This window comes from Citrobacter sp. wls718 (genome assembly GCF_005280945.1).
In the GTDB taxonomy this organism is placed as follows: domain Bacteria; phylum Pseudomonadota; class Gammaproteobacteria; order Enterobacterales; family Enterobacteriaceae; genus Citrobacter; species Citrobacter gillenii.
On record NZ_SZWV01000102.1, the window covers coordinates 126,828 to 179,890 of the forward strand.

The window sequence follows — 53,063 nt, forward strand, 5'->3', positions numbered from 1 at the left end:
CCCCGGTGGCGTCGTGCGGGTATCCATCACCCGCGGCGTAACGCCACGCGCGAGGAAAAAATCCACGCAGGACAGCCCAGTCAGCCCCAGACCGATAATGACGATTTTTTTCCCCTGGTAATCAGCCATGATTAACGTACCTTCAGCGTTGCCAGGCCAATCAGCACCAGCATCAGCGAAATAATCCAGAAGCGCACGATCACGCGCGGCTCCGGCCAGCCTTTCAATTCATAGTGGTGGTGGATCGGCGCCATACGGAAGATGCGCTGTCCGCGCAGCTTGAAGGAGCCAACCTGCAGAATCACCGACAGGGTTTCCACCACAAACACACCGCCCATAATCACCAGCAGGAATTCCTGGCGCAACAGCACGGCAATAATGCCCAGTGCGCCACCCAGTGCCAGCGAACCGACGTCGCCCATAAAGACCTGCGCCGGATAAGTGTTAAACCACAGGAAGCCTAATCCTGCCCCGACAATCGCCGTGCAGACGATCACCAACTCCCCCGCATGGCGTAAATACGGAATATGCAGATAGTTGGCAAAGTTCATGTTCCCGGTCGCCCACGCCACCAGCGCAAAGCCAGCAGCAACAAACACGGTCGGCATAATAGCCAGGCCATCAAGGCCGTCGGTCAGGTTGACCGCATTGCCGGTACCGACAATCACGAAGTAGGCCAGCAGAACGTAGAACAGGCCCAACTGCGGCATGACGTCTTTAAAGAACGGCACGACCAGCTGCGTGGCGGGCGTATCTTTGCCCACCAGATACAGCGCGAAGGCCACGCCTAATGCAATCACCGACATCCAGAAGTACTTCCAGCGGGCGATCAGGCCTTTGGTGTCTTTACGCACCACTTTGCGGTAGTCATCGACAAAACCGATAATGCCGTAACCCACCAGCACCACCAGTACGCACCAGACGTAAGGGTTAGACGGGTAGGCCCACAGCAGAACGGAGATAACAATCGCGGTGAGGATCATAATGCCGCCCATGGTCGGCGTACCGCGCTTGCTGAAATGCGATTCTGGGCCGTCGTTACGCACAACCTGACCAAAAGACATTTTTTGCAGGCGGGCGATCATGCGCGGGCCCATCCACAACGAGATGAACAGCGCGGTCAGCAGGCTGACGATGGCGCGAAACGTCAGATAAGAGAAGACGTTAAAGCCGGAATAATATTTGACCAAATGTTCGGCCAGCCAAACTAACATGTTGCATTCTCCTGTAATGCGCGTACTACCTCTTCCATAGCGGCACTACGTGAACCTTTCACTAAAATCGTCATCACCTGATGCTCGGCAATCAATGTCTTAAGATGCGCGGCCAGCGCGGGTTTATCCGCAAAATGTTCGCCAACACCGCTGGCATCGCTGATTGCCTGACTCAGTTTCCCTGTACTCAATACGCGGTCGATACCCGCCGCCTTCGCAGCCTCTCCTACCTGTATGTGACAGGCTTCGCTTTCCGCGCCAAGTTCTGCCATATCGCCCACCACCAGCACGCGATAGCCCGGCATTTCAGACAACACCTGTACCGCGGCGGTCATCGAACCGACGTTGGCGTTATAGGAGTCATCCAGCAGCAGCTGATTTTCGGCGAGCGGGATAGGGAACAGGCGTCCCGGCACTGCGTGTAAATCTTTCAGGCCGGTTTTAACCGCCTCATGCGTCGCGCCAACCGCCATAGAGAGCGCGGTGGCAGCCAGGGCATTGGCAATGTTGTGACGCCCCGGTAACGGCAGCAAAACATCAATGCTGCCCGTCGGCGTGTGCAGCGTAAACTCGGTGCCGTGTGACGTAACATGAATGTTGGTAGCAGAAAAGTCGCTGTTGGCCGCATTCGGCGAGAAGCGCCAGACGGTGCGATCGCCAATAATGCTCTGCCAGTTCAGCCAGTCGTTGTTATCGGCATTCATAATGGCGATACCGTTTTCCGCCAGGCCGGTAAAGATTTCGCCTTTTGCTTTGGCGACACCCGCCAGAGAACCAAACCCTTCCAGGTGAGCCGCCGCCAGGTTATTCACCAGCGCCGCTTCCGGTCGAGTTAATCCGACGGTCCAGGCAATCTCGCCCTGGTGGTTGGCACCAAGCTCAATCACCGCATAGTCATAATCGTTGTTCAGTCGCAGCAGCGTCATTGGTACGCCGATGTCGTTGTTCAGATTGCCCGCAGTGTATAACGTGTTCCCACACTGGCTGAGAATCGCGGCTGTCATCTCTTTGACAGAGGTTTTACCGGATGAACCGGTCAGTGCCACCACACGGGCCGGAACCTGAGCGCGCACCCACGCCGCCAGCTCGCCAAACGCCAGGCGTGTGTCCTTCACAATCACCTGCGGCAGAGAAACATCCAGCGGACGACTGACCAGCAGCGCTCCCGCCCCGTTCTCCTTCGCCGTTTCGGCAAAATCATGGGCATCGAAGCGTTCGCCTTTCAGCGCCACAAACAGGCAACCCGGCGTGACTTTACGCGTATCGGTGGTCACCGCATCAAGGGTCAGATCGCCCCCTTTCAGTTCGCCACCGAGGATCTCCGCCAACTGGCTGAGCGTTACGCTAATCATGCGATCACCCCCAGCAAACGAGCGGCCGTCACGCGGTCAGAATGGTCGAGGCGATGCGCGCCGACGATCTGGTAATCTTCGTGGCCTTTACCGGCCACCAGCACAACGTCGTTTTCATTCGCCTGCATAATGGCGTTGGTGACCGCTTCAGCACGACCTTCCATCACCTTCGCGTGCCCGGCATCCAGCATACCTGCCAGAATGTCGTTAATGATGGCGCGCGGCTCTTCAGTGCGCGGGTTGTCATCAGTGACCACCACAATATCCGCGAACTCTTCCGCGATGGCGCCCATCAGCGGACGCTTGCCTTTGTCACGATCGCCGCCGCAGCCAAAGACGCACCACAGCTTACCGGTGCAGTGCAGACGTGCCGCCTGCAGCGCTTTTTCCAGCGCATCCGGCGTGTGGGCATAATCCACCACCACCGTTGTTTTGCCCGGCACACTGAACACTTCCATACGCCCGCAAACTGGCTGCAGACGTGCCGCCGTTTTCAGTAAATCCGCTAACGGGTACCCTAATGCCAGCAGCGTTGCCAGCGCCAGCAGCAGATTGCTGACGTTGAAGGCGCCCATCAGGCGGCTTTCAATTTCACCGTCGCCCCAGGATGAGGTAAAGCGGATCGTCGCGCCGCTGTCGTGATAATTCACCTCAACCGCTTTCAGCCAACGACCGTGGCAGTTCGGGTTAATATGGTCTTCCATCGAAACGGCGACCGCATCCGGCAATTTTGCCAGCCAGCGACGGCCGACTTCATCATCTGCATTGACGATGGCCTGACCGCAATGGTGCGTGGAGTACAGAAGCCACTTCGCGGCTTCGTAATGTTCCATATCACCGTGATAGTCGAGATGGTCACGGCTTAAGTTGGTAAATACCGACGCGGCAAACTTCAACGCTGCCACGCGATGCTGAACCAGACCGTGGGATGACACTTCCATCGCGCCTAACGTGGCGCCCTGCTCAACCAGCCCCGCCAGCACATGCTGGACGTCAACGGCTGAACCGGTGGTATTTTCGGTCGGGATCACTTTGCCCAGCAGGCCATTGCCAACGGTCCCCATTACGGCGCTGGTTTCGCCCAACAGCTGGCTCCACTGCGCCAGCAGTTGGGTGGTCGTGGTTTTCCCGTTGGTGCCGGTGACCCCCACCAGACGCATAGTGTCAGAAGGCTCGTGGTAAAAGCGGCCCGCCAGTGCTGATAAACGTTCATTAAGCTGGCTCAGATAGATAACCGGTACGCCGTGCATTTCACGGATTTCACCGTCGGTTGCCTCATCTTTTGCCTCTGCAATAATGGCAGCCACACCTTGCGCTATCGCCTGCGGGATATATCGACGCCCGTCCGCCTGATGACCTACCACTGCCACAAAGAGATCGCCCGATGCAGCCACACGGCTGTCGAGCGTCATCTCCCGCAGTGCTCGCTCCGGTGCACCCGGCACCCATGGAGCAAGAAGGTCGCGCAAATTACGATCTGCCACCTGTCGCCTCGCCTTGATTATTCACAAAATCACTTTTATCGCTCGTTGTCAGCGCATCCGGCTCGATGTTCATGGTGCGCAGTACGCCGCCCATGATGGCACCGAAGACCGGCGCGGAAACGGCGCCACCGTAGTATTTACCCGCCTGCGGATCGTTGATAACAACCACCAGCGCGAAGCGCGGCTGACTCGCAGGCGCAACGCCTGCGGTATAAGCAATGTATTTGTTGATGTAGCGACCATCCGGCCCTACTTTTTTCGCCGTACCGGTTTTAATGGCGATGCGATAGCCTTTAATCGCCGCCTTCACGCCGCCGCCGCCGGGCAGCGCCACGCTTTCCATCATATGAACGACGGTACGTACGGTAGATTCCGGGAAGATACGCTCGCCCGGAACAGGAGGATCAACTTTGGTAATCGACAGCGGGCGATAAACGCCATAGCTGCCGATCGTTGCGTAGACTCGCGCTAACTGTAACGGGGTTACCATTAGCCCATAGCCGAAAGAGAAGGTGGCCCTCTCTATGTCAGACCACCGTTGTTTTTGAGGATATAAGCCACTGCGTTCTCCGACCAACCCCAAATTGGTCGCTTTTCCCAGCCCAAAACGTGAGTAAGTATCTACTAACGCTGAGGACGGCATCGCTAACGCCAGCTTGGAAACACCGACGTTACTCGACTTCTGTAGTACCCCGGTCAGGGTCAATTCGCTATAACGCGCCACGTCTTTGATTTCGTGGCCATTAATTCGATAGGGAATGGTGTTCAGCACGGTATTTTCACGCACCACGCCGCGCTGCAGTGCCGTCATCACCACCATCGGTTTAACCGTTGAGCCCGGTTCAAATACGTCGGTGATGGTACGGTTACGCATGACATCTTTTTGCGTACCGGAGAGATTGTTTGGGTTGTAGGATGGGCTATTCGCCATCGCCAGCACTTCGCCTGTGTTGACATCTACCAACACGGCGCTACCTGATTCCGCTTTGTTAAACGCGACGGCGTTGTTCAGTTCGCGATAGACCAGTGCCTGCAAGCGCTCATCAATACTCAGCGCCAGGTTATGTGCCGCCTGACTGTCTGTTGAAGAAATATCTTCAATCACGCGGCCATAGCGGTCTTTACGCACCACGCGCTCGCCCGGCTGACCGGTGAGCCATTTATCAAAACTCTTCTCAACGCCTTCAATGCCCTGGCTGTCGACGTTGGTAAAACCGATGAGGTGAGCGGTCACTTCCCCGGAAGGATAGTAACGGCGGGATTCTTCGCGCAGATGAATCCCCGGCAGCTTGAGTTTTTTGATGTAGTCGGCCATGTCAGGGTTGACCTGGCGTGCGAGGTAGATAAAACGCCCTTTCGGGTTGGCATTGATGCGAGAAGCCAGTTGGTCGAGCGGGATGTTCAGCGCAGTCGACAGCGCTCGCCAGCGTTCGCCAACGCTTACGCCACCCGCATCATGCACTTCTTTCGGATCGGCCCAGATGGCCTTCACCGGCACGCTCACCGCCAGCGGACGGCCGGAACGGTCGGTAATCATGCCACGTGACGTGGAGACTTCCTGGACGCGCAAGGAGCGCATGTCGCCCTGACGCACCAGCATGTCAGGCGCAATAATTTGCAGCCACGCAACGCGTCCCAGCAGGAAGCACAGCGCCAGCAAAATACAGCCGCACAGTAACGCAAAACGCCAACTGATAAAGTTGGCTTGTTCTTCCTGGCGTTTTGGTTTGAGCGTCTTTGCCGCTGCTTTCATGCGTCGCGTTTATCCTTATTTTTGTACAACGATATTTTCTTGTGAGGGATCGACATGCTGCAACTGCAGCTTTTCCGTTGCGATCCGTTCAACACGGCTATGGTCACCGAGAGCGTTCTCTTCGAGGATCAGGTTACGCCATTCGATATCCAGTGCATCGCGTTCCAGAACTAACTGTTCACGCTGCGCGGTCAGTAACCGCGTATGGTGCGCGGTCGTCACGACGGTGACCGCCGTCAAAATAATGCAAATGAACAGGCAGAGTGGCAGCTTCCCGAACCGCAAAAGATCGTCACCGATCACGCCAGGCAAAGCATGGCGCTCGTTACTTCCTATCGATCCTTTAACTTTGCTGAGGGCTTCTGTCACTCTGCTGATCATGCGTTCGTCCTCTCTGCAATGCGCAGAACTGAACTACGGGCACGTGGATTTTCTGCGACCTCTTCTTCACCCGGCATCAACTTGCCTAATGCTCTCAACTCACGGCCGCCCAGCTTTTGGATCTGCGCTTCGGTCATCGGGATCCCCGCCGGAACCTGAGGACCGCGACTTTGTTCGCGCATAAAGCGCTTCACAATACGGTCTTCAAGCGAGTGGAAACTGATGACAGAAAGGCGACCACCTGGAGCCAGCACGCTGAGCGAGCTTTTTAGCGCCTGCTCTATCTCCTCCAGTTCACTGTTCACCCAAATGCGCACCGCCTGGAAGGTACGGGTCGCGGGATGTTTGAATTTGTCTTTTACCGGCATGGCCGCCGCAATGACTTCCGCCAGTTGTTTGGTGCGGGTCATCGGTTCAACGCGGTTACGCTCGACAATGGCGCGAGCAATGCGTTTGCCAAAGCGTTCTTCGCCAAAGGTTTTAATCACCCAGGCAATATCCGCTTCATCTGCCGTTTGCAGCCACTCGGCGGCTGACTGGCCGCGCGTTGGGTCCATACGCATGTCCAACGGACCGTCACGCATAAACGAAAAGCCGCGCTCCGCATCGTCTAATTGCGGAGAAGAGACGCCAAGATCGAGAAGGATGCCATCGATCTTACCGGTTAGCCCGCGCTCACTCACGTACTCAGCCAGCGCGGAGAAAGGTCCATGAATGATGGAGAAGCGGGGATCGTTAATGCTCTGAGCCACCGCAATGGCCTGCGGATCGCGATCGATAGCCAGCAAACGCCCCTCTTCGCCAAGCTGCGAGAGGATCAGTCGTGAGTGACCGCCGCGACCAAATGTCCCGTCAATGTAGATGCCGTCCGGACGAATATTCAGACCGTTTACGGCCTCATCCAGCAACACCGTTGTATGTTTAAAATTTTCCATCATCTTATAGAGACAAATCCTGCAATCGTTCCGACAGCGCGCCGGTAACAGATTGCTCAGCGTCGATATCTTCCTTGACCTGTTGATACCAGGTCGTTTCATCCCACAGCTCAAATTTGTTGAACTGCCCAACCAGCATCACTTCTTTTGTTAACCCTGCATGTTGCCGCAAAATGGGTGCTATCAGTAATCGACCGGCGCTATCCATCTGACATTCACTGGCATGCCCCAACAGCAGGCGCTGTACGCGGCGCTCGACCGGATTCATGCTGGACAGACGAGATAGCTTCTGCTCGATAATTTCCCATTCAGGCAGGGGGTAAAGCAGCAGGCACGGGTGATGGATGTCAATGGTGCAAACCATTTGACCGGTAGCACTCTCGAGCAGTTGATCCCGATACCGGGTAGGCACTGATAAGCGCCCTTTACTGTCGAGATTAACTAACGTCGCTCCCCGGAACATGCCCGTCTCACCCCCGATTACCACTTTGTCCCACAAAATCCCACTTATAAGGAGTTTACGGAGCGGAGGAAAACCTTGTCAAGCAAGTCACGGCGCTTAGCGGAGCAAAAAACCCAATGTTTACGGCTAATATCAGCGTTGAACAAATTCCGTACAGCTAACGAAGCAAATTAACGTCATGAATATTTGTAAGAAAAAAATCCAACAACTCATCATTGTTTAAAACAACTCAATATCATCTCGAGAAAATATAAAGTGTCAGTTTGCGACGCGAGCGGCATTTTAGGACAATATGCAGCGAGATAACAGTACCAGTTAATCGGTCTGTATGCCTTGTACGACCAAGGCAGGCGAGAAAAATCTGCAATACAGAAGCAAAGTGTTTGTTAATTCGGCAATTCCCTACAACCATGTAACAAAATAATACAATCGTAACGCGTCGTTACGTATCAATAACGTAAAAATGGTGGGTTGCGTTTTTAATCACGATATATAGAAATTGAATTTCAGACAATTCTAAAGAATATTCTTAAATATAATGAGGTTATTTCTGATATTTGAATAAATGACCGCGCCAGAAGGTTATCGCCTTCCAGCGCGTCCAGCAGAACACCTTAACTCCGACTGAGAATACCGCGGCGATACAGGTTACGCTTGATGCGCGTTAAGCCTGGTTTTGGCTTACGCGGCTCATCCAGACTGGCCAACACGATTTCCAGTACGCGCTCTGCAACGTCGCGATGACGTTGCGCCACCGCCAGTACCGGGCACTGTAGGAAGTCGAGCAATTCATGATCGCCAAAGGTAGCAATCGCTAAATCAGACGGTAGCTGCCCGTCACGACGTAATGTCACATCCATCACGCCCTGTAAAAGCGCAAAGGAAGTGGTAAACAACGCCTGTGGCATCGGGTGCGTTTCCAGCCATTTATCAAACAGCTGCGCGGCGGCTTCCCGCTCATAACTGTTGGCATACAGGAAATTCACTTCACGCGGATCGTCCTTCCACGCGGTACGAAAACCCTGCTCGCGCAGGAAACTCACAGATAATTCCGGCAACGCACCGAGATAAAGGACGGTATCAGCCGGGAACTTACGCAATTCTTCCGCCAGCATTTCTGCATCGTCCTGATCGGCCCCGACAACGCTGGTGAAATGTTCACGATCCAGCGCGCGGTCTAACGCCACAATCGGGAATGCGCTGTTAGCCCAGCGCTGGTAAAACGGATGCTCTGGCGGCAAAGAGGTCGACACAATAATGGCATCAACCTGGCGTTGTAATAGATGTTCAATACAGCGCATTTCGTTATCTGGCTGATCTTCAGAGCAGGCAATCAGCAGCTGATAGCCACGCTGACGCGCCTGGCGCTCCAGGTAGTTGGCTATCCGGGTATAACTTGTATTCTCCAGATCCGGGATCACCAGCCCGATAGAACGTGTGCGTCCAGCACGTAGCCCGGCTGCCACAGCATTTGGGTGGTAATTATGCTCGCGCACCACCGCCATGACTTTTTCAACCGTTTTGTCGCTTACGCGATATTGCTTTGCTTTGCCATTAATAACGTAGCTTGCAGTCGTTCGCGAAACGCCGGCCAGCCGAGCGATTTCATCCAGTTTCACAATTGCCCCTTGCGTAAAATGTACCAACCATAACCTTTGAGATGGCATGGGTTAAACTCTTAACATCTAAGCGCAGAATAATGACCGCGGCAACCGCTTTTGTCTCTGGTTACCGCTGATTTCTCAAAAAAAAGCCCAACCGGTAGCATTGGGCTCACGAATTAATAACTGGGCCATGATTAGCGCATGATTTTATCACCGCGAGAAAGCCCCACCACGCCGGAGCGCGCAACCTCGACGATTTTCGCCACTTCACGCAATGTAGCCAGGAAAGCATCGAGCTTATCGCTGGTACCTGCCAGTTGTACGGTGTAGATGGACGGCGTGACGTCAATGATTTGCCCGCGGAATATTTCCGTATTGCGCACCACTTCTTCACGACCGTAACCGCTGGCCTGAATTTTCACCAGCATGATCTCTCGTTCAACATGAGCCCCCTGTCCCAACTCGCTTACGCGCAGGACATCCACCAGTTTGTGCAGCTGCTTTTCGATCTGCTCAAGGACCTTTTCATCACCCACCGTCTGGATCGTCATTCGCGATAACGTCGGATCGTCCGTCGGTGCGACGGTCAGGCTTTCAATGTTGTAACCGCGCTGAGCGAAGAGACCAATCACTCGTGACAATGCACCCGACTCGTTTTCCAGTAATACTGATAATATCCGGCGCATAATCAGGTCCTCTCCGTTTTGCTTAACCACATTTCATCCATACCGCCTCCGCGAATCTGCATCGGGTAGACATGTTCGCTGCCATCAACGGTGACATCGACAAACACCAGACGATGGTTACGCACGTGTTCCAGCGCCTCACCCAATTTGCTCTCGAGTTCATCCGGATGGTTTATCTGGATACCAATATGACCATATGCCTCGGCAAGACGTACAAAGTCGGGCAGCGACTGCATGTAAGACTGCGAGTGACGCCCGGAGTAAATCATGTCCTGCCACTGTTTAACCATGCCGAGGTAACGGTTGTTAAGATTGAGTACCAGCACCGGCAGCTCATATTGCAACGCCGTCGACAGCTCCTGGATATTCATCTGAATACTGCCATCGCCGGTGACGCACACCACCGTTTCATTCGGTAGCGCCATCTTTACACCTAATGCTGCAGGTAAACCGAATCCCATGGTGCCGAGGCCACCGGAGTTAATCCAACGACGCGGCTTATCAAACGGGTAGTACAGCGCGGCAAACATCTGGTGCTGGCCAACGTCCGAGGTTACATACGCATCCCCTTTCGTCAGACGCCAGAGGGTTTCAATGACAGCCTGCGGCTTAATGCTCTCACTTTGCGTGTCATATTTCAGACACTGGCGCGCACGCCACTGTTCTATCTGCTGCCACCAGTCGCGGTTATCATCAAGCGGTTGCTGCGATTTCTCCTGCGGTAGCAGTTCCAGCATCTGATCCAGCACCAGTCGGGCGTCGCCGACAATCGGAATATCCGCAGTGACGGTTTTCGAAATAGAGGTCGGATCGATGTCGATATGCAGTACGGTCGCATGTGGGCAATATTTTGCCAGGTTATTGGTTGTGCGATCGTCAAAGCGAACACCAACGGCAAAGATCACGTCGGAATGATGCATGGTCATATTGGCTTCGTAGGTGCCATGCATCCCCAGCATGCCCAGCGCCTGACGATGCGTGGCCGGAAACGCGCCCAATCCCATCAACGAAGAAACAACCGGCAGGTTAAGCGCTTGTGCAATCTGGCCAAGTTGTTCATGACAGGCCGCATTGACCGCACCACCGCCAACATATACCACCGGTTTTTTAGCCGCGACCAGCGTTTGTAGCGCGCGCTTTATTTGCCCCTTATGTCCGGTTGTCGTCGGATTATACGAGCGCATACTGACCGACTCCGGCCAGCTATACGGCAGTTTCTTTGCCGGATTCAGAATATCCTTTGGCAAATCCACGACCACAGGGCCTGGGCGACCGCTTGCCGCCAGCCAGAAGGCCTTTTTCAGGACCTGAGGAATATCTTCCGTTTGCTTAACGAGGAAGCTGTGCTTCACCACCGGACGAGAGATACCGACCATGTCGCACTCCTGAAAGGCATCGTAGCCAATCAGCGACGTCGCCACCTGCCCGGAGAGGATCACCAGCGGAATGGAATCCATATACGCCGTAGCAATACCGGTAATCGCATTGGTTGCGCCCGGCCCGGAGGTCACCAGAACTACGCCGACGTCACCCGTGGCACGCGCCAGACCATCGGCCATATGTACGGCGGCTTGTTCATGACGGACTAGCACATGATCGATTCCCCCGACCGTATGCAGCGCATCATAAATATCGAGGACCGCGCCCCCAGGATAACCAAATACCTGCTTCACACCCTGATCGATGAGCGATCGCACGACCATCTCGGCTCCAGACAACATCTCCATGGCTTGCCTCCACTCTTATAATGAATAACGGTTTAACAACACATTAACCGCTGAGGATGACGCATGGCAATTGACACCTAAGAGGGGGAATTCACATGAATAAGAATATAAAGGAGGTAAGCGCAGAATAAATGGAGATTTAAACCAGCATCCGTTAATGAAATGAGAAATAATCGCTTAAAAATGGAGACTTACAGCGATTAGTCTATTTTTTTACACTTTTGGACAGATGCAGAAAGACAAGTTCAGCACAAAATCTTAGATAAAAAGCCAAAAGCAGAATAAACCAGACGTGTTGCCCGATTTATTCTGCCGAATACTACTGCTTACAGACGGAGACTAACAATTCTTCCATCCATTGGTGGCCTTTATCCCTGCCCGCAGCTTCATGCCAGGAAAGATAGCATGTACGGCTATTCAATTTTAACGGTAAAGGCAATATCTGTAGATCTAACTGCTCAGAGAATTCTTCCGCTAACCAACGTGGTGCAATAGACACCAGATGCGTTTGCGAAACAATATTCAACACGCTGATTAACGCCATACCTTGATAAGCGACACAAGATTGTTTATCCGCAGTGTCATACCAGGGTTGGCTAAATGATGCAAAGCGATCGAGAGATACCACCGCATGCTGTTCATTATAAACATCGTTTTCCAATAATGGGCCACTAATACGGGGGTGTTTTCTGCTCGCGACTAACACCATCTCATCATTGAACAAGGGAATACTGGTGAATTCAGGGCGACGGAACTCTTCATAACTAATAACGAACTCAGTCTCCTGATAGCGTAATTGATGTTCGGTATTTTGATTGAGTGAAGATTTAAATACGACATTAATGTTTGGCGCAACTTGCTCAACCCGATTATAAATCAAGGAAGTCAGAATATTATCCAATGGGCTGCATACGCAGAGGTTGAATACGCGCTCGCTGCTGGCAGGCTCAAACCCCGAACCCGGCAGTTCATTCTGTACCAGTTGCAATGCCTGACGGACGGAGCCAAAGAGTTGGAAGGCCCGCGCTGTCGGCTGGATCCCTCGGCCATAACGAACAAAAAGTTCATCATTGAACATAATTTTCAAACGCGCCACAGCATTACTGACTGCAGGTTGCGACATCCCCAGAGTATGCGCAGCGCGGGTAATATTTTGTTCCTGCATTACCGCGTCAAAGACGGTTAATAAATTAAGATCAACCATGCGAAGCTGCGGCTTTCCCATTGTTATAGGATTTGGTTTATCTATTATTTTCACTTCTGGCATATTTAACTCCACTGTCACTCTAAACTCCCTTTTCCCAGACGGAGTGAAGAAATAACCTCCGTTAATATGATTTACCATGCATATAAAATAAGAAAAAGGAAAAACATTAAAATTAGGAAAACATAAAGGTACGAACCTAAATGAACAGAAACCCAATGCGAGCGCAGTGTGGCAGATGTCACTGCACGATGATTCATATGTTTAAATTTCACGAACAATATAACCATAAGCACGACGAATACACAATCATACGCACGGTGAATATATATTTAAGATTTGATTAAATGTTTATATTATTAATACATTAAAAGTTAACATTAATTTATCAATCATTGAGAAGCGTGCCCCCTGTATTCATTCATGGACACTATAAAAACTGATAAATCATAAAGATAAAAAGTGTATCTACACCCCATCTCATCAGCATGCTGTCACAATAGTTGCAAACAAATATGCTCAAATATGTCAAAGCATGAAAAGTATGTACGAACGCACACTAATTTATTTTATGCTTCTCTAAAAATTCAGCACAATTCGCTTAGATTGCAGAGGTGTTTTTCTTCTGAATACGGACGTTTACCGGGAGCGGGGTTGACATCAGCTTTCATATCCAGTACCACTAAAAGCATATCGCATTCGCCTGGAGCCTGATTGATGACTTACATTGTTCGTTTTAACGGTCTACTACTACTAAACGCATCTTCGTTGCGCGGTAGACTGGTGAACGACATTTAGCATTACGTCAGCTCCAGTTAAGACAAAAACCCGCGCCGCTGCGCGGGTTTTTTTATGCTCGAAGCAAGGCGCCAAAAAAGACAAAGGACCTAAACCATGAGCCAGCAAGTCATTATTTTCGATACCACCTTACGCGATGGTGAACAGGCGTTACAGGCAAGCCTGAGTGTGAAAGAAAAACTGCAGATTGCTCTGGCTCTCGAGCGTATGGGCGTTGACGTGATGGAAGTCGGTTTCCCTGTGTCTTCGCCAGGTGATTTTGAGTCGGTACAGACCATTGCCCGACAGGTTAAAAACAGCCGCATCTGCGCCTTAGCCCGCTGTGTGGAAAAAGATATCGATGTGGCCGCTGAATCCCTGAAGGTGGCTGAGGCTTTCCGCATTCATACGTTTATCGCCACCTCGCCGATGCATATCGCCACCAAATTACGTAGTACGCTGGATGAGGTTATCGAGCGGGCTGTCTATATGGTTAAGCGTGCGCGTAATTACACGGATGACGTGGAATTCTCATGCGAAGACGCCGGCCGTACCCCTATTGCCGATCTGGCTCGCGTGGTAGAAGCGGCGATTAATGCCGGTGCCAAAACCATTAATATCCCCGATACCGTCGGGTACACCATGCCCTTCGAATTTGGCGCAATCATTTCCGGCCTGTATGAACGAGTGCCGAATATCGACAAAGCGATCATTTCCGTGCACACCCACGACGATTTAGGTCTGGGCGTCGGTAACGCGCTGGCCGCTGTTCATGCCGGTGCGCGTCAGGTCGAAGGGGCGATGAACGGGATTGGTGAACGCGCCGGTAACTGCTCGCTGGAAGAAGTGATCATGGCGATCAAAGTCCGCAAAGATATTCTGAACGTACAGACCCGCATTAATCATCAGGAAATCTGGCGTACCAGCCAGTTAGTCAGCCAAATCTGCAATATGCCGATTCCGGCCAACAAAGCGATTGTCGGTAGCGGCGCCTTTGCCCACTCCTCCGGTATTCATCAGGACGGCGTACTGAAAAACCGTGAAAACTACGAAATTATGACCCCGGAGTCCATCGGTCTGAACCAGGTGCAACTGAACCTGACGTCCCGTTCCGGACGTGCTGCGGTCAAACACCGTATGGATGAGATGGGCTATAAAGAGAGTGAATACAGCCTGGACAACCTGTACGACGCCTTCCTGAAGCTGGCGGATAAAAAAGGTCAGGTATTTGATTACGACCTGGAAGCGCTGGCCTTTATTAACAAACAGCAAGAAGAACCCGAACATTTCCGCCTGGATTACTTCAGCGTGCAGTCTGGCTCCAATGATATTGCCACCGCCTCCGTCAAGCTGGCCTGTGGCGAGAATGTGAAAGCCGAAGCCGCCAACGGTAACGGCCCGGTCGATGCTATTTATCAGGCCATCAACCGTATTACCGACTACGACATCGAACTGGTGAAATACAGCCTGACCGCAAAAGGCCACGGTAAAGATGCGCTGGGTCAGGTAGATATCGTCGCCAACTTTAACGGCCGTCGCTTCCACGGCGTAGGCCTGGCAACGGATATTGTCGAGTCCTCCGCGAAAGCCATGGTGCATGTACTGAATAACATCTGGCGCGCCGAAGAAGTCGAAAAAGAATTGCAACGCAAAGCTCAAAACAACGAGAACAACAAGGAAACCGTGTGATGTCGAAGAATTATCATATTGCTGTTTTGCCGGGTGACGGTATTGGCCCGGAAGTGATGGCACAGGCTCTGAAAGTACTGGACGCGATTCGCACCCGTTTCGCTATGCGCATTACCACCAGCCACTATGACGTGGGCGGCGTTGCCATCGACAACCACGGTCAGCCGCTGCCACCCGCAACGGTTGACGGCTGTGAGCAGGCCGATGCCATTCTGTTTGGCTCCGTGGGCGGCCCGAAATGGGAAAATCTGCCGCCAAACCAGCAGCCGGAGCGTGGTGCCCTGTTGCCGTTGCGTAAACACTTCAAATTATTCAGCAACCTGCGCCCGGCTAAGCTGTACCAGGGGCTGGAAGATTTTTGCCCGCTGCGCGCCGATATTGCCGCCAACGGTTTCGACATCCTGTGCGTACGCGAACTGACGGGCGGGATCTACTTCGGTCAGCCAAAAGGTCGTGAAGGTAGCGGTCAACATGAAAAAGCCTTTGATACCGAGGTCTATCACCGTTTCGAGATCGAACGTATTGCGCGCATTGCATTTGAATCTGCCCGCAAGCGTCGCTGTAAAGTGACGTCGATTGATAAAGCCAACGTGCTGCAAACCTCGATTCTGTGGCGTGAAGTGGTCAATGAAATAGCCAATGAATACCCGGACGTTGTCCTGACGCATATGTATATCGACAACGCCACCATGCAGTTGATTAAAGATCCGTCTCAGTTTGACGTGCTGCTGTGCTCCAACCTGTTTGGTGACATCCTGTCCGATGAATGCGCGATGATCACCGGCTCCATGGGCATGCTGCCGTCTGCCAGCCTGAATGAGCAGGACTTTGGCCTGTACGAGCCCGCCGGCGGCTCAGCACCGGATATCGCCGGTAAAAACATTGCCAACCCGATTGCCCAGATTTTGTCACTGGCGCTGTTGCTGCGCTACAGCCTGGACGCCAATGATGCAGCAGCAGCCATTGAAAGCGCCGTTAACCGCGCATTAGCAGAAGGTATTCGCACCGGTGATTTAGCCCGTGGCACAGCCGCAGTCAGTACCGATGAGATGGGCGATATCATTGCTCGCTACGTCGCAGAAGGGGTGTAATCATGGCTAAAACGTTGTATGAAAAGTTGTTCGATGCGCACGTCGTGTATGAAGCGCAGGACGAAACGCCGCTGCTGTATATCGACCGCCATCTGGTGCACGAAGTGACCTCACCGCAGGCATTCGACGGCCTGCGGGCGCATAACCGTCCGGTTCGCCAGCCGGGCAAAACCTTCGCCACCATGGATCATAACGTCTCGACGCAAACCAAAGACATTAACGCCTCCGGTGAAATGGCGCGCATCCAAATGCAGGAGCTGATCAAAAACTGCAATGAGTTCGGCGTCGAACTGTACGATCTGAACCACCCTTTTCAGGGCATCGTCCACGTGATGGGACCCGAGCAAGGTGTGACCTTACCGGGTATGACCATCGTCTGCGGTGACTCCCACACCGCCACACACGGTGCGTTCGGAGCGCTGGCGTTTGGTATCGGTACCTCCGAAGTCGAACACGTGCTGGCCACGCAAACCCTGAAGCAAGGGCGCGCCAAAACCATGAAGATCGAAGTTAATGGCACGGCAGCAACAGGAATTACTGCCAAAGATATCGTGCTGGCGATTATCGGTAAAACCGGTAGCGCAGGCGGTACCGGGCACGTGGTTGAGTTTTGCGGCGATGCCATCCGCGCCCTGAGCATGGAAGGTCGTATGACCCTGTGTAACATGGCAATCGAAATGGGGGCCAAAGCGGGTCTGGTCGCTCCGGATGAAACCACCTTCAACTATGTACAGGGACGTTTGCATGCCCCTAAAGGTCAGGATTTTGCCGATGCCGTTGCCTGGTGGAAAACGCTGAAAACCGACGACGGGGCGACGTTTGATACCACCGTCACCCTGCAGGCAGAAGAGATTGCTCCGCAGGTCACCTGGGGCACTAACCCAGGCCAGGTAATCTCCGTAAACGATAACATTCCCGACCCCGCGTCGTTTAGCGATCCGGTTGAACGCGCATCAGCGGAAAAAGCGCTGGCCTATATGGGGCTGAAGCCGGGCATTCCGTTGACGGAAGTGGCTATTGATAAAGTGTTTATCGGCTCCTGCACCAACTCGCGTATTGAAGATTTACGCGCCGCAGCTGAAATCGCCAAAGGCCGCAAGGTCGCGCCGGGCGTGCAGGCACTGGTGGTACCGGGTTCAGGTCCGGTTAAAGCCCAGGCTGAAGCAGAAGGTCTGGATAAGATTTTCATTGAAGCCGGTTTTGAATGGCGCTTACCGGGTTGCTCAATGTGCCTGGCGATGAACAACGATCGTCTGAATCCGGGCGAACGCTGTGCTTCCACCAGCAACCGTAACTTTGAAGGTCGTCAGGGCCGCGGAGGGCGTACGCACTTAGTCAGCCCGGCCATGGCCGCCGCGGCCGCCGTTACCGGTCATTTTGCCGACATTCGCCGCATCAAATAAGGAAACTACCATGGCAGAGAAATTTACCCAGCATACCGGCCTGGTTGTCCCCCTGGATGCCGCCAACGTCGATACGGATGCAATCATTCCCAAACAGTTTTTGCAGAAGGTGACGCGTACCGGTTTTGGCGCACACCTGTTTAACGACTGGCGCTTTCTCGATGAGAATGGTCAACAGCCTAATCCGGAATTTGTACTGAATTTCCCGGAATATCAAGGCGCGTCGATTCTGCTCGCGCGAGAAAACTTTGGCTGCGGATCCTCGCGCGAACATGCGCCGTGGGCGCTGACCGATTACGGTTTCAAAGTGGTGATCGCCCCAAGCTTCGCCGACATTTTCTACGGCAACAGTTTTAATAACCAACTGCTGCCGGTGAAATTAAGCGACGACGAAGTGGATGAACTGTTCACGTTGGTACAGGCCAATCCGGGGATCCGTTTTGAGGTGGATCTGCAGGCACAGGTGGTGAAGGCTGGCGATAAAGCGTATCCGTTTGAAATCGACACCTTCCGCCGCCACTGCATGCTGAACGGTCTCGACAGTATTGGGCTGACGTTGCAGCACGAAGACGCGATCTCGACTTACGAGAACAAACAGCCCGCGTTTATGCGCTAGTGCTTGTTGTTGCCGGATAAGCATGCCGGATGACGACGCAAAAGCGTCTTATCCGGCCTACGGAAAGATTTGTAGGCCGGATAAGCGTAGCGTATCCGGCACACCCACTACACATCCTTCACTCGTCCGGTCATCACCAGCGTAACCACCGAAATTCCCGCAATCACCCAGTAGACGGCATAATGCCCATAACTTTGCGCCACCGCCCCCTGAATTACCCCCGCCAGAATCACCCCCGTGGAGATACTATTTGTAAATAAGGTGGTAGCTGAACCCGCCCTGCCCGGCATCAGATCCTGAAACCACAGCATGCCTATTCCGGCAACAATCCCGATGAATACCGCATTAAACAGCTGCAGGACCAGTAGCGCCGTATGGCTGTGGAAGAAGATAAGCCCAAGGTAAAACAGCACGCCTGCCGCCACGGCGGTTATCATCATCCGCCGCTTACCAAAACGCTTCACGTAGTAACCCGCCAGAATCATTGCCGGAATTTCCAACCCGGCGGCGGTGCCCATCAGGATCCCGGCCAGTTTGTCCGGTAGTCCCAGTTCAAGGCTAATCCACAGCGGCATATCGATAATGTACATGGTGTTGCAGGTCCACATCAGCGTGGAGGCAATAAACAACATGCGCACATTTTTGTCCTGCCAGCCGCCGGTCTGTTCAAGCGGGACATCGACAGGCTGCTCGACCCGCGCCACCGACGGCAGTATCAGCGCGATCAGCACCAGGCTAATGGCAAATATCCCGGCAGCAATCGAAAACATCATCGTGAAGCCGTAATTTAACGCCAGCATAAACGCCAGCGGCGGCCCAATCACCCACGCCAGCGAAAGCTGCGCACGCATCACCGAGCTGAACATCACCACTTCTCGCGCCGAGTTATCGGCATACTCCCGCGCCAGCGCAAACAGCTGCGGCATGGCGGTATTTGCCAGCGAAGCCAGCAGCACCCCGCAGGTGATCAGCGTTAAATAGTGGCGGTTAAAGGCAAACAGCAACGCGTTGCCAATCGCCATCAGACAGCAGAACATGATCAGCTTACGCCGATCGCCCCGACTGTCGGATCGTTTCGCCAAACCAAGGCTGACCGCGATCCCGGCGATCGCATTGACGGTGTAAAACAGCCCAACCCAAAATGGCTGTGCCCCCACCTCGCGACTCAGAAACAGGCTCAGCGTGGGTGCCTGTAACGCGCCCGCCACGCCCATCATAAAGGCAACCAGCATAAACGCCGCATACACGCCGTTGAGGCGCCGTCCCATGGTCATAATCCAGAGCATATCTTTCCTTGTAAGCGCAGCGGAAACGAAAAAAGCCAGCAGATAATACCTGCTGGCGCGGCGATTAACACCAATACTCAGTCACACATGATGTCTGCAATTCCCAATTCAGAGGTCAGTCTTGCAACTCCCACTGCATCAGTTCATCGAGCATCTTTAAGCGCTGCGGCGCACTCAGGCAAGCCAACCAGGACAAACGCGCTGTCGAGGTAAAGTACTTTAAATAGAACTGACGCATAGATGACCCCTTCGTTGTCTCATCGCTTCATCGGAATTCATTATTGGCTTAATATGGGGATAATAAAATTGCTGAGTTTTCCGTGGGAGTTCCCCTTTTATGTCTTCTGGTCGTTTGCAACAACAGTTTATCCGCCTGTGGCAATGCTGCGACGGCAAAACGCGAGACGCCACGCTGAACGAGTTGGCAGAGTTACTCAGTTGCTCGCGCCGCCATATGCGCACCCTGCTCAACACCATGCAGGAACGCGGCTGGCTAACGTGGGAAGCCGAGGTCGGTCGCGGCAAACGTTCACGCCTGACCTTTCTCTACACCGGGCTGGCGCTCCAGCAGCAGCGGGCGGAAGACCTGCTGGAACAGGATCGCATTGATCAACTGGTGCAACTGGTCGGCGATAAAACAGCCGTGCGACAAATGCTGGTTTCCCATCTGGGCCGCAGCTTTCGCCAGGGGCGGCACATCATGCGCGTCCTTTACTATCGCCCGATGCGCAATCTGCTCCCGGGTACGGCGCTACGCCGTTCCGAAACCCATATCGCCAGGCAAATCTTCAGCGCCTTAACCCGCGTAAATGAGGAAAATGGGGAACTGGAAGCCGATATTGCCCACCACTGGCAACAAATTTCGCCGCTGCACTGGCGCTTCTTCCTGCGTCCTGGGATCCATTTTCATCATGGTCGCGAGCTGGAAATGGAGGATGTGATCGCCTCACTGAGGCGGATCAACAGCCTGCCGCTGTACTCGCACATTACGCAAATTGCCTCCCCCACGGCCTGGACGCTGGATATCCATCTGGCGCAACCTGATCGCTGGCTGCCGTGGCTACTGGGACAGGTCCCCGCCATGGTCCTGCCGCGCGAATGGGAAACGCTGAATAACTTTTCCAGCCACCCGATTGGCACCGGTCCCTATGCGGTCGTCCGCAATACGAGTAACCAGCTAAAAATTCACGCTTTTGATGATTACTTTGGTTACCGGGCGCTGATTGACGAAGTGAACGTGTGGGTGTTACCGGACATCGCCGAAGAGCCCGGCGGCGGACTCACGCTCAAAGGCCCGACGGAAGATGAAAAGGCTATCGAAAGCCGGCTGGAGGAAGGGTGTTATTACATGCTGTTTGATTCCCGCGCCAATCGCGGAGCCAATCAGGAGGTGCGCGAATGGGTAAGCCGCATACTCTCGCCGACGAATTTAATTTTTCAGGCTGACGAGCAGTATCAACGGCACTGGTTCCCCGCGTACGGATTACTGCCTCGCTGGCATCATGCCAGGCCAGGACTCGGTGAAAAACCGGCGGGACTGGAAACACTGACGCTCACCTACTATCGCGATCATATCGAGCATCGGGTGATTGCGCAGATCATGAAAACATTGCTGGCGGAGCATCAGGTACAGCTGAATATTCAGGAGATCGACTACGATCAATGGCACGCAGGCGAGACCGTCAGCGATATCTGGCTCAACAGCGCCAACTTTACCTTACCGCTGGACTTCTCGCTGTTCGCCCATTTGTGCGAAGTCCCGCTGCTGCAAAACTGTCTTTCTCTGGACTGGGAAAGCGACGCCGCCCGCTGGCGCACCGGCGAGATGAGCCTCGCAGCATGGTGTCAGCAACTGCTTGCCAGTAAAGCCATTGTACCGCTGATCCATCACTGGCTGATCATTCAGGGGCAGCGCAGTATGCGTGGGTTACGCATGAATACGCTTGGCTGGTTTGATTTTAAATCAGCATGGTTTGCACCGCCGGACCCGTAGATCCGGCTCTTGATTGCCGCATAGCAACAAAATCATTACACTAACGCCGTTCTCAACGGGGTGCCAATAAAAGACATACGCAAAATCATTCATGATGCATCAAGGCGGCAAGCAAACGCAGCCAACGCAGAGGCAGCGTGAAGGATGAAGTGTATGAGGCTGAGAGATACCCGTCGAACCTGATCCGGATAATGCCGGCGAAGGGATTTGAGGCTGTAGCTCAAGTCCTTTGCCACCTAACTCGTCATACTTCAAGCTGCAGATGCGTTGGCTTTCCTCGCTCACCCCAGTCACGTACTACCTGTACGCTCCCGGGGATGCGCTACGTCGCCGCCTTCCTGCAACTCGAATTATTTAGAGTTTTACTTTATGAGGTGCAAAGTGTTTAAAAAATGTCTTCCGCTTTTACTGCTGTGCGCAGCGCCTGCCTTCGCCAAACCCGTTCTGACCGTCTATACCTACGACTCGTTCGCCGCCGACTGGGGCCCCGGCCCAACCATCAAAAAAGCCTTTGAAGCCGACTGCAACTGCGAACTAAAGCTGGTGGCGCTGGAAGATGGCGTCTCGCTGCTTAACCGCCTGCGTATGGAAGGAAAAAACAGTAAAGCCGACGTCGTGCTCGGACTGGATAACAACCTGCTCGACGCGGCAATGCAGACCAAACTGTTTGCCAAAAGCGGCGTGGCGAGCGATGCCATCAACGTCCCTGGCGGCTGGAAAAACGACACCTTTGTACCGTTTGATTACGGCTATTTCGCCTTTGTGTATGACAAAAACAAGCTGAAAAACCCACCGAAGAGCCTGAAAGAACTGGTCGAAAGCGACCAGAAATGGCGCGTAATTTATCAGGACCCACGCACCAGCACGCCGGGTCTGGGACTGCTGCTGTGGATGCAGAAAGTGTACGGCGATAAAGCGCCGGAAGCCTGGCAGAAACTGGCGGCTAAAACCGTCACCGTCACCAAGGGCTGGAGTGAAGCCTACGGTCTGTTCCTGAAAGGTGAAAGCGATCTGGTGCTGAGCTATACCACCTCTCCGGCGTATCACATCATCGAAGAGAAGAAAGATAACTACGCCGCCGCCAATTTTAGCGAGGGACACTATTTGCAGGTGGAGGTCGCCGCACGTACCGCCGCCAGCAAACAGCCCGAACTGGCGGAAAAATTCCTGACATTTATGGTTTCTCCGGCGTTCCAGAACGCAATCCCCACCGGCAACTGGATGTATCCGGTAACCCAGGTCACGCTTCCTCCTGGCATTGCACAACTGGAAAAACCGTCCACCGCGCTGGAATTCACCCCACAACAGGTAGCAACTCAACGTCAGACATGGATTAACGCATGGCAACGCGCCGTCAGCCGTTAATTCCCGGCTGGCTGCTCCCAGGGCTTTCGGCCGCTACGTTGATAGTGGCCGTCGCCCTGGCGGCGTTTCTGGCGCTGTGGCTGAACGCCCCTCAGGGAGACTGGTTCACGCTGTGGCAGGACAGCTACCTGTGGCACGTGGTGCGTTTTTCCTTCTGGCAGGCATTTTTATCCGCTGCGCTGTCGGTGATCCCGGCAATCTTCCTCGCCCGGGCGCTTTATCGTCGCCGTTTCCCTGGGCGTATAGCGCTGCTGCGCCTGTGCGCAATGACGCTGATCCTGCCGGTGCTGGTCGCCGTCTTTGGCATCCTTAGCGTCTACGGTCGTCAGGGCTGGCTGGCCTCACTTTGGCAGGCTCTCGGCCTGGAGTGGACGTTTTCACCGTACGGTCTGCAGGGCATTCTGCTGGCACACGTCTTTTTCAACCTGCCGATGGCCAGCCGTTTACTGCTGCAGTCGCTGGAGAATATTCCCGGCGAACAGCGGCAGCTCGCCGCGCAGCTAGGTATGCGCGGCTGGCATTTCTTCCGCTTCGTTGAATGGCCGTGGCTGCGCCGCCAGATCCCTCCGGTAGCGGCGCTCATCTTTATGCTGTGCTTCGCCAGTTTTGCTACCGTGCTGTCGCTCGGCGGCGGGCCGCAGGCGACCACCATCGAGCTGGCTATCTATCAGGCGCTGAGCTTCGACTACGATCCCGCCCGCGCCGCCATGCTGGCACTGATCCAGATGATTTGCTGCTTAGGACTGGTGCTGCTCAGCCAGCGCATGAGTCGAGCGATAGCCCCCGGCACCACGCTGGTACAAGGCTGGCGCGATCCCGACGACCGCCTGCACAGCCGAGTGACCGACACCCTGCTGATTATTCTGGCGCTGCTGCTGTTACTCCCGCCGCTGCTGGCGGTGATTGTCGATGGTGTTAACCGTCATATTCTGGACGTTCTCGCGCAGCCTGTATTGTGGCAAGCCCTGTGGACTTCGCTGCGTATTGCGCTGGCGGCAGGCCTGCTGTGCGTCATTCTCACCATGATGCTGTTGTGGAGCAGCCGCGAGCTGCGGGCACGGCAGCAAGTTTTAGCCGGTCAGGCGCTGGAACTGAGCGGCATGCTGATCCTCGCAATGCCGGGCATCGTGCTGGCAACCGGGTTCTTCCTGCTGCTCAATAACAGTATTGGACTGCCGGACTCTGCCGACGGCATTGTGATTTTTACCAATGCACTAATGGCCATCCCTTATGCGCTGAAAGTGCTGGAAAACCCGATGCGTGACATAACGGCGCGCTACAGCATGTTGTGCCAGTCTTTAGGCATTGAAGGATGGTCGCGGTTGAAAGTGATTGAGCTGCGTGCGTTGAAACGCCCGCTGGCGCAAGCCATGGCCTTCGCCTGCGTCCTGTCGATTGGCGATTTTGGCGTGGTAGCCCTGTTTGGCAACGAGGACTTCCGCACGTTACCGTTTTACCTCTATCAGCAGATTGGCTCCTATCGCAGTCAGGATGGTGCAGTCACCGCATTATTGCTGCTGATCCTGTGCTTTACGCTGTTTACTGTTATTGAGAAATTACCGGGTCGACATGTTAAAACTGATTGATATCACATGGCTGTATCACCATTTACCCATGCGCTTTACGCTGTCGGTCGCGCGCGGTGAACAGATCGCCGTGCTGGGACCCAGCGGCGCCGGGAAAAGTACGCTATTAAACCTGATTGCCGGTTTTCTGGCACCAGCCAGCGGCACAATGATGATTGGTGGTGAGGATCATACCCGCACGCCGCCTTCTCGCCGCCCTGTCTCCATGCTGTTTCAGGAAAACAATCTGTTCAGCCACCTGAGTGTGCAACAGAATATCGCCCTCGGCCTTAACCCTGGGTTGAAACTGAACGCGCAGCAGCAGGAGAAAATGCGCCACATTGCTCAACAAATGGGACTCGACATGTTGCTGGAAAGGCTTCCTGGCGAGCTTTCCGGCGGGCAACGCCAGCGTGTAGCCCTGGCGCGCTGCCTGGTGCGAGAACAGCCCGTGTTGCTGCTTGATGAACCGTTCTCCGCACTCGACCCCGCCCTGCGTCAGGAAATGCTCACACTGGTGGCCGACGTGTGTCGTGAAAAGCAGCTGACGCTGCTGATGGTGTCCCACAGCGTAGAAGACGCCGCGCGCATTGCGCCACGTTCAATCGTAGTCGCCGACGGGCGCATTGCGTGGCAAGGTAAAACAGATGAGCTGTTGAGCGGTCACGCCAGCGCCTCGGCGCTGTTGGGTATTAAAGCATAGTGGCGCAATTTGCGGCCCGTTGGCCGGATTAGCGCCAGCGCCATCCGGCAAAATAAGCCCTAATAGCCCACCACTTTGCGCAGGATATCGATATACACCGGCATCAGCGGATGGCGGATCAGTGCGACCAGCGCCACCACGCCGATCCCGAGAACAAGCGGCGCCAGATACAGCAGTCGACCTCGCGGCAAATAAACGGTTAAGCGATCAACAGCCGCTTTGCCGCTACGCCATAGCCGCCAGCACAGCCATCCCCCGACCCACAGCAATAGTGCGGTCGCCAGCAATAGCCATTTGAAATCGCCGCTCTGTACATCTGAGGGAATATCAATTGCCGCGCCCGCCAGGATACCCGGCAGAAAATAAAACGGCGGCCACAGTACACAGCCAATGATATTAGGCACTATAAATTTGGCGACAGGCAGATCAAGCATCCCCGCCACCATTGGCACCAGCGGACGCGTCGGACCAACAAAACGACCTACCAGAATAGTAAACATGCTGTGCTGATGAAGCGCATGTTCAGTTTTATCCAGTAACGCCTTGTTCTTTTTCATAAAAGACCAGCGATGCAGCGGCTTTTTAAAACGCCAGCCCAGCCAGAAGGAGATCCAGTCACCCATCAGGCAGCCGACAATGCCCGCAAGCCAGGCATGCCAGAAATTCAGTTCACCGCTACCAATCAGCGCACCCAGTCCGGCCATCAGCACGGTACCGGGTAAAATTAAGCCCACCAGCGCCAGCGACTCCAGAAAAGCCACCAGCAGTACGGCTATCAAAGAGTATACGGCGGACTGGAGAATAAAATGTTCCAGCAATGCTTGCATAATGTGTCCGTCAGATTTACGAAGCAAGGATTCTGATAACCCTTCTCAACTTCGTCAAGCCATCATTCGTATGAATAGTTTGCGAAATATGACAACTTTTCGGACACATCATTCACTTTTTATTCACAGCCAGCGCGAAACTCGCTCGGGCTGGCGCCGGTACATTTTTTGAAAACGCGGGAGAAATAGAGCTGATCGTCAAACCCGACGTTGCGCCCGACGGTGGCGATCGGCATGCGCGTGGTGCTCAACAGGAGCTTCGCCTGGCTGATTCGCTGATCCTCACGCCAGCTGAGTACGCTGATGCCGAGCTGCTGGCGGAACAGGTGCGACAAACGAGACGGCGACAGGCAGACATGCTGCGCGACGCTGGCAATATCAAAATTGCTGTCCGCCAGGTGATCGCTGATGTACTGACAGGCATCACGCACGCGGTTATCCATGGGGGGATGCAGCGATTCATTAATTGCTTCCATACGTCTGAGCAGCAGTTGTTCCAGCAAATTGATCGCCAACAGCTCAGAGTAACGACCCTCCCGCTGCCCGGCGCTGATTATCTGGCCAAACAGTTCGTTGAAGTGTGGCTGATGCGCTTCATCCGGGCGGAAAAAACCCGTCTGTGCAAAAATCGCCGGCCAGGTAAGCCACTCCTGCCAGTAGGCGCGAGGTCGAAAGTAGACCCACTGGTGGTACCATTCACTGGCATCGGGATGGCGGCCGTAATGGTGAACTTCACCCGGCGGAAACAGCAAAATATCACTCGGTCGGCAAACAAACTGCTTACCTTGATTGTTGATGACCCCTTCCCCGCGAATGGTCAGGTTCAAGATATAGCCCTTCATTCCCAGCGGTCTGTCGATAAAAAAATCCAGGTACCCGTTCGCCTCAATAGGGGTTAATCCCGCCACTAAATGCGCGTTAAACGAGTAGCCCGGCAACAGGGGATCGTTTTGCGGTTCAGCCATAATTTCAATACTCCCGGTGTTCTGATAAGAAACAAATCGTCCATATTATGCAAGATATCGTCACCGTCGCCCCTCTAGACCGTTATGGTTTCAGTGATGGACCATCAACCCCGCATGCGAAAAGCATTTTGTAAAAAACATGTCCTGCGCCAACGATAAAAACGGCTAACAAAAGTGTCTATAACTACGGCAGAAATGTCCACATTGAATATTTGCACGGCGTCACACTTTGTGATGCCACAGCATTTTAGTCCATAAGATTAGCGGATCCTGCCTGACGGTTTTTACCCCCATTATCTACTGTTTATCCATACCCGTATTTTTGGATGGAGTAAGACGATGGCGATTGCAATTGGCCTCGATTTTGGAAGTGATTCAGTACGCGCTTTGGCGGTGGAATGTGCCACCGGCGAGGAGATTGCCACCAGCGTAGAGTGGTACCCACGTTGGCAGGAAGGGCAATATTGCGATGGCCCAAACAACCAGTTTCGCCATCACCCGCGTGACTACATTGAATCCATGGAAGCCGCACTGAAAACGGTCCTCGGCGAACTGAGCGCAGAACAGCGTGCGGCAGTGGTCGGGATTGGCGTTGACAGCACCGGTTCAACCCCTGCGCCTATTGATGCCAACGGCAACGTCCTCGCACTCAGAGAAGAGTTCGCCGAGAACCCGAACGCGATGTTCGTCCTGTGGAAAGACCACACGTCAGTCGAAGAAGCCGAAGAAATCACCCGCCTGTGCCATACGCCTGGAAAGGTCGATTATTCCCGCTATATCGGCGGCATTTATTCCAGCGAATGGTTCTGGGCGAAAATCCTGCACGTTACCCGCCAGGACAACGCAGTCGCGCAGGCTGCCGTGTCCTGGATTGAGCTGTGCGACTGGATCCCCGCCCTGCTCTCTGACACCACGCGCCCACAGGATATTCGTCGCGGACGCTGCAGCGCCGGTCACAAATCCCTGTGGCATGAAAGCTGGGGTGGCCTGCCGCCAGCCAGTTTCTTTGATGAACTCGACCCCCTCATCAACCAACATCTGCAATACCCGATGTTTACCGATACTTTCACCGCAGACCTGCCAGTGGGCACGCTCTGTGCGGAATGGGCGCAGCGCCTGGGTCTGCCGGAAAGCGTGGTCATTTCCGGCGGTGCATTCGACTGCCATATGGGCGCAGTCGGCGCGGGCGCACAGCCAAACACGTTGGTGAAAGTCATTGGCACCTCGACCTGCGATATTCTGATTGCCGACAAAGCCAGCGTCGGCGAACGCGCAGTAAAAGGCATATGCGGCCAGGTTGATGGCAGCGTGGTGCCGCACTTTATTGGCCTGGAAGCCGGTCAATCCGCCTTCGGCGATATCTATGCCTGGTTTAGCCGCGTGCTGAGCTGGCCGCTGGAGCAGCTTGCTGCGCAGCACCCGGAACTCAAAACGCAGATTAAAGCCAGCCAAAAACAGCTGCTGCCTGCGCTAACCGAAGCATGGGCAAAAAATCCGTCTCTGGACCATCTGCCGGTAGTACTCGACTGGTTCAACGGGCGTCGTACACCCAATGCCAACCAACGTTTGAAAGGGGTCATTACCGACCTTAACCTCGCGACCGACGCACCAGCGCTGTTTGGTGGATTGATTGCCGCAACGGCGTTTGGCGCACGCGCCATTATGGAATGCTTTACCGAACAAGGCATCGCAGTGAATAACGTGATGGCGCTCGGCGGCATCGCACGTAAAAACCCGGTCATCATGCAGGCCTGTTGTGACGTCCTTAATCGTCCGCTGCAGATTGTCGCCTCAGACCAGTGCTGCGCGCTTGGTGCGGCAATTTTTGCCGCCGTTGCCGCAAACGTGCATGCCGATATCCCCGCCGCCCAGCAAAAAATGGCGAGTGCCGTGGAAAACACACTTCACCCTCGCCCGGAGCAGGCTCAACGTTTTGAACAACTGTATCGCCGCTACCAGCAGTGGGCGGTAAGCGCCGAACAACAATACCTTCCGACTGCCGCACCGGCGCACAAAGCCCCGGTAGATCTGGCAACCCTGACACATTAAGGACACGACAATGACGATTTTTGATAACTATGAAGTGTGGTTTGTGATTGGTAGCCAGCACCTGTATGGCCCAGAAACCCTGCGTCAGGTAACCCAGCACGCCGAGCACGTTGTTAACGCACTGAATACTGAAGCTAAACTGCCCTGCAAACTGGTGTTAAAACCGCTGGGAACATCGCCTGACGAAATCACGTCTATTTGCCGCGATGCCAACTATGACGATCGTTGTGCGGGCCTGGTGGTCTGGCTGCATACCTTCTCACCGGCCAAAATGTGGATCAACGGCCTGACCATTCTCAACAAACCGCTGATGCAGTTCCATACCCAGTTCAACGCCGCCCTACCGTGGGACAGCATTGATATGGACTTTATGAACCTGAACCAAACTGCACACGGCGGCCGTGAGTTTGGCTTCATCGGCGCGCGTATGCGCCAGCAGCATGCCGTGGTCACCGGTCACTGGCAGGATAAGCAAGCGCACGAGCGTATCGGTTCCTGGATGCGCCAGGCCGTGTCCAAACAGGATACCCGCCATCTGAAAGTATGCCGTTTTGGCGACAACATGCGTGAAGTTGCAGTCACTGACGGCGATAAAGTGGCTGCACAGATCAAATTTGGTTTCTCGGTGAACACCTGGGCCGTGGGCGATCTGGTACAGGTAGTGAACGCGATTAGCGATGGTGAGATCAACGCGCTGATCGACGAATATGAAAGCACCTACACCATGACGGCAGCAACGCAAATCCACGGTGACAAGCGTCAGAACGTGCTGGAAGCCGCCCGTATTGAACTGGGCATGAAGCGTTTCCTCGAACAGGGTGGATTCAATGCCTTTACCACCACGTTTGAAGATTTGCACGGCCTGAAACAACTTCCGGGTCTGGCCGTACAGCGTCTGATGCAGCAAGGCTACGGCTTTGCAGGCGAAGGTGACTGGAAAACTGCCGCGCTGCTTCGCATCATGAAGGTGATGTCAACCGGCCTGCAGGGCGGCACCTCATTTATGGAGGATTACACCTACCACTTCGAGAAGGGCAACGATCTGGTGCTCGGCTCGCACATGCTGGAAGTGTGCCCGTCGATTGCCGTAGAAGAAAAACCGATCCTCGACGTGCAGCACCTGGGCATTGGCGGTAAAGACGACCCTGCTCGTCTGATCTTCAACACAAAAACCGGCCCGGCCGTGGTTGCCAGCCTGATCGATCTCGGCGATCGCTATCGTCTGCTGGTCAACTGCATTGATACAGTACAAACCCCGCACGACCTGCCGAAACTGCCGGTGGCGAACGCGCTGTGGAAAGCCCAGCCGGATCTGCCTACCGCGTCTGAAGCCTGGATCCTGGCCGGTGGCGCACACCACACCGTCTTCAGCCATGCGCTGGATCTGAATGACATGCGTCAGTTCGCTGAAATGCACGATATCGAGATCGCGGTGATCGACAACGATACCCGCCTGCCGGCCTTTAAGGACGCGCTGCGCTGGAACGAAGTGTACTACGGGTTCAAACGTTAATTATCGAAACGGATTGCCCGGTGGCATTTCATTTACCGGCCTACAAATCACCGTAGGCCGGATAAGCGTAACGCCATCCAGCATTCAGGAGTTAACATGCTAGAAGATCTTAAACGTCAGGTCCTGGAAGCGAATCTGGCGCTGCCAAAGCACAACCTGGTGACCCTCACCTGGGGGAATGTCAGCGCCGTCGACCGTGAACATGGCGTATTCGTGATCAAACCTTCCGGTGTTGATTACAGCGTAATGACCGCGGACGATATGGTAGTGGTCAGTATTGCCACCGGTGAAGTGGTGGAGGGGCAAAAAAAACCGTCTTCCGATACGCCCACTCACCGTCTGCTGTATCAGGCTTTCCCGAGCATTGGTGGTATTGTCCACACCCATTCACGTCACGCGACGATCTGGGCACAGGCGGGTCAGTCGATTCCAGCCACAGGAACGACCCACGCAGACTATTTCTACGGCGCTATTCCCTGCACGCGAAAAATGACCGATGCAGAAATTAACGGTGAATACGAGTGGGAAACCGGGAATGTGATCGTTGAATCCTTTGAAAAACAAGGTATTGATGCGGCACAAATGCCAGGCGTACTGGTACATTCTCACGGCCCGTTTGCATGGGGTAAAAACGCCGAAGATGCCGTTCATAACGCGATTGTGCTGGAAGAGGTTGCCTATATGGGGATCTTCTGCCGCCAGCTCGCACCGCAGCTACCGGATATGCAGCAAACGCTGCTGGACAAGCATTATCTGCGTAAGCACGGTGCTAAAGCCTACTACGGACAATAATCTTCTTTATAAGCGCGTAGATAAACTACGCGCTCCAGTATCATTATTCGCTGAAGTATTCAGCAAAGGAAGCTTGATATACGCAATCATTTGAGCAGAGATAGTCAATTACAGTATCACAATGCCCATTATCTTGATCGCCCTCCACACAATGGAAAAAGACATAATCTGAAATTGTAGTCTGCCACTTCTGACCATTCACCACGTAATTAATAACCGTATCACGATGACCGTTGCTTTTATCACTACCCTGCCAATGGAAAAAAGCATTGCCATCATCAATAACTTCAGCATTCCACAGTTGACCGTTCCATGTTTTATATAAAATAAATTTACTCACGGTCTTTACAGCAGGGTTAGCCAGCAATGTATTAACAAACATATAGTTACTGTACTTGACGCTAAGTTGCTGTTTAGAGAAAATATTCATAAAGACTCCATTCTCATATTAATTACATGAAATATAATAAACATTTGAAGTATCCCAGTTAGCACTAGAAATAAAATTATATTAAAATAAAAATCAAATAACACAGAGAGATAACCCGACGAAATCGAACTGAAATCCGTTTTTATTCAACAATAGAATCCCAGTTAAATATATTATATTTAACCTACTATCCCGAACACTTCGAATAAAATTCTTACACCAACCTGTAATAAACACAAATAGAAAAAACATAATTTTCCATTTCCGAGAAATTAGTTGCATAATTAAATAAGCACAATTCCTAAAAATCGACAAAAATCCGGAAATGGACTTGAATTCAACTCGCAATATATAAATCAGATAAGTAATAAAAAATTAAAAAAGTAAGCCTACGAATAAAATAATTCATCCACCCAAATCTTCATCCTCGTATTCATGAATCAAATTCGTCATAAGCTGTATAAAAAAACAGTACAACCAGATAAACCAGGCTATAATCATGCCGGGTTTTTTGATGGGTACGCAGCGTGGCGCAGGCAGGTTTTATTTTAACCCGGCACTGGCGGGATACCCCACAGGGGACAGAGGTTTCATTCTGGCTGGCAACGGACGACGGGCCATTGCTGGTCACGCTTGCGCCGCAGGAGTCAGTTGCCTTCATCCCAACCAGCCAGGTTTCCCGCGTTACTTCACTATTACGCGCAGAAAACGGTTTTCGGCTGGCTCCGCTTAACCTGCAAGATTTTCATCGCCAGCCCGTTTCGGGGCTGTACTGCCGATCCCATCGCCAGTTGATGCGTCTTGAGAAGCTGCTACGCGAAAATAGCGTCACGGTCTATGAGGCCGACGTGCGTCCGCCAGAACGTTATCTGATGGAGCGCTTTATCACCTCCCCCGTTTGGGTGGATGGCGATCGGTATAACGATACGCTGATCAACGCGCGGCTGAAGCCAAACCCGGACTATCGCCCCCCCTTAAAATGGCTATCGCTGGATATCGAAACCACGCGGCACGGCGAGCTTTACTGCATTGGTCTCGAAGGCTGCGGACAGCGTATTGTCTATATGCTCGGCCCGGCCAACGGTGATGCCTCACAGCTTGATTTTGAACTTGAATATGTGGCGAGCCGTCCGCAGTTGCTGGAAAAGCTCAACGCGTGGATAGCCCACCACGATCCTGATGTCATCATCGGCTGGAACGTCGTGCAGTTCGATTTACGTGTCCTGCAAAATCATGCCGAGCGTTACCGAATTCCCCTGCGTTTTGGCCGTGACAACAGCGAACTGGAATGGCGCGAGCACGGTTTCAAAAACGGCGTTTTTTTCGCCCAAGCCAAAGGCCGCCTGATCATTGACGGCATTGAGGCCCTCAAATCCGCGTTCTGGAACTTTTCCTCGTTTTCGCTGGAAACGGTGTCGCAGGAGCTACTGGGTGAAGGGAAATCAATTGATAATCCCTGGGACCGCATGGACGAAATTGACCGCCGATTCGCTCAGGATAAGCCCGCGCTTGCCACTTATAATCTCAAAGACTGTGAACTGGTCACGCGCATCTTTCATAAAACCGAGATCATGCCGTTTCTGTTGGAGCGCTCAACGGTCAACGGCCTGCCGGTCGACAGGCACGGTGGCTCGGTTGCGGCATTTGGTCATCTCTATCTTCCGCGCATGCACCGTGCCGGTTACGTTGCGCCAAATCTCGGGGAAGTCCCCCCCCATGCCAGCCCCGGTGGCTATGTGATGGACTCGCGTCCTGGTTTGTACGACTCGGTGCTGGTTCTGGATTACAAAAGCCTGTACCCGTCGATCATCCGCACCTTTCTGATCGATCCGGTGGGACTTATCGAAGGTATGGCGCAGCCGGATCCTGAACACAGCACTGAAGGATTCCTTGGTGCCTGGTTTTCGCGCGAAAAACACTGCTTACCGGAAATAGTGACCCAGATCTGGCACGGGCGAGATGAGGCAAAACGCCAGGGAAATAAGCCGCTCTCGCAGGCGCTCAAAATCATTATGAACGCCTTTTACGGCGTGCTAGGCACCACGGCATGTCGATTTTTCGATCCCAGACTGGCCTCGTCGATCACCATGCGCGGGCATGCGATCATGCGCCAGACCAAAGCGCTGATTGAAGCGCAGGGTTATGACGTTATCTATGGCGATACCGACTCAACGTTTGTCTGGCTCAAAGGCGCACACGCGGAAGAGGATGCGGCAAGGATTGGTCGGGAGTTGGTCCATCATGTCAACACCTGGTGGGCGCAGTCGCTGCAACAACAAAACCTGACCAGCGCGCTTGAACTGGAGTTTGAAACCCATTTTCGCCGCTTTTTGATGCCGACCATTCGCGGCGCGGATACGGGCAGCAAGAAGCGCTACGCCGGACTCATTCAGGACGGGGACCAGCAGCGCATGGTCTTCAAAGGACTGGAAACCGTACGCACTGACTGGACACCGCTGGCACAACGGTTCCAGCAGGAACTCTATTTGCGGGTCTTTCGCCAGGAGCCGTATCAGGATTTTGTCAGGGAAACCATCGACAGCCTGATGGCCGGTGAACTGGACGATCAGCTGGTTTACCGTAAGCGCCTGCGCCGCCCGTTAAGCGAATACCAGCGTAATGTCCCACCCCACGTTCGCGCCGCGCGGCTTGCCGATGAACAGAACATCAAGCGAGGCCGTCCGCCGCAATATCAAAACCGTGGCACCATAAAATATGTCTGGACGATAAACGGCCCGGAACCTGTGGATTATCAGCTCTCTGCGCTGGATTATGAGCATTATCTTACGCGCCAGATACAGCCGGTTGCCGAGGGAATTCTTCCCTTTGTTGATGATAACTTTGCTACACTACTCACAGGGCAACTGGGGTTATTTTGACGCGTGACGAAACCGTCGCCATCCAGTACCATAGCGCCCTTTCCATTCCTGGACCCATTTTACACCACTACCACTGATTCATTAGCCTGGTAGCGGGGTCGTATGCTCTGAAAACTCGGGATACCCGATACATGACGAGTATTACCTGCAATTAAAGATATAGAGCCGAACACATATGCCTTTTACACTTGGTCAACGCTGGATCAGCGATACAGAAAGCGAATTGGGACTTGGTACCGTTGTCGCCATGGATGCGCGAACCGTCACCTTACTTTTCTCATCGACGGGTGAAAACCGTCTGTATGCGCGCAGTGACTGCCCTGTGACCCGCGTGATGTTCAATCCTGGTGATACGATCACTAGCCATGAAGGCTGGCAATTGCATGTCGATGAAGTAAAAGAAGAAAACGGACTGCTTGCCTATATCGGAACCCGCCTTGATACCGAAGAAACCGGCGTCGTGCTGCGCGAAGTCCTGCTCGACAGCAAGCTGGTGTTCAGCAAACCTCAGGATCGTCTGTTTGCTGGCCAAATCGACCGTATGGACCGCTTTGCGCTGCGCTATCGTGCGCGTAAATTTCAGAGCGAACAGTATCGTATGCCGTGGAGTGGTCTGCGCGGTCAACGTACCAGCCTGATCCCCCACCAGCTTAATATTGCCCATGATGTCGGTCGTCGCCATGCCCCTCGCGTTTTGCTGGCAGATGAAGTGGGCCTGGGAAAAACCATTGAAGCCGGGATGATCCTGCATCAGCAACTGCTGTCCGGTGCCGCCGAACGCGTGCTGATCATCGTCCCTGAGACGTTACAGCACCAATGGCTGGTCGAAATGCTGCGCCGTTTCAACCTGCGCTTTGCGCTGTTTGATGATGAGCGCTATGCCGAAGCGCAGCACGATGCCTACAACCCGTTTGAAACCGAGCAGCTTGTCATCTGCTCTCTGGATTTTGCGCGTCGTAGCAAGCAGCGTCTGGAGCATTTGTGTGAAGCAGAATGGGATCTGTTGGTGGTCGATGAAGCTCATCACCTGGTGTGGAGCGAAGATGCGCCAAGCCGCGAGTATATGGCGATCGAACAACTGGCCGAGCGCGTACCGGGCATCTTGCTGCTGACCGCAACGCCGGAACAGCTGGGTATGGAAAGTCACTTTGCGCGTTTACGCCTGCTGGACCCAAGCCGTTTCCACGATTTCGAGCAGTTTGTTGAAGAGCAAAAAAATTACCGTCCGGTAGCCGATGCCGTCGCCATGCTGCTGGCAGGCAATAAACTGAGCAACAATGAGCTGAACATGCTCGGCGATCTAATTGGCGAGCAGGACATCGAGCCGCTGCTGCAAGCTGCTAACAGCGATCGTGAAGATGCCCAGAGCGCGCGGCAGGAACTGGTTTCCATGCTAATGGACCGCCATGGCACCAGCCGCGTACTGTTCCGTAACACCCGTAATGGGGTGAAAGGTTTCCCGAAACGCGAACTGCATACTATTAAGCTGCCGCTGCCGACCCAATACCAGACAGCCATTAAAGTCTCCGGCATTATGGGCGCACGTAAAAGCGCAGAAGAGCGCGCCCGCGACATGCTCTATCCAGAGCAGATTTATCAGGAGTTCGAAGGCGATACCGGCACCTGGTGGAACTTCGACCCACGCGTTGAATGGTTGATGGGCTACCTGACCAGTCATCGTTCGCAGAAAGTACTGGTTATCTGTGCGAAAGCGACCACCGCGTTGCAGCTGGAGCAGGTGCTGCGCGAGCGTGAAGGCATTCGCGCTGCCGTATTCCATGAGGGTATGTCGATCATCGAACGTGACCGTGCTGCCGCCTGGTTTAGCGAAGAGGACAGCGGTGCGCAGGTGATGCTGTGCTCGGAGATCGGTTCTGAAGGCCGTAACTTCCAGTTCGCCAGCAACCTGGTGATGTTTGACCTGCCGTTTAACCCGGATCTGCTGGAACAACGTATTGGACGTCTGGACCGTATTGGTCAGGCGCACGATATTCAGATCCACGTCCCGTACCTGGAAAAAACCGCCCAGTCCGTGCTGGTACGCTGGTACCACGAAGGTCTGGATGCGTTTGAGCACACCTGTCCGACCGGGCGTACGATTTATGATACGGTCTATAACAACCTGATTGGTTATCTGGCAGAGCCGGAAAACAACGAAGGATTTGATGATCTGATCAAAGCCTGCCGTGAACAGCATGACGCACTGAAAGCGCAGCTGGAACAAGGGCGCGACCGTCTACTCGAGATTCACTCCAACGGCGGCGAAAAAGCGCTGGCGCTGGCTGAGAGCATTGAGGAGCAGGATGACGACACCAGCCTGATCGCCTTCGCCATGAACCTGTTTGATATCGTCGGTATTAATCAGGACGATCGCGGGGACAACTTAATTGTGCTGACGCCGTCCGATCATATGCTGGTCCCGGATTTTCCGGGGTTGCCTGAAGACGGCTGCACCATTACCTTTGAGCGAGATATTGCACTGTCGCGTGAAGACGCCCAGTTTATCACCTGGGAGCATCCGCTGATCCGTAACGGTCTGGATCTTATCCTGTCTGGTGATACCGGCAGCAGCACCATATCTCTGTTGAAAAACAAAGCTTTGCCGGTTGGTACCCTGCTGGTTGAACTGGTGTACGTGGTCGAAGCGCAGGCACCGAAGCAACTGCAGCTCAACCGCTTCCTGCCACCGACGCCGGTGCGCATGTTGCTGGATAAAAACGGTAACAACCTCGCCGCTCAGGTGGAGTTTGAAACCTTTAACCGCCAGCTCAGTGCCGTTAATCGCCATACCGGTAGCAAGCTGGTCAACGCCGTGCAGCAAGATGTCCATGCGATTCTGCAGTTGGGTGAAGCGCAGGTTGAGCAATCTGCCCGCGCGCTGATCGACGCCGCGCGTAAAGAAGCGGATGAGAAGCTGTCTGCAGAACTGTCGCGTCTGGAAGCGCTGCGCGCCGTTAACCCGAACATCCGTGATGACGAACTTGCCGCGATTGAAAGCAACCGTCAACAGGTGATGGAAAGCCTGGATCAGGCCGGCTGGCGTCTGGATGCCTTACGCCTGATTGTCGTGACGCATCAGTAACGGAGCCATACATGGGGATGGAAAACTACAATCCGCCGCAGGAACCCTGGCTGGTTATCCTGTATCAGGATGAACACATTATGGTGGTCAACAAGCCGAGCGGCTTGTTGTCCGTGCCGGGTCGCCTTGAAGAGCACAAAGACAGCGTGATGACGCGTATTCAACGCGACTATCCACTGGCAGAATCAGTGCATCGCCTGGACATGGCCACCAGCGGCGTGATTGTAGTGGCGCTGACCAAAGCGGCAGAGCGCGAGCTAAAGCGTCAATTTCGCGAGCGCGAACCGAAGAAGCAGTATGTCGCACGCGTGTGGGGGCATCCCTCACCCGCCGAGGGACTGGTGGATTTACCGCTGATTTGCGACTGGCCGAACCGACCAAAACAGAAAGTCTGTTATGAGACGGGCAAAGCCGCGCAGACTGAGTATGAAGTAGTGGAATTCGCGGCGGATAATACCGCGCGGGTGGTGCTGAAACCCATTACCGGGCGTTCTCATCAGCTACGCGTGCATATGCTGGCGTTAGGGCATCCGATTCTGGGTGACCGCTTCTATGCCCCGCCGGAGGCGCTGGCGTTAGCGCCACGCCTGCTGCTGCATGCCGAGATGCTCACCATTACTCATCCCGAGTATGGCAATAGTATGACCTTTAAAGTCCCGGCAGATTTTTAAATTTTGTGCTGCTCTGTGCCGGGGGCGCTACGCTTGCCCGGCCTACATTCTTCAACGTAGGCCGGATAAGGCGCTAGCCGCCATCCGGCAACTTATTCTGCCGCTTACTTGAAGCCTTTCTGTTCTTTAATTAACTCATAAGCCTTTTGAATTTCCTGCGCTTTCTGCTTGGCCATTTCCATCATCTCCGGCGGTAGTCCTTTCGCGACCAGCTTGTCGGGATGGTGCTCGCTCATCAGTTTACGATAAGCGCGCTTAATAGTAGTGGCATCGTCGGTCGCTTTAACACCCAGCACATTACACGCATCTTCCAGCGTCGGGCCACGCTGTGCCTGCTGCCAGCCACCGCCAGACTGTTGCTGATATCCACCACCAAACTGCGCACCACCCTGCATCATGCGCAGATACTGATCAAATTGCGCGCGCGAGATCCCCAGCTCTTCAGCAATCACATACAGCACTTCACGTTCGTTAGGATGCAGCGACCCGTCCGCAAACGCCGCCTGGATCTGGATCTCCAGAAACATACGGATCAGGTCGAAGCGGCCAAAACAGACGCTGCGAAACTGGCGCATTTTTTCACGTAATGGGTAATTGTCTGATTTTCCCACCCGGAAGGCATGCTGCGCAGCGGTTCGTGAGTCACCGTGTAAATTCATCCGGTCCATCAGCTGGCTGGCGATATGAATATCGGCTTCCGTGACACGTCCTTTTGATTTGGTCAGGTGTCCCATCACCTCAAAGGTGGTGGCAAAAAACAGCGCCTGACGTTCACGTTGATTGGCAAACCACGCCATTTTGCGCATGCGGGCTTTGTCGAACATATGACCCACAAGCAGGCCTAAAACCACGCCCCAGAAGCCGCCGCCCATCATTAAGGCCACGGCGACACCAATAATCTTTCCCCAATACTGCATAGACTCCCCAAATCTTTACGCTGCCAGCCGGGCTATGTACCACAATATAAGGTGCTTTTACCGTTTTACGGCAGCGGTCAATTGTGGGACATCGCCTATAATTTGCATTATCATACCTGTCATTCAATGCCGTGCCTAACACCACGGATGCCTAAATGGGCAGGATTAACACTAGCGCAGTGAAGATGAGATAAGTTAGGCTGTGACCGTTTGTCACGCGCGACGCTACTGATGATGGAACAATAAATACAACGTATGAAAAAACGTATTCCCACTCTTCTGGCCACCATGATTGCCAGCGCCCTTTATAGTCAACAGGGTCTGGCAGCCGATCTCGCCTCACAGTGCATGTTGGGCGTGCCAAGCTATAACCGTCCTCTGGTGCAGGGCGAGACCAATGAATTACCTGTTACCATCAATGCCGATCACGCGAAAGGGAATTACCCGGATGACGCCGTGTTTACTGGCAACGTGGATATCGCACAGGGTAACAGCCGCCTGCAGGCTGACGAAGTGCAGTTGCACCAGAAGCAGGCCGAGGGTCTGCCGGAGCCGGTCCGTACCGTCGATGCGCTGGGTAACGTCCATTATGATGACAATCAGGTCATTCTGAAGGGGCCGAAGGGTTGGTCGAATCTGAATACCAAAGATACCAACATCTGGGAAGGTGACTATCAGATGGTCGGTCGTCAGGGACGCGGTAAAGCCGACCTGATGAAACAGCGGGGTGAAAACCGCTACACCATTCTGGAAAACGGGAGCTTCACTTCCTGTCTACCGGGTTCCAATACCTGGAGCGTTGTCGGTAGCGAAGTGATCCACGATCGCGAAGAACAGGTCGCGGAAATCTGGAACGCCCGCTTTAAACTGGGTCCGGTTCCGGTCTTTTACAGCCCGTATATGCAGCTGCCCGTCGGCGATAAACGCCGCTCCGGTTTCTTAATCCCGAACGCAAAATACTCCAGCAATAACTATTTTGAGTTCTACCTGCCGTATTACTGGAACATCGCGCCCAATATGGACGCCACCATCACGCCGCATTACATGCACCGTCGTGGCGGCGTGATGTGGGAGAACGAATTCCGCTACCTCAGCCAGGCCGGCACCGGTTTGATGGAGTTCGACTATTTGAACTCCGATAAAGTCTACGACGATGAACATCCGAAAGATGACAACTCACGCCGCTGGTTGTTCTACTGGCAACACGCTGGTGTGATGGACCAGGTATGGCGCTTCAATGTCGACTACACCAAGGTTAGCGACACCAGCTACTTTAATGATTTTGATAATAAATACGGGTCCAGCACCGACGGCTACGCCACGCAGAAATTCAGCGTCGGCTATGCGGTGCAAAACTTTGATGCGACAATATCGACTAAGCAGTTCCAGGTCTTTGATGCGGCAAATAGCAACAGTTACTCTGCGCAACCACAGTTAGACGTCAACTACTATCAGAATGACGTCGGACCGTTCGATACCCGAATTTATGGGCAGGCAGTACATCTCGTCAATACGAATGACAACATGCCGGAAGCGACGCGCGTTCACCTTGAGCCGACCATCAATCTGCCGCTATCGAACAATTGGGGAAGCATCAACACTGAAGCGAAGCTGCTGGCGACGCACTACCAGCAGACAAATGTGGATTGGTACAATAATAATCCTGCAAATGTGAACAAGCTGGATGAGTCAGCCGATCGCGTGATACCGCAGTTCAAAATCGACGGCAAGATGGTCTTTGAACGCGATATGCAAATGCTGGCACCTGGCTATACCCAGACACTGGAGCCGCGTGCGCAGTATTTGTACGTGCCGTATCGCGACCAAAGCCATATCTATAACTATGACTCCTCTCTGCTGCAAGCTGACTACAGCGGCCTGTTCCGCGACCGCACCTATGGTGGTCTTGACCGTATCGCCTCTGCCAACCAGGTGACGACCGGGGTCACATCTCGCGTATATGATGACGCTGCCGTTGAACGTTTTAACATTTCTGTGGGTCAAATCTACTATTTCACCGAGTCTCGCACCGGCGATGACAACATTAAATGGGAGAATGATGACCAAACCGGCTCACTGGTATGGGCAGGCGATACCTACTGGCGTATCTCCGATCGCTGGGGTTTACGCAGCGGGATCCAGTACGATACCCGTCTGGATAGTGTCGCCACCAGCAGCAGCAGCATCGAATACCGTCGCGACGAAAACCGTATGCTGCAGTTGAACTACCGTTATGCCAGCTCGGAATATATTCAAGCTACCCTGCCGTCGTACTACTCTACGGCAGATCAGTATAAGAACGGGATTTCTCAGGTAGGTGCAGTGGCCAGCCTGCCGATTGCTGACCGTTGGTCAATTGTCGGGGCGTACTACTTCGATACCAATGTGAACAAAGCAGCAGACTCCATGCTGGGCGTACAGTACAACTCCTGCTGTTATGCCATTCGCTTTGGCTACGAGCGTAAGCTGAACGGTTGGGATGATACGCAAAAACACGCGATTTATGACAACACGATCGGCTTTAACATCGAACTGCGCGGTCTGAGCTCTAACTATGGTCTCGGCACCAACCAAATGTTGCGTTCGAACATTTTGCCGTATCAAAGCGCTTTATGATCTGATTGATTTAAAACGTAATCCGCATTGCGGTTAATTAATAATGGAAAAAGTATGAAGAACTGGAAAACGCTGCTTCTCGGTTTCGCCATGGTCGCGAATACCAGTTTCGCTGCCCCACAGGTAGTCGATAAAGTCGCAGCCGTCGTCAATAACGGCGTCGTTCTGGAAAGCGACGTTGATGGCTTAATGCAGTCAGTAAAACTTAATGCGGGTCAGGCGGGTCAGCAATTACCCGACGACGCAACGCTGCGCCATCAGATCCTCGAACGTTTGATCATGGATCAAATCGTTCTGCAGATGGGTCAGAAGATGGGGGTGAAAATCACTGATGAGCAGTTGGATCAGGCCATCGCCAACATCGCTAAGCAGAACAATATGACACTGGACCAGATGCGCAGTCGTCTGGCCCACGATGGTCTGAGCTATTCGACCTATCGTAACCAGATCCGTAAAGAGATGACCATCTCTGAAGTGCGTAACAATGAAGTTCGCCGTCGCGTCACCATTCTGCCGCAGGAAGTGGATGCTCTGGCTCAGCAGGTTGGCAATCAAAATGATGCCAGCACTGAGCTGAACCTGAGCCACATTCTGATTCCGTTACCGGAAAACCCATCCTCCGACCAGGTTAATGAAGCAGAAAGCCAGGCGCGTGCTGTCGTCGAAGAAGCACGTAACGGTAGCGATTTCGGTAAACTGGCGATCACCTATTCCGCAGACCAGCAGGCGCTGAAAGGCGGCCAGATGGGATGGGGACGTATTCAGGAACTGCCAGGCATCTTTGCACAGGCACTAAGCACTGCGAAAAAAGGCGATATCATCGGCCCGATTCGTTCAGGTGTCGGCTTCCACATTCTGAAAGTCAACGATATGCGTGGCCAGAGCCAGAGCATCTCCGTAACGGAAGTTCATGCCCGCCATATCCTGCTGAAACCGTCTCCGATCATGACCGATCAGCAGGCGCGTCTGAAACTGGAGCAAATCGCGGCTGATATTAAGAGCGGTAAAACGACCTTTGCCGCCGCGGCTAAAGAGTTCTCTCAGGATCCTGGCTCTGCAAACCAGGGCGGCGATCTGGGTTGGGCGGCAGCGGATATTTTCGATCCGGCCTTCCGCGATGCGCTGACCCGACTGAACAAAGGTCAGATTAGCGCTCCGGTGCACTCCTCTTTTGGCTGGCACCTGATCGAACTGCTGGACACGCGTAACGTTGATAAAACTGACGCCGCGCAGAAAGACAGAGCCTACCGCATGCTGATGAACCGTAAGTTCTCAGAAGAAGCGGCGACCTGGATGCAAGAACAGCGTGCCAGCGCGTACGTTAAAATTCTGAGCAACTAATGGTCCGTACTCAACGCGTTGTCATCACTCCCGGCGAACCCGCCGGGATTGGTCCGGACCTGGTGGTCCAGCTTGCGCAGCGTGAGTGGCCGGTTGAACTCGTCGTCTGCGCCGATGCCGCATTACTTTCGAACCGAGCAGCTATGCTCGGTTTACCGCTTTCGCTCCTCCCCTACTCTCCTGATATCCCAGCCAAACCACAAGCAGCGGGCACATTGACGCTGTTACCGATTGCGCTGCGGGCCCCTGTCATTGCGGGGCAACTGGCGGTAGAGAATGGACCGTATGTGGTTGATACGCTGGCTCGCGCATGCGACGGTTGCTTACACGGTGAATTCGCCGCGCTGATTACTGGCCCGGTTCACAAGGGCGTGATCAACGATGCCGGCGTGCCGTTTACCGGACACACTGAGTACTTTGAAGAACGCTCGCAGGCGAAAAAAGTCGTGATGATGCTGGCGACCGAGGAGCTGCGCGTTGCCCTGGCAACCACGCACCTGCCGCTCAGAGACGTTGCCGATGCCATTACGCCCACACTACTGCGGGAAGTGATCGGCATTCTGCACCATGATTTACGCACCAAGTTTGGCCTGAACGATCCGCAGATTTTGGTCTGCGGCCTGAACCCACATGCGGGGGAAGGCGGTCATATGGGGACGGAAGAGATCGATACGCTCATTCCAGTACTGGATGAAATGCGTGGTCAGGGAATGAAATTACGCGGTCCACTGCCCGCAGATACTCTGTTTCAACCTAAATATCTCGATAGCGCGGATGCCGTGCTGGCAATGTACCACGATCAGGGTCTCCCCGTGCTAAAATACCAGGGATTTGGTCGCGGTGTGAATATCACACTGGGCCTGCCCTTTATTCGCACATCCGTTGATCACGGCACCGCACTCGAACTTGCGGGTCGTGGGCAAGCAGATGTCGGCAGTTTTATTACGGCGCTTAACCTCGCCATCAAAATGATTGTTAATACTAATGAATAATCGAGTCCATCAGGGCCATTTAGCCCGTAAACGTTTCGGGCAAAACTTCCTCAACGATCAGTTTGTGATCGAAAGTATTGTCTCTGCGATCAACCCGCAAAAGGGTCAGGCCATGGTCGAAATCGGCCCGGGCCTTGCGGCATTAACCGAGCCGGTAGGTGAACGTCTGGACAAGCTCACGGTCATTGAACTGGACCGCGATCTGGCCGCACGCCTGCAAACGCACCCGTTTTTAGGGCCGAAGCTGACTATCTATCAGCAAGATGCCATGACCATGGACTTTGGCGAGTTGTCGCAAACCCTGGGTCAGCCGCTGCGCGTATTTGGTAACCTGCCATACAACATCTCCACGCCGCTGATGTTCCATCTTTTTACCTATACTGATGCCATTGCCGACATGCATTTCATGTTGCAAAAAGAAGTGGTCAACCGTCTGGTTGCAGGGCCAAACAGTAAAGCGTATGGTCGACTAACCGTTATGGCACAATATTACTGCCAGGTGATCCCGGTACTTGAAGTACCGCCATCCGCGTTCACGCCTGCGCCTAAAGTTGATTCCGCCGTTGTACGCCTGGTCCCTCACGCGACGATGCCGTACCCGGTCAAAGACGTTCGCGTCCTGAGCCGCATTACGACCGAAGCGTTTAACCAGCGCCGTAAAACGGTACGTAACAGCCTCGGTAATCTGTTCAGCGTTGAAGTGCTGACGGAACTGGGTGTTGATCCGGCGCTGCGAGCGGAAAATATCTCTGTCGCCCAATACTGCCGGATGGCTAACTATCTGTCAGAAAAAGCGTCATCGAAGGAGAGTTAAGCATGATCAATTCGCCCCGAGTGTGTATTCAGGTACAAAGCGTCTATATTGAGGCGCAATCCTCACCTGATGATGAACGTTACGTTTTTGCCTATACCGTAACCATCCGCAATTTGGGGCGAGCGCCGGTGCAACTGTTGGGACGTTACTGGTTGATTACCAATGGTCATGGCCGTGAAACCGAAGTTCAGGGTGAAGGTGTGGTTGGCGTTCAGCCCCACATTGATCCCGGTGAAGAGTACCAATATACCAGCGGCGCGGTGATTGAAACCCCGCTGGGCACCATGCAGGGTCATTACGAAATGATCGATGAGAAAGGCGTTGCCTTTACCATCGACATTCCCGTATTCAGGCTCGCCGTTCCAACGCTCATCCACTAAAACAATAGCTATGGCAACATACCTCATTGGCGACGTTCACGGTTGTTACGACGAACTGATCGCATTGCTGCATCAAGTCAATTTTGCCCCTGGGAAAGATACCTTATGGCTCACAGGCGACCTGGTCGCGCGTGGCCCCGGCTCGCTTGACGTACTGCGTTATGTCAAATCGCTTGGCGACAGCGTAAGGTTAGTCTTAGGTAATCACGATTTGCACCTGCTGGCCGTATTTGCAGGCATCAGCCGGAATAAACCCAAAGACCGGCTCACGCCGCTACTCGATGCCCCGGATGCGGATTCTCTGCTGAACTGGCTACGTCGCCAACCGCTGTTACAGGTTGATGAAGAGAAGAAGCTGGTGATGGCGCATGCCGGGATTACACCACAGTGGGATCTCCAAACCGCGAAAGACTGCGCCCGCGATGTCGAAGCCGTGCTATCGAGCGACTCGTACCCGTTCTTTCTTGATGCCATGTATGGCGACATGCCAAATAACTGGACGCCAGAACTGACCGGATTGGCACGCCTACGTTTTATTACTAACGCCTTTACCCGCATGCGTTACTGTTTCCCGAATGGCCAGCTGGATATGTACAGCAAAGAGTCGCCGGAAGACGCGCCCGCTCCACTGAAACCGTGGTTTGCCATCCCAGGCCCGGTCAGTGACGCCTATAGCATTGCCTTTGGGCACTGGGCCTCGCTGGAGGGTAAAGGGACGCCGGAAGGGGTTTACGCGCTGGATACAGGCTGCTGTTGGGGCGGGGATCTCACCTGTCTGCGCTGGGAAGACAAACAGTACTTTACTCAGCCTTCAAATCGCCATCTGAAGCTGGATCCCGGTGAGGCGGTAAACGCCTGAAATGTTTATGCCTGATGGCGCTACGCTTATCAGGCCTACTCCAGTGCCGGATGTAGGCCTGATAAGGCGTTTCGCCGCCATCCGGCAATTACATGATTAACGACGTTCCAGAACTTCGAAGCAATAGCTGTGTGAGTTTTGCGCGTCGGCATCGTGGAATTCGCTAAAGACCGATTCCCAGTCATCCGGCTCGTAGTCCGGAAAATGCGTATCCCCTTCGACTTCTGCATCGATATGCGTCAGATACAGCTTCTGTGCTTTAGGCAGGAACTGCTCATACACGCGCCCACCGCCAATCACCATAATCTCGGGTTCATCGCCACAGGCAGCAATCGCCTCATCAATAGACTTCACCCACTGCACGCGATCGTCGGTGCCCGGCTTGCTGCTGATGACGATATTTTTACGCCCTGGCAACGGTCGGCCGATGGATTCCCAGGTATGGCGCCCCATAATAACCGGCTTATTTAAGGTGTTACGTTTAAACCAGGCGAGATCGGCAGGGAGGTTCCACGGCATGGCGTTTTCCATACCGATGACGCGATCTACCGCTAACGCCGCAATCAGACTGATCATTGAATAATTCCCGGATACAAAAAAATTGTCGCCACTATACGGAAAGCGCATTCTTTCGTCGACTAGCCAAAGGAAGATGTGCAGGAAAATTTTCTGTTCTGCTGGCGAGTCCGTGACTTCTTAGTGGGCTGCCAGCATTACAGTAGTTCAAAAACAGTCAATTAGCAGTAAAGTTTGCAGAACATCACATTTTTTACCCTATGTTGACGGTTTCACTTCCGGCTCATCTGCGACGTCTCCCGTATGTTTACCTTCATCCGTGCCTTGCCAGCCATGGCGTTGAATCAGAGACAAATGCTGACGATCCTCGGTAATAATTTCACTCAACATGGCGCTGGTGCGTTTATATACCGCCGCGCGTGAAATCGCGTCGTTTTCACCTTTCACCATTTCCTCAACCATCAGCGTATTGAAACGACGGAATAAATCGGCCCGCTCACGTGCTTCATAGCGCCCAAGCCCCAGCCCCTCCAGCGCCAGGCGCCCGGTTTTCAACGCGCCTTCAAAGGTTTCACGCTCAGGCATCTCAACCCCCGCCTGACGCAAGCGAATGTAATGATCAACATCGCGCGCCCGGGCAATAATTTGCAAGTGCGGGAAATGTGCTTTCACCATTTCGGTCAGTTGCAGACTGGTTTGCGGATCGTCAATGGCATTAATGATCACCTCCGCTTTCGCGGCCCCCGCAGACTCCAGTAGATCCATCCGTGTTGCATCGCCATAAAAAACCTTCATCCCAAATTTGCGCAGCGTTTCGATATGGTCCGGGTCATGATCAAGTACCACCATCTTCACCCCGCTCGACAGCAGCAAGCGACCGGTTATCTGGCCGAATCGACCAAACCCGGCGATAATCACCCGGGGTTGCTCCTCATCGATTTCATCCGCCTCACGCGCTTCACCGGTGGACGATTTTTCCAGCCGCGTCAGGACAACCAGCAAAATGGGCGTGGCCGCCATCGATAGCGCCACTGCAAGCGTCAGCGCTTTTGCCCATTCAGGATCAAGCACATTGGCCATTTGCGCCGCACCAAACACCACGAAGGCAAACTCACTCCCTTGTCCTAATAATACGGCAAACCAGCGACGTTGCTTGTTCGGCACCTGCAACGGCTTAGCAATCACCCACAGCATGATGGTTTTGATTGCCAGGAAACCCGCCAGCAGAATAATAATACGTAGCGGATTATCAATTAGCGTGCCGAAGTCGATAGACATCCCGACGCCGATGAAAAACAGCCCCAGCAACAACCCTTTAAACGGTTCGATATCACTTTCCAGCGCATGACGATACTCCGAGCTTGCCAGCAAAACGCCCGCCAGGAATGCGCCCATCGCCATCGAAAGGCCCACCTCTTCCAGCAATAAACCGAATCCAAAAACCAGGAACAGGGCGACGGCGCTGAACACCTCCCGCAGTCCGGAGCGCGCGACAAAACGCAGGGCCGGTCGTGTGACATAACGACCCAGTACCACCACCAACGCCAGTGCACCGGCCACTTTCAGCGCCGACAGCGCAAACGCTCCGAGCGTGGTTGACGCCCCGCTCGCCGCCAGCAGCGGGATCATGGCAACCAGCGGAATGGCGGCAATATCCTGGAACAACAGTACGGCAAACGCACTGCGGCCCATTTGCGACACCATCAGGTTGCGTTCATTCATCGCCTGCATGGCGATAGCCGTCGAGGAGAGAGCCAGCGTCATGCCAATCAGTACAGCCACCTGCCAGCGCAGGCCGAGGAACATACAGAACAAACCAATTAATCCGCCGCAGACCACCATTTGCAGCGCACCGCCGCCAAACACCGAGGCCCGCAGCTTCCACAAACGTTGTGGGTCGAGTTCCAGACCGATGACAAACAGCATCAGCACCACACCGATTTCCGCAAAGTGCAGGATAGATTCGGCGTCCGTCACCAGCCTTAAGCCCCACGGGCCGATGATGCACCCTGCAATGAGATACCCCAGCACCGAGCCTAACCCCAGCCGGACCGCAATCGGCACAATCAACGCCGCTGAGCCAAGATATATCAGCGCCTGTATCAGCGTGTGGCTATCCATGATGTGCCTCCTGCCACTCCATTAAGCGCTGCTTGTAATGCCGCGCCTGAGCCTGTAGCGTTTCGTCGTCACAGATGAACGTACAGTGCATCGCAAACGGCGGTAACCACTTCAGGCCGCAATATAACGCCGTGGCCTGCAACGGTTGAGAAAGCACGTCAAAACCTGGGTGTGAGCCGATATCAAAATGATTTTCACCGCCGCCGGTGGTGACCGCCCACAACAAATGTTTACCGCGCAGCGCAGTGCCTCCATGACCATACGCCCAGCCGTGGGCGAGGACTTTGTCCATCCACAGTTTGAGGAGAGGCGGTGTGCTGTACCACTGCATGGGATGCTGCCAGACGATGAGGCTCGCGCGTGAAAGCGCGTCCTGCTCCGCGGCGATGTCGATATTGAAGTCGGGATAAAGCTGGTAGAGCGAACGAACCTCTACGCCCTCCAGCGTCCTTGCCTGCTCAAGCATCCGCTTATTCGCATGCGAGTGCTGCGGATAGGGATGTGCATAAATGATGAGAATCATGATTAGCCTGCTATCACTGCATTATTGTAATACCAGTGAGTTTAGTCAGTTAATCAGCAGGCTAAAAGTCAATATTATTGAGTAGCTGAATGGAGAAAACTGAATTAGTTGTCGAGTTCGCTCATATCTTTCACTTGATCGCGGTTAATTTGTTCCGTTTTACCGGTTTCCGCATTTTCATACGAGACCAGGCCTGTATCATCATCCACCTGCGGCTTGCCGTTGGTGACAATGGTTTTACCGTCGGTTGTTTTAACCGCCTGGTTGGAGGAACAACCGACGACGGTGAACAGCGCTGCTGCGGTAAAAATGGAGGTGATCAGAATATGTTTTTGCATGGTGTTCTCCCTGCTTTTCAGTCATTTTCAGTGATATACCGTTTAAGTTTAGGCTAACTGACTGAGTAACAGGGAAAATACAGAACACTCCTAATGGCTGGCTCTCGACGCTGGCTTACTGCGGATCGTCATTTGGCTGGTCTGAGCCAACGTCAGCCCCCGCGTTTCTGGCGCAAAGGCAATGGAAACCAGCAGGCCAATCAGCGAAATCCCGGCCCCCATCAGCATCACATGGCTGATCCCGTATTTAGTGATGAATACTGGCAGCGCCCAGGTAGACACAATGGTTCCTACCCGGCTTAGCGACATGATCACCCCGACGGCGGACGCGCGAATATCGGTGGGGAACAGCTCATTGGGGTACAACCACTGAAGGTTCCCCGGTCCTCCCGAGAAAAACGCATACACGGCAAACGCCAGCACCACCAGCCAGACACCCATATCAGGAATCAGCCCTAACACGGCCAGCGCCAGCGTCATCATAATAAAGCTGCCGATTAACAGCGGCCTACGACCAGCACTGTTGAGCCAGAACATCGGTGGAATACAGCCCAGCATAAAGCACAGGCTAATCACCACGTTGCCCAGTGCGGCGCTTTTCCCAACGCCGAGGCCGAGCAATCCGACAATCTGCGGACCAAAGGTATAAATAGCGAACATCGGGATCACCTGGCAGGTCCAGATGGCGGCGACGAATAAGACAAACGGGAAATGGCGGCGATTAAACAACTGAAGAAAGCGTGTTTCCTGCGGTGCTTCTTCGTCGAACACCACCGGCTCGCCGAACAGCTTGATCATCATCGCGTCACACTCTTTTACCCGCCCTTTACGCAGTAGCCATCGCGGTGACTCGGGAAGATCGAAACGGCCAATGAGGATCAAAATACAGGGGATCACCGCACTCCCCAACATCCAGCGCCATCCCCCCTCGACATCATACAGCCAGTAGCCGACCAGATCGGCGCAGGTCGCACCGACATACCACATGGCAGCGATAAAACCGATGGAAAAGGCGCGCTGTCGGGTATTGGAGAACTCGGTGATCATGGAAGTGGCTATCGGATAATCTGCGCCGATGACCACCCCGATCAACACCCGCATCACCAGCAGCTCTACGGGAGAAGAAACAAACATCGTCGCCGCCGATATCACGCCAATGGCGATGATATCGATGATGAACATTTTGCGCCGCCCGACTTTATCGGAGATGTAGCCAAACAGCGACGTGCCGACAAACAGCCCGGCCAGCGTCCCGGCACCTAACAGACCAATCCACTCCGCATCCAGCTTCAATGCCGGTGTGAGCTGCTCCAGTGCAACGCCAATCATCACCAGCACATAGCCATCCAGAAACGGTCCACCGCTTCCCCACAGCATTATTCGCCGGTGAATGGAGGTGAATTTGATGTCATCAAAGTTCCTGGGCTGCTGCATGGTGATGTCCTGTTTTATTTAACTTAATGCCTGATGGCGCTGCGCTTATCAGGCCTACGTACTGTGCCTGTAGGCCGGATAAGGCGAAGCCGCCATCCGGCACCAGGTTTAGCCGTAGCGGAACTCCACACCAAAGGTGCCGCGTGGGTATTCCCATTTCTCCAGCGCCGTATCGAGTCCGAGAATTCGACAAGTGCCGCATTCCAGGCAACCGGCGTAATCAAAGCGCACGCTGCCGTCATCCTGTTTTTTGTACAAGCCGGCCGGGCAGGCTTTGATCAGCACCTCCAGCACCTGTTTATCGGGCTGAGTTTTCAGAATGATGTGCGGGCTTTCTTCATCGACATTGAATTTATTGACGCCCAGTTTGACGTCTACATTGACGGGAGAAGTCATAATACGGTCACTCCTTTAAGGCCATCCTTCATCAGGTTGATGAAGCCCACTTTCTTCGCATGACGCAGCAATGTTTTACGCATCGGGACCGGCGCTGAACCATCCACGGTAAACAGGTCGCGGGCGATATTCACTACCATTTCTGGATAGGCGGTAAACATGCGGGGATTATCGAGGAACGCAGGCAGCTTCTGATACATGCGCATATCGCGCATCGGGCCGTCGTCCAAATGTTGGTGATATTCGGCAAGCGCTTGCTTGCTAAAGTCGTCACGCTTCATGGCTGAAAGTACCGTTTTAGCGGCCGCTTCGCCTGCCGAGATAGCCAAATCCATACCGCGAATGGTGAAGCCAAGGTTCATACACATTCCGGCAGCATCACCAGCAATCAGTACACCGTCGCCCACCAGTGCCGGCTGCATATTCATCCCGGCTTCCGGCACTACGTGAGCGGCATATTCCACCAGCTTGCCACCAGCAATCAGTGGGGCAACGGCCGGGTGCTGTTTGAAATCTTCCAGCATTTGCGGGACCGATTTTTTCGCGTCCTTCAGGTGATGAAGGCCGCATACCAGCCCTAAAGAAACAGTGGTTTCATTAGTATAGAGGAAGCCACCGCCCATCAGGCCGTCAGTTGGCGACCCTGCAAACAGACAGGCTGCACCTTCGTTACCCTGCAGATGAAAGCGGTCTTCAATCACCGATTTCGGCAATTCAATAAGCTCCTTCACACCAACGGCCACATGTGCCGCGTCAACGCGCTTGGCCATACCCAACTTTTCTGCCAGAAGAGAATTCACGCCGTCAGCGAGGATCACCACTTTTGCTTCAAGAATATCGCCATCGGCCTCCACACCCACGACCTTGCCATCACGCTGGACGACATTATCCACGCGGATACCGGTAATCAGCTGGGCGCCCGCCTCTTCAGCCTGCTCCATCAGCCAGGCGTCAAATTTACTGCGCAATACGGAATAAGAAACCTGCGACGCCGCCGCCTCTTCTCCGTTGCAATAATCCATCGTCATCGCCCCTTTTTCAGTCATAAAGGCGAGTTTTTCGTGGGTGATCATGCGTTCAATGGGAGCATGCTCAGCAAAGCCAGGGATGATACGCTCCAGGCTGTGCGCATACATGCGCCCACCGGTGACATTCTTCGCGCCAGCAGAATTGCCGCGCTCGATAACCAGCACCTGTGCACCTTCACGAGCGAGCACCAGCGCCGCAACCGAGCCAGCCAGCCCTGCACCCACGATGATGGCATCAAAGATATCTTCGGACATATACAACTCCTCTCAGCGGCAGAGTACTTTCGTA

The 53,063-nt window shown here is 53.8% G+C and carries 46 protein-coding genes and 1 riboswitch; of the genes, 21 read left to right on the plus strand and 25 right to left on the minus strand.

From position 1 onward, the window contains the following. The 12 genes from FDW95_RS24040 to leuO all read right to left on the minus strand — a co-directional run. A partial coding sequence (locus tag FDW95_RS24040; protein ID WP_249359252.1) for a hypothetical protein occupies positions 1-129 on the minus strand: 129 nt, incomplete at its 3' end. A 2-nt stretch (positions 130-131) separates the two neighbouring features. Beyond that, positions 132-1,214: a phospho-N-acetylmuramoyl-pentapeptide-transferase gene (gene mraY, locus FDW95_RS19290; RefSeq protein WP_096758305.1), complete on the minus strand. Its 1,083-nt coding sequence runs from the start codon at positions 1,212-1,214 to the stop codon at positions 132-134. Further along, positions 1,208-2,566, minus strand: a complete 1,359-nt coding sequence (murF, locus tag FDW95_RS19295; protein ID WP_115259460.1) for a UDP-N-acetylmuramoyl-tripeptide--D-alanyl-D-alanine ligase — start codon at positions 2,564-2,566, stop codon at positions 1,208-1,210. The genes mraY and murF overlap by 7 nt, the downstream gene beginning before the upstream one ends. Continuing rightward, a complete protein-coding gene (gene murE, locus FDW95_RS19300) occupies positions 2,563-4,050 on the minus strand; it encodes a UDP-N-acetylmuramoyl-L-alanyl-D-glutamate--2,6-diaminopimelate ligase (RefSeq protein ID WP_115259461.1) in 1,488 nt (495 codons plus the stop codon). The genes murF and murE overlap by 4 nt, the downstream gene beginning before the upstream one ends. Continuing rightward, positions 4,037-5,803: a peptidoglycan glycosyltransferase FtsI gene (ftsI, locus tag FDW95_RS19305; RefSeq protein WP_096758308.1), complete on the minus strand. Its 1,767-nt coding sequence runs from the start codon at positions 5,801-5,803 to the stop codon at positions 4,037-4,039. Before ftsI ends, murE begins: the two co-directional genes overlap by 14 nt. Before the next feature lie 15 nt (positions 5,804-5,818). Then, the gene (gene ftsL, locus FDW95_RS19310) at positions 5,819-6,184 is read right to left on the minus strand and encodes a cell division protein FtsL (RefSeq protein ID WP_115259462.1); all 366 of its coding nucleotides are present in this window, start codon (positions 6,182-6,184) and stop codon (positions 5,819-5,821) included. Continuing rightward, on the minus strand, positions 6,181-7,122 hold the full coding sequence (rsmH, locus tag FDW95_RS19315; RefSeq protein ID WP_115259463.1) for a 16S rRNA (cytosine(1402)-N(4))-methyltransferase RsmH: 942 nt from the start codon (positions 7,120-7,122) through the stop codon (positions 6,181-6,183). The genes ftsL and rsmH overlap by 4 nt, the downstream gene beginning before the upstream one ends. A gap of 1 nt (position 7,123) precedes the next feature. Beyond that, positions 7,124-7,582: a division/cell wall cluster transcriptional repressor MraZ gene (gene mraZ / locus FDW95_RS19320; protein WP_005124560.1), complete on the minus strand. Its 459-nt coding sequence runs from the start codon at positions 7,580-7,582 to the stop codon at positions 7,124-7,126. Between the two features lie 614 nt (positions 7,583-8,196). Further along, a complete protein-coding gene (cra, locus tag FDW95_RS19325; protein ID WP_096758311.1) occupies positions 8,197-9,201 on the minus strand; it encodes a catabolite repressor/activator in 1,005 nt (334 codons plus the stop codon). Positions 9,202-9,380: 179 nt separating this feature from the next. Further along, positions 9,381-9,872: an acetolactate synthase small subunit gene (gene ilvN / locus FDW95_RS19330; RefSeq protein WP_096758312.1), complete on the minus strand. Its 492-nt coding sequence runs from the start codon at positions 9,870-9,872 to the stop codon at positions 9,381-9,383. 2 nt (positions 9,873-9,874) lie between these two features. Further along, a complete protein-coding gene (ilvI, locus tag FDW95_RS19335; protein ID WP_115259464.1) occupies positions 9,875-11,599 on the minus strand; it encodes an acetolactate synthase 3 large subunit in 1,725 nt (574 codons plus the stop codon). Between the two features lie 319 nt (positions 11,600-11,918). Next, the gene (leuO, locus tag FDW95_RS19340; protein WP_115259465.1) at positions 11,919-12,866 is read right to left on the minus strand and encodes a transcriptional regulator LeuO; all 948 of its coding nucleotides are present in this window, start codon (positions 12,864-12,866) and stop codon (positions 11,919-11,921) included. A 654-nt stretch (positions 12,867-13,520) separates the two neighbouring features. Between leuO and leuL the strand changes: the two genes are divergently transcribed. From leuL to leuD, 5 genes are all read left to right on the plus strand, one after another. Then, a complete protein-coding gene (leuL, locus tag FDW95_RS19345) occupies positions 13,521-13,601 on the plus strand; it encodes a leu operon leader peptide (protein WP_115259466.1) in 81 nt (26 codons plus the stop codon). 96 nt (positions 13,602-13,697) lie between these two features. After that, positions 13,698-15,269, plus strand: a complete 1,572-nt coding sequence (gene leuA, locus FDW95_RS19350) for a 2-isopropylmalate synthase (protein WP_115259467.1) — start codon at positions 13,698-13,700, stop codon at positions 15,267-15,269. Next, complete coding sequence (gene leuB, locus FDW95_RS19355; protein ID WP_115259468.1) at positions 15,269-16,360, plus strand: 3-isopropylmalate dehydrogenase; 1,092 nt, start codon at positions 15,269-15,271, stop codon at positions 16,358-16,360. The genes leuA and leuB overlap by 1 nt, the downstream gene beginning before the upstream one ends. 2 nt (positions 16,361-16,362) lie before the next feature. Next, positions 16,363-17,763 (plus strand): 3-isopropylmalate dehydratase large subunit, encoded by a 1,401-nt coding sequence (gene leuC / locus FDW95_RS19360; RefSeq protein WP_115259469.1) that lies wholly within the window; start codon positions 16,363-16,365, stop codon positions 17,761-17,763. Between the two features lie 10 nt (positions 17,764-17,773). Beyond that, entirely contained in the window at positions 17,774-18,379 is a 606-nt protein-coding gene (leuD, locus tag FDW95_RS19365; RefSeq protein WP_096758318.1) for a 3-isopropylmalate dehydratase small subunit, read from the plus strand. Positions 18,380-18,486: 107 nt separating this feature from the next. Here leuD and FDW95_RS19370 read toward each other — a convergent pair whose 3' ends face one another. Continuing rightward, positions 18,487-19,665, minus strand: coding sequence for a sugar efflux transporter (locus tag FDW95_RS19370; protein ID WP_096758319.1), 1,179 nt, complete (start codon positions 19,663-19,665; stop codon positions 18,487-18,489). Positions 19,666-19,780: 115 nt separating this feature from the next. Next, positions 19,781-19,903 (minus strand): glucose uptake inhibitor SgrT, encoded by a 123-nt coding sequence (gene sgrT / locus FDW95_RS19375; RefSeq protein WP_096758320.1) that lies wholly within the window; start codon positions 19,901-19,903, stop codon positions 19,781-19,783. Between the two features lie 99 nt (positions 19,904-20,002). On the opposite strand from sgrT, the gene sgrR reads away from it, so the two are divergent. The 4 genes from sgrR to thiQ all read left to right on the plus strand — a co-directional run bounded on the left by sgrR (position 20,003) and on the right by thiQ (position 25,291). Next, entirely contained in the window at positions 20,003-21,658 is a 1,656-nt protein-coding gene (gene sgrR, locus FDW95_RS19380) for an HTH-type transcriptional regulator SgrR (protein WP_115259470.1), read from the plus strand. Between the two features lie 46 nt (positions 21,659-21,704). Continuing rightward, positions 21,705-21,882, plus strand: a riboswitch (TPP riboswitch). A 157-nt stretch (positions 21,883-22,039) separates the two neighbouring features. Continuing rightward, positions 22,040-23,023 carry a thiamine ABC transporter substrate binding subunit gene (gene thiB, locus FDW95_RS19385; protein ID WP_115259471.1) on the plus strand — a complete coding sequence of 328 codons (984 nt, stop codon included), beginning with the start codon at positions 22,040-22,042 and terminating at the stop codon, positions 23,021-23,023. After that, on the plus strand, positions 22,999-24,609 hold the full coding sequence (thiP, locus tag FDW95_RS19390) for a thiamine/thiamine pyrophosphate ABC transporter permease ThiP (protein WP_115259472.1): 1,611 nt from the start codon (positions 22,999-23,001) through the stop codon (positions 24,607-24,609). The genes thiB and thiP overlap by 25 nt, the downstream gene beginning before the upstream one ends. Then, positions 24,593-25,291, plus strand: coding sequence for a thiamine ABC transporter ATP-binding protein ThiQ (gene thiQ / locus FDW95_RS19395; protein WP_115259473.1), 699 nt, complete (start codon positions 24,593-24,595; stop codon positions 25,289-25,291). The genes thiP and thiQ overlap by 17 nt, the downstream gene beginning before the upstream one ends. 59 nt (positions 25,292-25,350) lie before the next feature. On the opposite strand, the gene FDW95_RS19400 is transcribed toward thiQ, so the two are convergent. Beyond that, the gene (locus tag FDW95_RS19400) at positions 25,351-26,118 is read right to left on the minus strand and encodes a DedA family protein (RefSeq protein ID WP_096758325.1); all 768 of its coding nucleotides are present in this window, start codon (positions 26,116-26,118) and stop codon (positions 25,351-25,353) included. A gap of 119 nt (positions 26,119-26,237) precedes the next feature. Beyond that, entirely contained in the window at positions 26,238-27,083 is an 846-nt protein-coding gene (gene araC / locus FDW95_RS19405) for an arabinose operon transcriptional regulator AraC (protein ID WP_115259474.1), read from the minus strand. A 339-nt stretch (positions 27,084-27,422) separates the two neighbouring features. On the opposite strand from araC, the gene araB reads away from it, so the two are divergent. The 3 genes from araB to araD all read left to right on the plus strand — a co-directional run bounded on the left by araB (position 27,423) and on the right by araD (position 31,437). Then, positions 27,423-29,132, plus strand: a complete 1,710-nt coding sequence (gene araB, locus FDW95_RS19410; protein ID WP_115259475.1) for a ribulokinase — start codon at positions 27,423-27,425, stop codon at positions 29,130-29,132. 10 nt (positions 29,133-29,142) lie between these two features. After that, positions 29,143-30,645 (plus strand): L-arabinose isomerase, encoded by a 1,503-nt coding sequence (gene araA, locus FDW95_RS19415; RefSeq protein WP_115259476.1) that lies wholly within the window; start codon positions 29,143-29,145, stop codon positions 30,643-30,645. 96 nt (positions 30,646-30,741) lie between these two features. Next, positions 30,742-31,437 (plus strand): L-ribulose-5-phosphate 4-epimerase, encoded by a 696-nt coding sequence (araD, locus tag FDW95_RS19420; protein WP_115259477.1) that lies wholly within the window; start codon positions 30,742-30,744, stop codon positions 31,435-31,437. Between the two features lie 43 nt (positions 31,438-31,480). Here araD and FDW95_RS19425 read toward each other — a convergent pair whose 3' ends face one another. Continuing rightward, complete coding sequence (locus tag FDW95_RS19425) at positions 31,481-31,867, minus strand: DUF4751 family protein (protein WP_115259478.1); 387 nt, start codon at positions 31,865-31,867, stop codon at positions 31,481-31,483. A gap of 527 nt (positions 31,868-32,394) precedes the next feature. Between FDW95_RS19425 and polB the strand changes: the two genes are divergently transcribed. The 3 genes from polB to rluA all read left to right on the plus strand — a co-directional run bounded on the left by polB (position 32,395) and on the right by rluA (position 38,499). Further along, the gene (gene polB / locus FDW95_RS19430; RefSeq protein ID WP_137363586.1) at positions 32,395-34,746 is read left to right on the plus strand and encodes a DNA polymerase II; all 2,352 of its coding nucleotides are present in this window, start codon (positions 32,395-32,397) and stop codon (positions 34,744-34,746) included. A 175-nt stretch (positions 34,747-34,921) separates the two neighbouring features. Beyond that, positions 34,922-37,828 carry an RNA polymerase-associated protein RapA gene (gene rapA, locus FDW95_RS19435; protein WP_115259479.1) on the plus strand — a complete coding sequence of 969 codons (2,907 nt, stop codon included), beginning with the start codon at positions 34,922-34,924 and terminating at the stop codon, positions 37,826-37,828. A gap of 11 nt (positions 37,829-37,839) precedes the next feature. Continuing rightward, the gene (gene rluA / locus FDW95_RS19440) at positions 37,840-38,499 is read left to right on the plus strand and encodes a bifunctional tRNA pseudouridine(32) synthase/23S rRNA pseudouridine(746) synthase RluA (protein WP_115259480.1); all 660 of its coding nucleotides are present in this window, start codon (positions 37,840-37,842) and stop codon (positions 38,497-38,499) included. A 104-nt stretch (positions 38,500-38,603) separates the two neighbouring features. Here rluA and djlA read toward each other — a convergent pair whose 3' ends face one another. Beyond that, the gene (djlA, locus tag FDW95_RS19445; RefSeq protein WP_096758333.1) at positions 38,604-39,416 is read right to left on the minus strand and encodes a co-chaperone DjlA; all 813 of its coding nucleotides are present in this window, start codon (positions 39,414-39,416) and stop codon (positions 38,604-38,606) included. A gap of 255 nt (positions 39,417-39,671) precedes the next feature. Here djlA and lptD point away from each other — a divergent pair, with 255 nt between their 5' ends. Genes lptD through apaH form a run of 6 tightly spaced genes read left to right on the plus strand, consistent with a single transcriptional unit; the run spans position 39,672 to position 46,418 of the window. After that, positions 39,672-42,032 (plus strand): LPS assembly protein LptD, encoded by a 2,361-nt coding sequence (gene lptD, locus FDW95_RS19450; protein ID WP_137363587.1) that lies wholly within the window; start codon positions 39,672-39,674, stop codon positions 42,030-42,032. Between the two features lie 54 nt (positions 42,033-42,086). Then, positions 42,087-43,373, plus strand: a complete 1,287-nt coding sequence (gene surA, locus FDW95_RS19455; protein WP_115259482.1) for a peptidylprolyl isomerase SurA — start codon at positions 42,087-42,089, stop codon at positions 43,371-43,373. After that, the gene (pdxA, locus tag FDW95_RS19460; protein ID WP_115259483.1) at positions 43,373-44,365 is read left to right on the plus strand and encodes a 4-hydroxythreonine-4-phosphate dehydrogenase PdxA; all 993 of its coding nucleotides are present in this window, start codon (positions 43,373-43,375) and stop codon (positions 44,363-44,365) included. The genes surA and pdxA overlap by 1 nt, the downstream gene beginning before the upstream one ends. Continuing rightward, on the plus strand, positions 44,358-45,179 hold the full coding sequence (gene rsmA / locus FDW95_RS19465) for a 16S rRNA (adenine(1518)-N(6)/adenine(1519)-N(6))-dimethyltransferase RsmA (protein ID WP_096758337.1): 822 nt from the start codon (positions 44,358-44,360) through the stop codon (positions 45,177-45,179). Before pdxA ends, rsmA begins: the two co-directional genes overlap by 8 nt. Before the next feature lie 2 nt (positions 45,180-45,181). After that, a complete protein-coding gene (gene apaG / locus FDW95_RS19470) occupies positions 45,182-45,559 on the plus strand; it encodes a Co2+/Mg2+ efflux protein ApaG (RefSeq protein ID WP_096758338.1) in 378 nt (125 codons plus the stop codon). Between the two features lie 10 nt (positions 45,560-45,569). Further along, a complete protein-coding gene (apaH, locus tag FDW95_RS19475; protein ID WP_115259484.1) occupies positions 45,570-46,418 on the plus strand; it encodes a bis(5'-nucleosyl)-tetraphosphatase (symmetrical) ApaH in 849 nt (282 codons plus the stop codon). Between the two features lie 96 nt (positions 46,419-46,514). On the opposite strand, the gene folA is transcribed toward apaH, so the two are convergent. The 7 genes from folA to FDW95_RS19510 form a co-directional block, all read right to left on the minus strand. After that, positions 46,515-46,994 (minus strand): type 3 dihydrofolate reductase, encoded by a 480-nt coding sequence (folA, locus tag FDW95_RS19480; protein ID WP_096758340.1) that lies wholly within the window; start codon positions 46,992-46,994, stop codon positions 46,515-46,517. Positions 46,995-47,192: 198 nt separating this feature from the next. Then, positions 47,193-49,055 carry a glutathione-regulated potassium-efflux system protein KefC gene (gene kefC, locus FDW95_RS19485; protein WP_115259485.1) on the minus strand — a complete coding sequence of 621 codons (1,863 nt, stop codon included), beginning with the start codon at positions 49,053-49,055 and terminating at the stop codon, positions 47,193-47,195. Further along, the gene (gene kefF, locus FDW95_RS19490; RefSeq protein WP_115259486.1) at positions 49,048-49,578 is read right to left on the minus strand and encodes a glutathione-regulated potassium-efflux system oxidoreductase KefF; all 531 of its coding nucleotides are present in this window, start codon (positions 49,576-49,578) and stop codon (positions 49,048-49,050) included. Before kefF ends, kefC begins: the two co-directional genes overlap by 8 nt. Before the next feature lie 104 nt (positions 49,579-49,682). After that, the gene (locus FDW95_RS19495) at positions 49,683-49,916 is read right to left on the minus strand and encodes a YgdI/YgdR family lipoprotein (protein WP_096758343.1); all 234 of its coding nucleotides are present in this window, start codon (positions 49,914-49,916) and stop codon (positions 49,683-49,685) included. 90 nt (positions 49,917-50,006) lie between these two features. Beyond that, complete coding sequence (locus FDW95_RS19500) at positions 50,007-51,350, minus strand: MFS transporter (protein WP_115259487.1); 1,344 nt, start codon at positions 51,348-51,350, stop codon at positions 50,007-50,009. Positions 51,351-51,458: 108 nt separating this feature from the next. Next, positions 51,459-51,746 (minus strand): ferredoxin-like protein FixX, encoded by a 288-nt coding sequence (gene fixX, locus FDW95_RS19505; RefSeq protein WP_096758345.1) that lies wholly within the window; start codon positions 51,744-51,746, stop codon positions 51,459-51,461. Beyond that, positions 51,743-53,029 (minus strand): FAD-dependent oxidoreductase, encoded by a 1,287-nt coding sequence (locus tag FDW95_RS19510; RefSeq protein WP_115259488.1) that lies wholly within the window; start codon positions 53,027-53,029, stop codon positions 51,743-51,745. The genes fixX and FDW95_RS19510 overlap by 4 nt, the downstream gene beginning before the upstream one ends. Between the last annotated feature and the right edge of the window lie 34 nt (positions 53,030-53,063).

What these genes read in the sequence shown, in the direction of transcription:
- mraY (WP_096758305.1), bottom strand. Translation starts at nt 1,214, where the DNA reads ATGTTAGTTTGGCTGGCCGAACATTTGGTCAAATATTATTCCGGCTTT.
- murF (WP_115259460.1), bottom strand. Translation starts at nt 2,566, where the DNA reads ATGATTAGCGTAACGCTCAGCCAGTTGGCGGAGATCCTCGGTGGCGAA.
- ftsI (WP_096758308.1), bottom strand. Translation starts at nt 5,803, where the DNA reads ATGAAAGCAGCGGCAAAGACGCTCAAACCAAAACGCCAGGAAGAACAA.
- ftsL (WP_115259462.1), bottom strand. Translation starts at nt 6,184, where the DNA reads ATGATCAGCAGAGTGACAGAAGCCCTCAGCAAAGTTAAAGGATCGATA.
- rsmH (WP_115259463.1), bottom strand. Translation starts at nt 7,122, where the DNA reads ATGATGGAAAATTTTAAACATACAACGGTGTTGCTGGATGAGGCCGTA.
- mraZ (WP_005124560.1), bottom strand. Translation starts at nt 7,582, where the DNA reads ATGTTCCGGGGAGCGACGTTAGTTAATCTCGACAGTAAAGGGCGCTTA.
- ilvN (WP_096758312.1), bottom strand. Translation starts at nt 9,872, where the DNA reads ATGCGCCGGATATTATCAGTATTACTGGAAAACGAGTCGGGTGCATTG.
- ilvI (WP_115259464.1), bottom strand. Translation starts at nt 11,599, where the DNA reads ATGGAGATGTTGTCTGGAGCCGAGATGGTCGTGCGATCGCTCATCGAT.
- leuO (WP_115259465.1), bottom strand. Translation starts at nt 12,866, where the DNA reads ATGCCAGAAGTGAAAATAATAGATAAACCAAATCCTATAACAATGGGA.
- leuL (WP_115259466.1), top strand. Translation starts at nt 13,521, where the DNA reads ATGACTTACATTGTTCGTTTTAACGGTCTACTACTACTAAACGCATCT.
- leuA (WP_115259467.1), top strand. Translation starts at nt 13,698, where the DNA reads ATGAGCCAGCAAGTCATTATTTTCGATACCACCTTACGCGATGGTGAA.
- leuB (WP_115259468.1), top strand. Translation starts at nt 15,269, where the DNA reads ATGTCGAAGAATTATCATATTGCTGTTTTGCCGGGTGACGGTATTGGC.
- leuC (WP_115259469.1), top strand. Translation starts at nt 16,363, where the DNA reads ATGGCTAAAACGTTGTATGAAAAGTTGTTCGATGCGCACGTCGTGTAT.
- leuD (WP_096758318.1), top strand. Translation starts at nt 17,774, where the DNA reads ATGGCAGAGAAATTTACCCAGCATACCGGCCTGGTTGTCCCCCTGGAT.
- FDW95_RS19370 (WP_096758319.1), bottom strand. Translation starts at nt 19,665, where the DNA reads ATGCTCTGGATTATGACCATGGGACGGCGCCTCAACGGCGTGTATGCG.
- sgrT (WP_096758320.1), bottom strand. Translation starts at nt 19,903, where the DNA reads ATGCGTCAGTTCTATTTAAAGTACTTTACCTCGACAGCGCGTTTGTCC.
- sgrR (WP_115259470.1), top strand. Translation starts at nt 20,003, where the DNA reads ATGTCTTCTGGTCGTTTGCAACAACAGTTTATCCGCCTGTGGCAATGC.
- thiP (WP_115259472.1), top strand. Translation starts at nt 22,999, where the DNA reads ATGGCAACGCGCCGTCAGCCGTTAATTCCCGGCTGGCTGCTCCCAGGG.
- thiQ (WP_115259473.1), top strand. Translation starts at nt 24,593, where the DNA reads ATGTTAAAACTGATTGATATCACATGGCTGTATCACCATTTACCCATG.
- FDW95_RS19400 (WP_096758325.1), bottom strand. Translation starts at nt 26,118, where the DNA reads ATGCAAGCATTGCTGGAACATTTTATTCTCCAGTCCGCCGTATACTCT.
- araC (WP_115259474.1), bottom strand. Translation starts at nt 27,083, where the DNA reads ATGGCTGAACCGCAAAACGATCCCCTGTTGCCGGGCTACTCGTTTAAC.
- araB (WP_115259475.1), top strand. Translation starts at nt 27,423, where the DNA reads ATGGCGATTGCAATTGGCCTCGATTTTGGAAGTGATTCAGTACGCGCT.
- araA (WP_115259476.1), top strand. Translation starts at nt 29,143, where the DNA reads ATGACGATTTTTGATAACTATGAAGTGTGGTTTGTGATTGGTAGCCAG.
- araD (WP_115259477.1), top strand. Translation starts at nt 30,742, where the DNA reads ATGCTAGAAGATCTTAAACGTCAGGTCCTGGAAGCGAATCTGGCGCTG.
- FDW95_RS19425 (WP_115259478.1), bottom strand. Translation starts at nt 31,867, where the DNA reads ATGAATATTTTCTCTAAACAGCAACTTAGCGTCAAGTACAGTAACTAT.
- rapA (WP_115259479.1), top strand. Translation starts at nt 34,922, where the DNA reads ATGCCTTTTACACTTGGTCAACGCTGGATCAGCGATACAGAAAGCGAA.
- rluA (WP_115259480.1), top strand. Translation starts at nt 37,840, where the DNA reads ATGGGGATGGAAAACTACAATCCGCCGCAGGAACCCTGGCTGGTTATC.
- djlA (WP_096758333.1), bottom strand. Translation starts at nt 39,416, where the DNA reads ATGCAGTATTGGGGAAAGATTATTGGTGTCGCCGTGGCCTTAATGATG.
- lptD (WP_137363587.1), top strand. Translation starts at nt 39,672, where the DNA reads ATGAAAAAACGTATTCCCACTCTTCTGGCCACCATGATTGCCAGCGCC.
- surA (WP_115259482.1), top strand. Translation starts at nt 42,087, where the DNA reads ATGAAGAACTGGAAAACGCTGCTTCTCGGTTTCGCCATGGTCGCGAAT.
- pdxA (WP_115259483.1), top strand. Translation starts at nt 43,373, where the DNA reads ATGGTCCGTACTCAACGCGTTGTCATCACTCCCGGCGAACCCGCCGGG.
- rsmA (WP_096758337.1), top strand. Translation starts at nt 44,358, where the DNA reads ATGAATAATCGAGTCCATCAGGGCCATTTAGCCCGTAAACGTTTCGGG.
- apaG (WP_096758338.1), top strand. Translation starts at nt 45,182, where the DNA reads ATGATCAATTCGCCCCGAGTGTGTATTCAGGTACAAAGCGTCTATATT.
- apaH (WP_115259484.1), top strand. Translation starts at nt 45,570, where the DNA reads ATGGCAACATACCTCATTGGCGACGTTCACGGTTGTTACGACGAACTG.
- folA (WP_096758340.1), bottom strand. Translation starts at nt 46,994, where the DNA reads ATGATCAGTCTGATTGCGGCGTTAGCGGTAGATCGCGTCATCGGTATG.
- kefC (WP_115259485.1), bottom strand. Translation starts at nt 49,055, where the DNA reads ATGGATAGCCACACGCTGATACAGGCGCTGATATATCTTGGCTCAGCG.
- kefF (WP_115259486.1), bottom strand. Translation starts at nt 49,578, where the DNA reads ATGATTCTCATCATTTATGCACATCCCTATCCGCAGCACTCGCATGCG.
- FDW95_RS19495 (WP_096758343.1), bottom strand. Translation starts at nt 49,916, where the DNA reads ATGCAAAAACATATTCTGATCACCTCCATTTTTACCGCAGCAGCGCTG.
- FDW95_RS19500 (WP_115259487.1), bottom strand. Translation starts at nt 51,350, where the DNA reads ATGCAGCAGCCCAGGAACTTTGATGACATCAAATTCACCTCCATTCAC.
- fixX (WP_096758345.1), bottom strand. Translation starts at nt 51,746, where the DNA reads ATGACTTCTCCCGTCAATGTAGACGTCAAACTGGGCGTCAATAAATTC.
- FDW95_RS19510 (WP_115259488.1), bottom strand. Translation starts at nt 53,029, where the DNA reads ATGTCCGAAGATATCTTTGATGCCATCATCGTGGGTGCAGGGCTGGCT.